Source organism: Arenibacter latericius DSM 15913 (assembly GCF_000424985.1).
GTDB lineage: Bacteria > Bacteroidota > Bacteroidia > Flavobacteriales > Flavobacteriaceae > Arenibacter > Arenibacter latericius.
In genome coordinates this window covers 1-57671 of the sequence record NZ_AUKX01000034.1, presented here as the reverse complement: position 1 = coordinate 57671, position 57671 = coordinate 1, and the positions used below count along the sequence as shown (strand labels likewise).

Annotated in this window: 45 protein-coding genes (1 of these 45 running past the window's edge); 25 read left to right on the top strand and 20 right to left on the bottom strand. The window is 37.0% G+C overall.

Features of this window, described 5'->3' with window-relative positions; all coding sequences use genetic code 11:
• Both H344_RS0111320 and ctlX read left to right on the top strand, forming a co-directional pair.
• On the top strand, positions 1-483 hold the 3' portion of the coding sequence (locus H344_RS0111320) for a dimethylarginine dimethylaminohydrolase family protein (RefSeq protein WP_026810433.1). It extends 432 nt beyond the left edge of the window; the window shows 483 of its 915 coding nt (coding positions 433-915); the start codon falls outside the window, past its left edge; the stop codon is at positions 481-483.
• 241 nt (positions 484-724) lie between these two features.
• Entirely contained in the window at positions 725-1654 is a 930-nt protein-coding gene (gene ctlX / locus H344_RS0111315) for a citrulline utilization hydrolase CtlX (RefSeq protein ID WP_026810432.1), read from the top strand.
• A 52-nt stretch (positions 1655-1706) separates the two neighbouring features.
• Here the strand turns inward: ctlX and H344_RS0111310 are convergent, their stop codons facing one another.
• Together H344_RS0111310 and H344_RS0111305 are read right to left on the bottom strand one after the other, a co-directional pair.
• Positions 1707-3167: a BCCT family transporter gene (locus H344_RS0111310; RefSeq protein WP_026810431.1), complete on the bottom strand. Its 1461-nt coding sequence runs from the start codon at positions 3165-3167 to the stop codon at positions 1707-1709.
• 165 nt (positions 3168-3332) lie between these two features.
• Entirely contained in the window at positions 3333-3758 is a 426-nt protein-coding gene (locus tag H344_RS0111305; RefSeq protein WP_026810430.1) for a hypothetical protein, read from the bottom strand.
• A gap of 121 nt (positions 3759-3879) precedes the next feature.
• Here H344_RS0111305 and argS point away from each other — a divergent pair, with 121 nt between their 5' ends.
• The 4 genes from argS to H344_RS0111285 all read left to right on the top strand — a co-directional run bounded on the left by argS (position 3880) and on the right by H344_RS0111285 (position 12975).
• Positions 3880-5664 carry an arginine--tRNA ligase gene (argS, locus tag H344_RS0111300; protein ID WP_026810429.1) on the top strand — a complete coding sequence of 595 codons (1785 nt, stop codon included), beginning with the start codon at positions 3880-3882 and terminating at the stop codon, positions 5662-5664.
• Between the two features lie 208 nt (positions 5665-5872).
• Positions 5873-8125, top strand: a complete 2253-nt coding sequence (locus tag H344_RS0111295) for a LamG domain-containing protein (protein WP_026810428.1) — start codon at positions 5873-5875, stop codon at positions 8123-8125.
• Positions 8126-8283: 158 nt separating this feature from the next.
• The gene (locus H344_RS0111290) at positions 8284-9552 is read left to right on the top strand and encodes a Gfo/Idh/MocA family oxidoreductase (RefSeq protein WP_026810427.1); all 1269 of its coding nucleotides are present in this window, start codon (positions 8284-8286) and stop codon (positions 9550-9552) included.
• Between the two features lie 21 nt (positions 9553-9573).
• Positions 9574-12975 carry a DUF1080 domain-containing protein gene (locus H344_RS0111285; RefSeq protein ID WP_026810426.1) on the top strand — a complete coding sequence of 1134 codons (3402 nt, stop codon included), beginning with the start codon at positions 9574-9576 and terminating at the stop codon, positions 12973-12975.
• 143 nt (positions 12976-13118) lie between these two features.
• Here H344_RS0111285 and H344_RS0111280 read toward each other — a convergent pair whose 3' ends face one another.
• The 3 genes from H344_RS0111280 to H344_RS0111270 all read right to left on the bottom strand — a co-directional run bounded on the left by H344_RS0111280 (position 13119) and on the right by H344_RS0111270 (position 17311).
• Positions 13119-15680, bottom strand: a complete 2562-nt coding sequence (locus H344_RS0111280) for a TonB-dependent receptor (protein WP_026810425.1) — start codon at positions 15678-15680, stop codon at positions 13119-13121.
• Entirely contained in the window at positions 15664-16572 is a 909-nt protein-coding gene (locus H344_RS0111275) for a FecR family protein (protein ID WP_026810424.1), read from the bottom strand. Before H344_RS0111275 ends, H344_RS0111280 begins: the two co-directional genes overlap by 17 nt.
• A gap of 241 nt (positions 16573-16813) precedes the next feature.
• Positions 16814-17311, bottom strand: a complete 498-nt coding sequence (locus H344_RS0111270; protein WP_026810423.1) for an RNA polymerase sigma factor — start codon at positions 17309-17311, stop codon at positions 16814-16816.
• Positions 17312-17428: 117 nt separating this feature from the next.
• Here H344_RS0111270 and H344_RS0111265 point away from each other — a divergent pair, with 117 nt between their 5' ends.
• The 8 genes from H344_RS0111265 (at position 17429) to H344_RS0111230 (ending at position 28010) form a co-directional block, all read left to right on the top strand.
• Positions 17429-19159 carry a hypothetical protein gene (locus tag H344_RS0111265; RefSeq protein ID WP_026810422.1) on the top strand — a complete coding sequence of 577 codons (1731 nt, stop codon included), beginning with the start codon at positions 17429-17431 and terminating at the stop codon, positions 19157-19159.
• A 140-nt stretch (positions 19160-19299) separates the two neighbouring features.
• Positions 19300-20637 carry a signal recognition particle protein gene (ffh, locus tag H344_RS0111260; RefSeq protein WP_026810421.1) on the top strand — a complete coding sequence of 446 codons (1338 nt, stop codon included), beginning with the start codon at positions 19300-19302 and terminating at the stop codon, positions 20635-20637.
• A 472-nt stretch (positions 20638-21109) separates the two neighbouring features.
• Positions 21110-21994, top strand: a complete 885-nt coding sequence (locus H344_RS0111255) for a bifunctional 5,10-methylenetetrahydrofolate dehydrogenase/5,10-methenyltetrahydrofolate cyclohydrolase (protein ID WP_026810420.1) — start codon at positions 21110-21112, stop codon at positions 21992-21994.
• 133 nt (positions 21995-22127) lie between these two features.
• Complete coding sequence (locus H344_RS0111250; protein WP_026810419.1) at positions 22128-23195, top strand: PAS domain-containing sensor histidine kinase; 1068 nt, start codon at positions 22128-22130, stop codon at positions 23193-23195.
• A 609-nt stretch (positions 23196-23804) separates the two neighbouring features.
• Positions 23805-24992, top strand: a complete 1188-nt coding sequence (fabV, locus tag H344_RS0111245; protein ID WP_026810418.1) for an enoyl-ACP reductase FabV — start codon at positions 23805-23807, stop codon at positions 24990-24992.
• Between the two features lie 277 nt (positions 24993-25269).
• Positions 25270-26130 carry an alpha/beta hydrolase gene (locus tag H344_RS0111240; protein ID WP_026810417.1) on the top strand — a complete coding sequence of 287 codons (861 nt, stop codon included), beginning with the start codon at positions 25270-25272 and terminating at the stop codon, positions 26128-26130.
• A 54-nt stretch (positions 26131-26184) separates the two neighbouring features.
• Entirely contained in the window at positions 26185-27156 is a 972-nt protein-coding gene (locus H344_RS0111235; protein WP_026810416.1) for an aldo/keto reductase, read from the top strand.
• A 17-nt stretch (positions 27157-27173) separates the two neighbouring features.
• A complete protein-coding gene (locus H344_RS0111230) occupies positions 27174-28010 on the top strand; it encodes a sugar phosphate isomerase/epimerase family protein (protein ID WP_026810415.1) in 837 nt (278 codons plus the stop codon).
• A 33-nt stretch (positions 28011-28043) separates the two neighbouring features.
• Here H344_RS0111230 and H344_RS0111225 read toward each other — a convergent pair whose 3' ends face one another.
• The 3 genes from H344_RS0111225 to H344_RS0111215 all read right to left on the bottom strand — a co-directional run bounded on the left by H344_RS0111225 (position 28044) and on the right by H344_RS0111215 (position 31020).
• On the bottom strand, positions 28044-28883 hold the full coding sequence (locus H344_RS0111225; protein ID WP_026810414.1) for an alpha/beta hydrolase: 840 nt from the start codon (positions 28881-28883) through the stop codon (positions 28044-28046).
• Between the two features lie 8 nt (positions 28884-28891).
• On the bottom strand, positions 28892-29440 hold the full coding sequence (locus H344_RS0111220) for a hypothetical protein (protein ID WP_026810413.1): 549 nt from the start codon (positions 29438-29440) through the stop codon (positions 28892-28894).
• 62 nt (positions 29441-29502) lie between these two features.
• On the bottom strand, positions 29503-31020 hold the full coding sequence (locus H344_RS0111215) for a helicase HerA-like domain-containing protein (RefSeq protein WP_026810412.1): 1518 nt from the start codon (positions 31018-31020) through the stop codon (positions 29503-29505).
• A gap of 85 nt (positions 31021-31105) precedes the next feature.
• Here H344_RS0111215 and H344_RS0111210 point away from each other — a divergent pair, with 85 nt between their 5' ends.
• Complete coding sequence (locus H344_RS0111210; protein ID WP_026810411.1) at positions 31106-31561, top strand: RidA family protein; 456 nt, start codon at positions 31106-31108, stop codon at positions 31559-31561.
• On the opposite strand, the gene H344_RS0111205 is transcribed toward H344_RS0111210, so the two are convergent.
• The 3 genes from H344_RS0111205 to H344_RS0111195 form a co-directional block, all read right to left on the bottom strand.
• Positions 31558-33936, bottom strand: a complete 2379-nt coding sequence (locus H344_RS0111205) for a S9 family peptidase (RefSeq protein ID WP_026810410.1) — start codon at positions 33934-33936, stop codon at positions 31558-31560. The two genes, H344_RS0111210 and H344_RS0111205, sit on opposite strands and share 4 nt — an antisense overlap.
• A gap of 173 nt (positions 33937-34109) precedes the next feature.
• Positions 34110-34721 carry a MarR family winged helix-turn-helix transcriptional regulator gene (locus H344_RS0111200; protein WP_026810409.1) on the bottom strand — a complete coding sequence of 204 codons (612 nt, stop codon included), beginning with the start codon at positions 34719-34721 and terminating at the stop codon, positions 34110-34112.
• 320 nt (positions 34722-35041) lie between these two features.
• Positions 35042-35275, bottom strand: a complete 234-nt coding sequence (locus H344_RS0111195) for a hypothetical protein (protein WP_026810408.1) — start codon at positions 35273-35275, stop codon at positions 35042-35044.
• Positions 35276-35457: 182 nt separating this feature from the next.
• Here H344_RS0111195 and H344_RS0111190 point away from each other — a divergent pair, with 182 nt between their 5' ends.
• Complete coding sequence (locus H344_RS0111190) at positions 35458-36090, top strand: 7-carboxy-7-deazaguanine synthase QueE (RefSeq protein WP_026810407.1); 633 nt, start codon at positions 35458-35460, stop codon at positions 36088-36090.
• A 469-nt stretch (positions 36091-36559) separates the two neighbouring features.
• Here the strand turns inward: H344_RS0111190 and H344_RS0111185 are convergent, their stop codons facing one another.
• Complete coding sequence (locus tag H344_RS0111185) at positions 36560-37339, bottom strand: hypothetical protein (protein ID WP_026810406.1); 780 nt, start codon at positions 37337-37339, stop codon at positions 36560-36562.
• A 54-nt stretch (positions 37340-37393) separates the two neighbouring features.
• Positions 37394-38110 (bottom strand): class I SAM-dependent methyltransferase, encoded by a 717-nt coding sequence (locus tag H344_RS0111180; RefSeq protein WP_026810405.1) that lies wholly within the window; start codon positions 38108-38110, stop codon positions 37394-37396.
• 192 nt (positions 38111-38302) lie between these two features.
• On the opposite strand from H344_RS0111180, the gene H344_RS0111175 reads away from it, so the two are divergent.
• Both H344_RS0111175 and H344_RS0111170 read left to right on the top strand, forming a co-directional pair.
• Positions 38303-38800 (top strand): YkgJ family cysteine cluster protein, encoded by a 498-nt coding sequence (locus H344_RS0111175; RefSeq protein ID WP_026810404.1) that lies wholly within the window; start codon positions 38303-38305, stop codon positions 38798-38800.
• A gap of 171 nt (positions 38801-38971) precedes the next feature.
• The gene (locus tag H344_RS0111170) at positions 38972-39823 is read left to right on the top strand and encodes a sterol desaturase family protein (protein WP_026810403.1); all 852 of its coding nucleotides are present in this window, start codon (positions 38972-38974) and stop codon (positions 39821-39823) included.
• On the opposite strand, the gene H344_RS0111165 is transcribed toward H344_RS0111170, so the two are convergent.
• Positions 39814-41061 (bottom strand): exo-beta-N-acetylmuramidase NamZ family protein, encoded by a 1248-nt coding sequence (locus H344_RS0111165; RefSeq protein WP_026810402.1) that lies wholly within the window; start codon positions 41059-41061, stop codon positions 39814-39816. The two genes, H344_RS0111170 and H344_RS0111165, sit on opposite strands and share 10 nt — an antisense overlap.
• A 3-nt stretch (positions 41062-41064) precedes the next feature.
• Here H344_RS0111165 and H344_RS0111160 point away from each other — a divergent pair, with 3 nt between their 5' ends.
• The 5 genes from H344_RS0111160 (at position 41065) to H344_RS0111140 (ending at position 46327) form a co-directional block, all read left to right on the top strand.
• Positions 41065-42306: an ABC transporter permease gene (locus H344_RS0111160; RefSeq protein WP_026810401.1), complete on the top strand. Its 1242-nt coding sequence runs from the start codon at positions 41065-41067 to the stop codon at positions 42304-42306.
• A gap of 253 nt (positions 42307-42559) precedes the next feature.
• Positions 42560-43540 carry a PLP-dependent cysteine synthase family protein gene (locus H344_RS0111155; RefSeq protein ID WP_026810400.1) on the top strand — a complete coding sequence of 327 codons (981 nt, stop codon included), beginning with the start codon at positions 42560-42562 and terminating at the stop codon, positions 43538-43540.
• Positions 43541-43662: 122 nt separating this feature from the next.
• Positions 43663-44442 carry an aldose 1-epimerase gene (locus H344_RS0111150; protein WP_026810399.1) on the top strand — a complete coding sequence of 260 codons (780 nt, stop codon included), beginning with the start codon at positions 43663-43665 and terminating at the stop codon, positions 44440-44442.
• A gap of 10 nt (positions 44443-44452) precedes the next feature.
• Positions 44453-45085, top strand: a complete 633-nt coding sequence (locus H344_RS0111145; RefSeq protein WP_026810398.1) for a Crp/Fnr family transcriptional regulator — start codon at positions 44453-44455, stop codon at positions 45083-45085.
• A 63-nt stretch (positions 45086-45148) separates the two neighbouring features.
• Positions 45149-46327: a cytochrome-c peroxidase gene (locus H344_RS0111140; protein WP_026810397.1), complete on the top strand. Its 1179-nt coding sequence runs from the start codon at positions 45149-45151 to the stop codon at positions 46325-46327.
• Positions 46328-46389: 62 nt separating this feature from the next.
• On the opposite strand, the gene H344_RS0111135 is transcribed toward H344_RS0111140, so the two are convergent.
• Positions 46390-47265 carry a 3-keto-disaccharide hydrolase gene (locus tag H344_RS0111135; RefSeq protein ID WP_026810396.1) on the bottom strand — a complete coding sequence of 292 codons (876 nt, stop codon included), beginning with the start codon at positions 47263-47265 and terminating at the stop codon, positions 46390-46392.
• 173 nt (positions 47266-47438) lie between these two features.
• Here H344_RS0111135 and H344_RS0111130 point away from each other — a divergent pair, with 173 nt between their 5' ends.
• Complete coding sequence (locus H344_RS0111130; protein WP_026810395.1) at positions 47439-49163, top strand: SulP family inorganic anion transporter; 1725 nt, start codon at positions 47439-47441, stop codon at positions 49161-49163.
• A gap of 189 nt (positions 49164-49352) precedes the next feature.
• A complete protein-coding gene (locus H344_RS0111125) occupies positions 49353-50762 on the top strand; it encodes an MBL fold metallo-hydrolase (RefSeq protein ID WP_026810394.1) in 1410 nt (469 codons plus the stop codon).
• Between the two features lie 478 nt (positions 50763-51240).
• On the opposite strand, the gene H344_RS0111115 is transcribed toward H344_RS0111125, so the two are convergent.
• The 5 genes from H344_RS0111115 to H344_RS0111095 form a co-directional block, all read right to left on the bottom strand.
• Entirely contained in the window at positions 51241-52620 is a 1380-nt protein-coding gene (locus H344_RS0111115) for an exonuclease domain-containing protein (RefSeq protein ID WP_026810393.1), read from the bottom strand.
• 155 nt (positions 52621-52775) lie between these two features.
• A complete protein-coding gene (locus H344_RS0111110) occupies positions 52776-53378 on the bottom strand; it encodes a helix-turn-helix domain-containing protein (RefSeq protein ID WP_026810392.1) in 603 nt (200 codons plus the stop codon).
• A gap of 313 nt (positions 53379-53691) precedes the next feature.
• Entirely contained in the window at positions 53692-55257 is a 1566-nt protein-coding gene (locus H344_RS0111105; RefSeq protein ID WP_034256489.1) for a hypothetical protein, read from the bottom strand.
• A gap of 12 nt (positions 55258-55269) precedes the next feature.
• Positions 55270-56670 (bottom strand): neutral/alkaline non-lysosomal ceramidase N-terminal domain-containing protein, encoded by a 1401-nt coding sequence (locus H344_RS0111100; protein WP_026810390.1) that lies wholly within the window; start codon positions 56668-56670, stop codon positions 55270-55272.
• Positions 56671-56716: 46 nt separating this feature from the next.
• Entirely contained in the window at positions 56717-57619 is a 903-nt protein-coding gene (locus tag H344_RS0111095; protein WP_026808569.1) for an IS1595 family transposase, read from the bottom strand.
• Positions 57620-57671 lie beyond the last annotated feature (52 nt).

Genomic DNA, 57671 nt, shown 5'->3' with positions numbered 1-57671 from the left:
ATATTTATAGGTACCTATTCCGGACCCGAATATTCAAACTTTATTACCGCAAGGACCAACAAAGCTGCCGTTGATTTTATTAGAGAGAAATTTCCAAATAAAATTGTAAAATCGTTTGAGCTTAGAAAATCTAATACCGATCCTAGGGAAAATGCCCTTCATTTAGATTGTTGTTTTCAGCCTATAGGGAAGGATATGGCAATTTTACATAAAAACGGGTTCCTAATAGAGGAGGAATACCAGTGGTTGGTAGATTACTTTGGGAAGGATAAAGTTTTTGAAATTACTAAAGAAGAGATGTATAATATGATGAGTAATATTTTCTCTATTTCGCCTACCGTAGTAGTGTCTGAGCGTAATTTTACCCGATTGAACAACTGGTTGCGAGAACGAGGTTTTGTTGTAGAAGAGATACCCTATGCAGAAATTGCTAAACAAGAAGGTTTGTTAAGGTGTAGTACCTTGCCGTTAGTAAGAGAGTAATAGGGCTGACTTTACTCTAGTAAATAAATGGGGTTAGTAAATAAGTGCGGCATGGAAAAAGGGGACGGTTTTAGTTAATGTTAAGTGTTACTTGTACTACTCTTATTAGGGAATAAAAGTATAAATTTGACAAGCCGTTATTAGTATGTGGAAGAGAAGTGTAATACATCAAGTAGATCTCGACGTCTGTTCTGCCTTATCTAATAGGGGGTGAAATTTCAATTATTATAAAATAAAAATAATGCAGATTACCAATACCATTCTTATGATTCGTCCCGAAAACTTTCGGATGAACGAGCAAACATCTGTCAATAATTACTTTCAGGAAGACATTGATTTAAAAAATCAAGAAATCAATAGTAGAGCCCAGTCAGAATTTGACGCTTTTGTTCTTGCACTTAGAGAAAAGGGAGTTAATGTGATTGTAATGAACGATAATAAGGAGGTGGATGCTCCTGATGCGCTATTCCCTAACAATTGGATATCTTTTCATGAAGATGGCACTGTGGGACTATATCCTTTGTTTGCTGAAAACAGAAGAAAGGAACGAAGGGAAGATGTTTTGGAGGTTTTAGAAGAGAAAGGTTTTGTTATCCATAATATTATTGATTATACCTCTGCAGAGGAAGAAGGAATTTTTTTGGAGGCTACAGGAAGTGTAATATTAGATCGGGTAAACCAAAAAGCGTATTGCGCTCTTTCTCAACGCGCCAATGAAGATCTTTTAATAGAATTTTGCGAAGATTTTGAATACACGCCAGTAATATTTACTGCTTATCAGTCTGTGAGTGGCCAAAGAAAGCCAATTTATCACACTAATGTGATGATGTGTTTAGCAGAAACCTTTGCTGTTATTTGCTTAGATTCTATTGATGATAAAAAGGAAAAGAAAAATGTGGTTTCTCATCTAAGGCAAGACGGGAAGGAAATAATTGCTATTTCAGAGGCTCAAATGCATCAATTTGCAGGAAATATGCTACAGGTGCTAGGGATGGGAGATAGACGTTTCTTGGTGATGAGTACAGCTGCGTATGAAAGCCTTAGGCCAGAGCAAATTGCTACTATAGAAAAGCATTGCGGAATTATTCACAGTTCTTTAAAAACTATTGAAACCTGTGGAGGAGGTAGCGCAAGATGTATGATGGCAGAAGTGTTCTTGCCAAAAGAATAATCTAAAATCCTACGGATCATTTAAACTTCCTTCTTTTAGGCGATTTTACCCCTTAAGAAGGAAGTTTCTTTTTTTTAATAAGTTGTTTTAAGAAAATTACGGTCATTATTACCATAAAAAAAGCAAATGGAAGTGAGGTTATAATCAGTAGCTTTTGAGCTGCAATTAATACATTTATTTCTGGTTTTGCATTTCCCAAGAGTATAAGTGCAACGGAGGTAAGGAATATAATTACCGACCATAGCAACCGATGGGTCTTACTCGGGTTCTTTTTACCCTTATCCGAGAACATACTTAATACATAGACCGCAGAGTCAACGGAAGTGACTAAGAACCCAATTAAAAGCAGGATGGTGGTTAAATTTAAAATGGAAGCCATAGGGTAATTGGCGAAGAAAATAAATAGGGATGAAAATACACCACTAAATTCCCCTTGGTAGCTTCCCCAGCCCTCTATAAGCTGAAATGCCGATGTTCCAAACACGGAAAACCAGAAAAAAGTACCTAAGCTAGGGACAATCAAAACTCCTAGTAATAATTGTCTTAAGGATCGTCCTTTTGATATTCGTGCTATAAAAATTCCGGTAAATGGTGCCCAAGCAATCCAAAAAGCCCAATAATAATAGGTCCAATCCGTAAGAAAGACAACCCCAGGGTTGTAATCGCCAACAGCCAAACTCATCGGAATGAATTCGATTACATACTGCACGGTGGCATTATAAAAATTAAAGACTACAGCACTCATGTCGCTATTGGCGAATGTAAATAGTAGCAAAGCAATGGTGATAAGAATATTTACTTTTGAGATTACCTTTATGCCCTTGTTTACTCCATTCCAAGCAGAGTAGAACGCCAAGGAGGAAATTATTGTGGTTAATAATAACGTAGTTAATGCCCCGTTTTGCGAGGAAAATATATAATTTATTCCTCCATTAATTTGGGTGGTGCCCAATCCTATTGCGGCAACTAAACCAAATACGGTAGTAATTACGGTTAAAATATCTATGGCCGTTTTAGATGGTTTATTGGTAACTACGTCCGAAATTGTTGCGCTTACCAAAACCTTTCGTTTTTTAACAAAGAGGAAATAACCTATTACCATCGCAAATAAACCATAAAATGCCCAGGCTGTAAAACCCCATTGATAAAAGGTGTACACTAAAGCTAAGATATCTGGGGAGGCTTGTGATGGATAGGGTGGATTTTGTTGCATAAAAACGGGTTCTTGTACCGCCCGTAATAAAATACCTGCTCCCATCCCCGCGCTGTAAAGCATCGCCGTCCACGCCCAAAAGCTGTGCTCTGGTCTTTCTGAGGGCTTCCCTAATTTAATTTTCCCCAAGGGCGAAATCGCAATGCCCAATAATAAAAGGACACAGCCTAAACCGAGATAAAGATAGAATGGTCCAAAGTAATTGCGAACCCATATAGAAGTGTTTTCAATGGTATTGTAACTGGCCTCTGTGGCTATGAAAACTACTAGCGTTAAAAAGGACAAAATCCCGAGGGAAATTGAAAGTAACGGATGCTTAAAAATGGGACCTATCGCTTTAATTATGTCTGTCTTTAGTTAAACAATTGATTGGTATTATCTTTCTTCATTGTTGATATGTGGTGCATATTAATTTCCTCTTGCTTCTTAAGTTACGGAGATAAAAGAAATTAGTGGTAGCCTTTCTTATAGATCCTCAATGGCGGTTGGACTGTTATCTGCTCTGTGACCTAACATTTTGGTGAAAAATTTTTGAATAGCCTTGGTATCTGCCCTTACCTGAATATAATATTGATCTCTGTAAATGGTATAAAGTCCCAAATCGGTTTTGTTAAGTGATAGTTTGTGGTATGGAATAATTAACCCAAAGGTCTCCAATAAGGATCTAAAGCGGATAATTATTCCTTTTGGACGAAGTTCTATATTGCAAGAGTTGGTGTTGTTATCTAAGATTAGAAGGTTTTGAATATGTGGGCTACTATCTAAAATAAACAATTTGGGAGATCCAATTCCATCTAGAGCAAATCGCTCTTTAATTGAAAAAGATTTTCCCACTTCCTCTTCTATTTTTTTAAAGACTTCCTTGTTGTTGTATGATACGTTGAGCAGCATTTTAATTATGGTATTTGTTATAAAGTTAAATAAATCTTCTTACTTCAATGGAGGTCTAGGTTAAACATCTCGTTGTAATAATAAAAATGCTTAATTTTGCAGCCTTAAACACCAATATTTGATGAACATTCAAGAAGTCTTATCCCAGAAGGTAAAGGAAGCGGTAACTGCAATATATGAGGTAACTTTACCTACGGTAGAGTTTCAACCTACTAGAAAAGAGTTTGCTGGAGACATAACCGTAGTTGTTTTTCCAATGCTACGTGTGTTAAAAGGCAATCCAGTGCAAATTGGCGAGCAAATTGGTCAGTTCTTAAAGGATCAAGTGGATGAGGTTGAGGATTTTAATGTAGTTAAAGGCTTTTTGAATATTACGATTAGTGATTCCTATTATCTTCAATTTTTTAACGGAATATTGAAGGATTCAAATTATGGACTAGTAGCTCAAAAACAGGAAGAGGCTGTTATGGTGGAGTATTCTTCGCCGAACACCAATAAGCCCTTGCATTTGGGACATGTACGTAATAATTTATTGGGGTATTCTGTAGCTGAGATTATAAAAGCTTCAGGTAAAAAGGTGTATAAGACCCAAATTATTAATGATAGAGGAATCCATATTTGTAAAAGTATGCTCGCTTGGCAACGATATGGAAACGGAGAGACTCCAAAAAGTACAGGGTTGAAAGGTGATAAGTTGGTAGGGAATTACTATGTAGCTTTTGATAAGGCCTATAAAGAGGAGATAGCTGCACTTGTAGCTCAAGGGGTGGAACCAAAAGTGGCAGAGAAGGAAGCACCAATACTTTTAGAAGCACAAGAAATGCTGCGTAAATGGGAGGCAGGTGATTCTGAGGTTGTAGCACTTTGGGAAACCATGAATTCTTGGGTCTATGATGGGTTCGATGTAACTTATAAAAACCTCGGGGTAGATTTTGATCAGTTGTATTATGAAAGTAATACCTATTTACTGGGAAAAGATTTTGTTGAAGACGGCCTAAAAAGAGGCGTTTTTTATAAAAAGGACGACGGAAGTGTATGGATTGATCTTACTGATGAAGGGTTAGATGAAAAAATCGTTCTCAGATCAGACGGTACTGCGGTATATATGACTCAAGACATTGGTACTGCTATCCAAAGGGTAAAAGATAACCCAGATGTTGGAGGAATGGTATATACCGTAGGTAATGAGCAGGATTATCATTTTAAAGTGCTTTTCCTAATCCTTAAAAAACTTGGTTTTAATTGGGCAGAAAATCTATACCATTTAAGTTATGGGATGGTAGACTTGCCAAGCGGTAAAATGAAAAGTAGAGAGGGGACTGTTGTAGATGCTGATGAGCTTATGGATGATATGGCTCAGACTGCCGCCGAAATATCCGAAGAGCTTGGAAAACTGGAGGACTATTCTGAAGAGGAGAAGCAAGAACTCTACAGAATAATAGGTATGGGTGCGCTTAAGTACTTTATTCTTAAAGTGGATCCCAAGAAACGAATTCTCTTTAATCCAGAAGAATCGGTAGACTTTCAAGGGAATACGGGTCCATTTATTCAATACACCTATGCAAGAATACAATCCATACTAAGAAAAGCAGAGGAGCTAAATTATGATGTCTCTATAGCTACGGATTTAGCAGAGTTGCACGAAAAAGAAAAGGAACTTTTAAAACAGATTCAGCTATTTCCCGAGACAATACAGTTAGCTGCAGATAACTTTAGTCCAGCATTAATTGCTAATTATACCTATGACCTGGTGAAGGAGTTTAATTCCTTTTACCAAAACGTATCTATATTAGGTGAAACGGATGAAAGCAAAAGGATATTCCGAGTTCAATTGGCGAAAAAAGTTGGGGAGGTCATTAAATCTGCATTTATGCTTTTAGGAATACAGGTTCCAGAAAGAATGTAAGTGCCGGTAGAAACTAATTTTTAAGGTTGCAGGAAGGTGTTTTAACAGTAAAGCATCTTCCTGAAACGTATAGCTCATCTTGTGGGTTTTCTATTAATTCTTACTAAATTGCGAGAATAATCTAAGGAACTTAAAATAGGTTATTGCGTATATTTTGTCTAAAAGATCAATACTTTTATTCACTTACTTTCTATTATTCTTTCACTTCATGGGAAAGGGATGGGCTCAAGAATTCCCCAACCTTTCAGAAGAGGATAAATGGAAGATTAGATTGCAGTCATATGTTTTAGTTGACATCGATAAACTAAACACTTCTAATTTATCTGCGTTAACCCATGGAGAAGCTCCATTAGCCATTAGTATTACGCAATACAGGGAGGAATACCTGTCAATACTTAAAAGCTTGGGGGCAAAAAAGAATCCTATATTAATTGTAGGAGAAGGAGAACTTAATGGGGGCATCCTTCTTGAAAATTCAAACCAAACTGTTCCCTTGAAGGTGATAGATACCATCTTAAGGGAGAAAATTACTTCAGTAAAGGATTCCTTATACATTACACCAGAAAGGGAGTTAACTTTAGTACCTCTAGAGGATAAGAAGTTTGTTCCGGATAGTGTTTTTGTAAAATTCTGGAAGGCAACAGGGAAAGTGCCTAATTTTATTCAAGTAGATCCACAGAACTTTTTGTTTGCAGATAGTATAGTTCAAGAGCTTAACCAGATAAAGCGAGTTTTTGGAACCGTAAAATCTAAAAGTCGCTTACTAGGTAAGGTAGGATTTAAAAATCATAAAAATCTTAAGGTAAATGGGAACTTTAGTTTTCCAATGCTTTCAAAAGGAGAATTACCTGTGTTTATTCCTCATAAGGCTGGATTTTATTTTTCTCCTGATATAATTCGTACTACAGGTGATAATATGGGGAACTTAAAGGAGTTTGTTGGTTTTCCCTTAGATCCTGAATACGGGCTCACAGATTATTTTTCATTTAATCCAACTATTAAAAACAACATCCGAAAAAATAATAGGGAGCTAATTGTGAATAAGGTCGATTTATTTGAGGATAGAAACCGGGGAAAAGTTGGCTATTTTAATGATGGAGCCTATGTAGATGCGGGGTTAGATAGTAGAATGGCTTTGCAAAGTAGTTTTGCAATAGGGGCTTGGATAAAGCCCACGGTTCTTGGTAAAAACAATAGCATTTTAGGAAAGGGTGAAAACTTTGTATTAAAATTACACGATGGTTTTCTTACGTTTACCATGGCCGATATTAAAGATTATATATCGCGATCTTCACCTGTTCCTATAAATCAATGGACTCATGTGGCTTTGGTTCATTCTAAATTGAATGGGGACCTTTCATTCTTTATTAACGGGGTGCAAACGGATAAAATCCAATTAATAGAGGACTACGATACTTCGGATTATAATTTGGTGGTTGGAAGTAATTTATGGCAAGAATTTTTTGTGGGCTATATAGATCATATCAAGATTTGGAATAGAGAGCTAAATTCTGATGAGATACAAGATGAGTTTTTAGATGTCTCACCAGAAGAATCACTTGGGATGGCTATTTTTATTATCCCGACAATATTGGCGGTGGGAGGATTTTTATTGTTCCTGTATTTTAGAAGGGAAAGAGAACCAAATGACCTTGCTACTATAGGGGTTACCAAGACTTTAGAGGAGGAGAGCGCTATTTTAGAACAAGAAGAGGCTAGTTATCAAGAGAAAATTCTATGCTTTGGCTCGCTTTCAATAATTGTTGCGGATGGAACCGATCTATCTAAGAAGCTCTCCCCTAAACTAAAACAGCTGTTCCTTGTAATGTTATTGCATAGTGTAGGGGATAAGAAAGGGATTAGTAGTAAAAAACTAACCGAATTTCTCTGGCCTGGCATGACTCCTAGCGGTGCAAAAAACACAAGAGGTACCAATATTCAAAATCTTAGATCTATTTTATCGGCATCTAATACAATTCAGTTGGTTTTTAGAGATAAACTGTGGTTTCTAGAAATTACGGATGATTGTTATTGTGAGTATCAAGTGGTTTTGCAGTACTTGGATCGCTTCGGTAAAGTAAACATTGGGGTAGAACAGATGGAAAAAGGATTACCTATCTTATTTGGTATACTTAAAGAAGAGCGATTTTTGGCAAATATAGAGGACGCTTGGTTAGATCCATTTGTAGAAAAACTGAGTAATGATATATTGGAGCTCTGTCAGAAAGTAGCATCAACCCTAAATCTCGAGGAGCATCTTTCTCTACTTCAAGATCTTGTTTCGGTAATGTACATCTATGATGATCTTAACGAAACCGCCTTGCAACTAAGATTAAAAATATTGATAAAGCAAGGAAACCTAAGTACAGCTCATGCTTCCTATGACAAATTCATCAAGCTATACCATAAACTTTATGGAGAAGAGTACCCCATAAAATTTGAGGAAATAATTGGTAGTTGAAATTACTAAACTTGATTTAGAGGATAACTTTAACAGGTATTTTGCATATTTCAAGAATATTACCCCAAACATTACCCCTATTTTTACGCACTGTGCTGTTTCTTTGAGCAAGTAAATAGCACTTATTCATATAATTAATAGAAATAGTATAGGAATCGATGAAGAAAAATTCAACAAGCCGTAGGGATTTCGTAAGAAAATCCATTGTGGCAGCTGCAGGGATCAGTATTATTCCAAGACATGTGATGGGGGGAACTAATTTTATTGCTCCCAGTGACCAATTAACTAAAGCCGTTATTGGAGTAGGTGGAATGGGACAAGGCCATTTAACTTATGAGGGTACAAAACTCTTAGCAATTTGTGATGCTGATGCAAATCACTTGGCAAATACCCTTAAAAAAGTGGGAAGTGGTGTAACAGGTTATCGTGATTTCCGAGAAGTGTTACAAAGACCAGATATTGATATTGTCCATATTGCTACACCACCACATTGGCATGGATTAATGTCTATTATGGCTGCCGAAGCCGGTAAAGATGTTTGGTGTGAGAAGCCTATGACCAGAACCATTGGTGAAGGGAAAAAGGTGGTTGAAGCAATGCAGCAACACGGAAGAATGTTCCGTTTAAATACCTGGTTCCGTTTTAAGGATAACTTTTACGGAATGGGAACTCCTGTTAGAAAATTAAAGAAAGTAGTAGATAGTGGGGCGTTAGGATGGCCTTTAAAAGTTACTATTAGTGGGGTTACTGGTTTTAACTGGAAATTTTACTGGGTAGGAAAGGAAAACTTAACACCACAACCGGTACCATCGGAGCTTGATTATAATATGTGGTTAGGGCCAGCTCCTGAAAAGCCTTATCACCCACATAGAGTTCACGGTACCTTTAGAGGGTATTGGGATTATGATGGAGGAGGATTAGGAGATATGGGGCAGCACTATATAGATCCAGTACAATACTTCCTAGGAAAAGATAATACTAGTCCAGTAAAGGTTGAGGTAGATGCTCCAGAGCAACACCATGATGCTATTGGTACTTGGAGAAAAGTAGTTTATACCTATGCCGATGGATGTCAGATTATCTTAGACGGTGAAAACAAGGATAAGGATGCAGCTTATATTGAAGGTCCAAATGGAAAGATATATAATGGCTTTAAATCCACTATCCCAAATATCGAGGGCTTAATCAATAGTATCCCCGACCCAGAGGAGCAGATTACCGTTTTTTCTGAATCAGTAAAAACTAGAAAGAAATTTGCCTTAAATGAGGAGAATGGACATAGGTCTTGTACCGTTGTAAACATGGGACTTGTTGCACTCCGTTTAGGAAGAACCTTAGAATTTGATCCTGTTAAACAGGAGTTTATAAATGATGAGGAAGCAAATAGACTGATCAATCAACCAATGAGAACCTCTTGGGCTTATTAATCAATACTAAGAATTTTTACGATGAATAATTTATATAAGATCATAGGTGTGCTATTACTATTTATAAGCACACAAGTTGTTAATGCACAGGACAACAGAACCCTAGATACTAAAGTAGCCGATATTTTGGCTCAATTGCCAGCAGAAGACTTGGGGCATTCCGATCGTCTAATGCAAGAGATAATTGGCTTAGGGGAAGAGGGAATTTTGAAATTTACTGATATGTTGATTCCTTTAGGTACAGGAAACGACACCAAAGCTAGATATGCCGTAAACAGTTTGGCAATTTATAATGGAGGAGTACAGCCAACAATCCAAAATGGAGTGGTGGAGAATGCCATATTAAAAGCTTTGGATAAAGCATCAGATAAAGAGGTAAAAACTTTTCTTATAGATCGACTTATCTTTACCGGAACAGATGCATCCGTATCGGCTTTAAGCACCTACCTTCAAAATGATGAGTTGTATAAGCCTGCCCTAGCAGCTTTAACTTCTATAGGAAGTACCAATGCAGCTAATGTTATTTTGGAAGCCGCTAAGACCGCGGACGGAGAGAAATTGGCCGACTTCACATATACTTTAGGAGAATTAAAACATGTTCCTGCTGAAGGAGTTATAAAAGCTTCATTAGCCTCTTCGTCTTTAATTGTACAAGAGCAAGCATTAATGGCTTTGGCTAATATTGCTAGCCCTGCTTCTTATCCTTTGTTAGAGGATTGGGCTGCTAAATCCAATTACAATTTAGATGATACTAAGAGTATCTTGGCTTTTATTCACTTTGGAAACAAATTGCAAGAAAAGAGGAATAAAACCATGAGTAATTTGGTGGCTAAAAGGTTGCTTAAAAAATGTAAAAGCGAAGATCAGCTGCATTTTAGATCTGCAGGAGTTCATATTTTGAGTGAAAATGAAGGTGGTAATGCTACTAAAATGTTGCTTAAAGAATCTAAAAATAAGGACAACGCTTATGTAGGCGCTGTTTTAGATGCTGCAGGTGAAGATCTTTCTTCTGCAGAATTGGCAAGATGGGCAAAGCAATATAGAAGAGCTTCTACAGATACTAAGCCGCTAATTATTAGAATGCTTGAGAAGAACAACGATGAAACCGTGTTTCAATCAGTTATTTTAAGAGCAGTAAAGGATAAAGATGGCGAGGTACGTACCGCAGGAATTAAAGCATTGTCTTATCAAGATAAGGCTAAAGCATTTCCTGTTTTATTTAATAGTTTGAAAACTGCCAACTCTTCCTCCGAGTATAAAGCAATTGAGGAAACGTTATTGAGATTGGCAAGTGCCGAGGATAATAAGTTGTTGGCAGATCAGTTGGCAACTGTTGGTGATGATGCTAAGGTAGTGTTAGTAGATGTTTTGGCTGCAAGAGATGCCAAAGGGCAGTTTAATACGCTTTTGGGGCTATTAGATAACGAGAGTGACAAAGTGAATAGTGCTGTGTACAAAGCACTATCCTCTGTAGCTTCAGAAAAAGATTTTTCTGTTTTATTAGAGCTAATAGATAAAACTGAAAATAACGATCATATTGAGAGTACCCAAAGAGCGCTATTGAATATTGTGAATAGCGGGAATGGAAAGTATTCTAATGAATTGTACGGAGCTTACGAATCAGCATCTGATAAATCCAAATTGTTACCAGTGTTGGCTTCGTTAAGTAGTGATAAAGCATTGAAATTGGTTTCGGATCAGTTGTCTAATGGAAATGATGAGGAAAGAATAATAGCATTGAATGCTTTATCTAATTGGAAAAATAATGATGCTATTCCATACTTATACGAGTCTGTAAAGAATACTCAGGACGGAGAGATTAGAAAAAAATCTTTTTCAAATTACCTTACTAAAGTGGTGCGTTCTAATGTTCCAGCAGATCAAAAACTACTTTTAATAAGAAAGTTGATGCCCGAGGCAAAAAGTACTTCGGAAAAACAGCAGGTATTAAGAGCGGCTCAAAACGTTAAGACCTTCCTTTCTTTAGTTTTTGTTTCAGAATATCTAGACGATGAGGCTTTATTGACTACAGCGTCTAATGCTGCAATAGCCATTGCACTACCAACTCCTGGAGCCAAGAATGGTCTAAGTGGAGAAGTGGTAAGGGATATCGTTTCTAGAAGTGTAGATAACCTTACAGGTCCAGATAGCCAGTACATCAAAATTGATGTGAAGGAGTTTTTAGATAAAATGCCGAATGAAAAAGGTTTTGTTTCCATTTTTAATGGAAAAGACTTTACAGGATGGGAAGGTTTGGTGCAAAACCCAATTGCCCGTTCTAAAATGTCTAAGAAACAATTAGCAGAGGCGCAGGCTAAAGCTAATGAGCAGATGATGAGAGACTGGTATATAGAAGATGGTGTAATTGGATTTAAAGGAGAAGGATATAATAATATCTGTACCATTAAAGACTATGGGGATTTTGAAATGCTTGTAGATTGGAAGATTACCAACGGAGGAGATTCCGGAATTTATCTAAGAGGTACTCCACAAGTTCAGATTTGGGATACCGCTTTGGTAAAAGTAGGGGCTCAAGTTGGTTCTGGTGGATTATATAACAACCAGAAGCATGAGAGTAAACCATTAGTTGTTGCTGATAATCCTGTGGATGAATGGAATACTTTTAGAATTAAAATGGTAGGAGAGCGTGTTACCGTTTATTTAAATGGAGTACTGGTAACAGATAACGTGGTCTTAGAAAACTATTGGGATCGTAAGCAGGCTATCTTTGCTAAGGAGGCTATAGAACTTCAAGCCCATGGTGAAGATCTTGGATTTAGAAATATCTATGTAAGGGAAATAAATTCTGGCGATGATCAATTGACCGATGCTGAAAAGAATGAAGGGTTTAAATCTTTGTTGAATGGAAAAGAACTAGATCATTGGACTGGGAATAAGACAGATTACTTTGTTGAAAATAATGAATTGGTTGTACGTCCAAAACAAGGAGGACATGGTAATTTATACACCGTTGAGGAGTATTCTGATTTTGTTTTCAGGTTCGACTTTAAACTGACCCCAGGAGCTAATAACGGTTTGGGGATTCACGCTCCTCTAACTGGTGATGTAGCATACGTAGGTAAGGAGTTGCAGATCCTAGATGATACCGCTGAAATTTATGCTAATTTAAAACCTTACCAATATCATGGTTCTGTTTATGGAATCATGGCGGCTAAGCAAGGGGCACTTAATCCTGTTGGGGAATGGAACTCCCAAGAAGTTTTCGTGAAAGGAGATCACATAAAGATTACCCTAAACGGACAGGTGATTTTGGATGGTAATATTAAAGAGGCTACCAAGAACGGTACCTTAGATAAAAAAGATCATCCAGGGTTGTTAAGAAAGAAAGGGCATATCGCTTTCCTTGGTCATGGATCCGAACTTTCATTTAGAAATATTAGAATCAAGGATTTAACTAAATAGTTATAATCAAACTAGTTTAAATCGGAAGTCTTGGGAATGATGTTCTCAAGGCTTCCGATTTTTTTTTTTTGTTTTTTTTGTGATGTGTTTCAGGGTATTATCCAGGTAAGGTGTGATCTATTGAAAATTAAAGAAATTCAGATTTAAAAATTCATCCTGAAACTAAAGTTGGGCGTCACACCAAGAGAAACCTGTTTTATGGTTTCTATTTCATTATTATCGTTTAGGCGATAGTACGTGTTTAGAATATTTTTTTTGTTCAAAATATTTAATACAGATGCGCCTACGGAGGCTTTCATCTGTTTCCCTAAGGTAAAATGATAGATAAAAGAGGCATCTGCCCTTAGGTAGTCAGAAAGCCGACTGCTATTAGGTTCTGCATAATTAATCTTATTTGGGAAAGTGCTGTTGTCTATTGCGTCTTCTCCCTCCAATGGTTGTGTATACGGTTTTCCTGTACGGTAATTAGCCCCTAATCCAACTTTAAAATCTTTATAAGTGTAAGTGCCAGCAAAGGTAAAAGTATGTCTTATGTCTAGGTTGTTTGGAAATTTATGGGGAACAAGATCCTGAAAATAATAATTATTGTAGTTATAAGTATAGCTTAACCAGGTGCTATACATTTTGGTTTTTTTATTGATAAGAAACTCTAGCCCAGAAACATCATAGCTTCCTATTTCTCCGTTAAATTGATCTTTGTTTTGGAAACCTTGGGTTGTAGTACTTACGCCATCTACCTTTTTATAGAAGCCTTCTAAGCCAAGGTAAAGGCTGTTTCTCTCGTAGTTGAGCCCTAAAGAAGCTTGTTTGCTTTTTGTAATAGGTAAAGTTTCTTCATTAGATAAAATCCACCTTCTTTTTTCTATGCCTAAAAAATTCTGTTCTAAATCTATTATCTGGTTGGTGGTCTGGCTTTTAAATTCGCCTAACATTTCTACTTTTAAATTGCGCGTAATAGCATAGTTAACATTTAATCTAGGCTCTAATGAAATAGCACTAAAAGTGTCAAATGTTTTTAAATCTGTAATGTAATTTAATCGCATTCCTCCCCTGGCAAACCATTTGTTGTTAGAGGAGTTAAAAGTTAGTTCGGAGAATAGGGAATGGGTAAGGCCTACTCTTTTCACAGAGCTTTTAAATGCAGGTTGTGTTACCAAGGTGTGATTGGTAATACCTGTTTCATTTAATTGATAACCGTTTAGCCATTGTAGGGTGTTATGAAGCTTGTAGTGGGTTGTTAGTTTAAGAGCTGTTTCTAGTACTTGGTTGTTTTGGAATAGCTGTTGTGCCTCGGAGGATATATTCTGCGCATCCAAGTCGTATTTGGTGTAGTATAGGTTTAAATGGGTATTGAACCGTGAAGTCCAATTGCTTTCCAAGCTCCCTCCAAATGATAAATTACTTTGTTTTAGGATGCTATTTTGGTTTTCATTCTCAGTGGTTTCGTTATAGTTTAGATGATTGTTTATATGGATAAAGCTGAGGCGTGCTTTATGCTTATTGTTGATGTCATAAAGGATTTTACCACTTACATCATAGAAGTAGAAATCTTCGTTTCGGGTTAATATACTGGTGTCTTCTGTACTATTGTTTTCGGCTACCTCACTATCCTGGAATGCCTTATCAAAAAACCGATTATAGGTAGGGGTTTTTATAAAATCTGTCATAGATCGTCTCCCGGAAAATTGAAAGGAAACCTTTTCTGATAGTGGTAAATGGCCAAATATGTCACCACTCAATAAATTAAAACCAGTACCCCCAACAAAATTTTGTCTTACCTTATTCTCAGTTTGAATATTGATTACACTACTTACTCCATCCCCATATTCGGCACTAGTACCATTTTTTATAAGTGTAACCTCCTCTATTAAATACGGATTAAAAGCTGAAATTAGCCCGAAAAAATGTCCAGATTGGTGCATTTTTATGCCGTCCCATAAAATTAGATTTTGATCATTTGTTCCCCCTCTCACATTAATATCAGAGACGGTTTCGTCCACACTTTTAATTCCAGGTAGCGCTTGAATGGTCTGTAAAACATCTGGTTCTATAAGCCCTGGCAATATTCCAATTTTACCAGTGTTTAAAGAAATGCTGGCATCTTGCTCTTTGTTAATACCTGTGGTAAAAAATTGGTAAACTACTACTTCATTTAATTGCTCGTAATTAGTAGTCATTGGAATTACTGGGCATGGGGTAGAAGTTAAGAGTTTTTCAACCGATATATATTTAGTTTTATACCCAATGTGGTTTATAACAAGATGAGCATCTCTGGGGATGTCAGTTAATTTAAATTGCCCATTGCCGTCTGTAATTATATTTTTATTAGTGCCTAAAACCTCTATCGTAGCACTAGGAATTGTGCTGTTTTCAAAATTATCGATAAGAATGCCACAGAGTTCTACTAATGGATTCTTGACAATGGTATAATACCGGTCGTTGAGCTTTGAAACATTAAGGTTGGTCTGCCTCTCAATATCAGCAAGTATTTCATTTAATAGTATTGCTGTGGGTGTAGTGATTTTAATGGGACGTAGATCGGAATCTAGATAGGAAAACTTAACGTTGTTCTCTTGTTCTAACTGTCCTATATAAGTAATTAATGGTACAATTTGGATAGTATCGTTCTGAGCCCTTCCCAAAAAAGAGGAAAGGAATAGGGTAAGATAAATAAGTATTACAGCGTAGTTATGGTGTTTCCGCATAGATTAGCACTTTTCCCTCTTCTATCTTGTATTTTAGGCTAGAAGGAGCACTTATACTCTGCAACGCTAGATTTTTATCAGTATTGCTGAATGACCCTGAAAATAATTGTTCTAAGTCTATATTTTTGGTTTCTACTTTTATATTAAACTGTCTTTCAAATTCATCCAAAACATATTTTAGAGGAATACTTTTAAAAGTACTTTCATCTTGTAGCCATGATGGTTGTTGGGCGTTGGCTATTTCAGAGGTTCTTAGTTCTCCATTTATAACTACCAAGGCTTGTCCGGCAGAAAGCTTTGTTTCTTTGTTATTGTAGCGTACACTCACTAAGCCTTCATAGCAGCTTACCTCAAAAATATCTTTTCTGTTTTCTACATTAAATTGAGTTCCTAGTACGGTTACCATACCCATATCGGTAGATACTGTAAATCGCTCTCCTTTGGCTACCTTAAAGAAAGCCTCACCTTTTAGGTCGATATTTCTATTGTCTTTCCAATTCTTCTTTTGGTAAGTAATCTGGGAATCTGCATTTAACTGCACTTCGGAATTATCAGGAAGGGTAACAGCAGTCCGTTCTGCATATTGGGTGCTTACCACTTCATCTCCGGTAAAATTATAGAAGTAAGAGATGCCTACTATAAGAGCAATAACTGCAGCAATACGCAAATATTTCTTATAAGGATTAAGGCGGACTACCTTCCCCTTGTTTTCTTCTTTTCTTTGGTATAGATCTCTTTTGGCTTTATCCATATCAAATTCTGGGGCTTCCATATTATTGGTTGCGTCCACAATTTTTTTATAGGTCGTATACTCCTTGGTCAACTTAAATTTGGAGACTTCCTCTTCGGAAAGCTCGTTGTTGAGCCATTTTGCTAGATAATTTTCTTCCATGTTATTCAACATTATATCGGTATAACAACTTAATTAACGAAAACCCTACCACTAGTAATAAAAAATTTGTAGTAACAGTTAATTTTTTCACTCCCTAACTCCCATTCAGCACAACCTCTTATAAAAGGAAGGGGCTGTATGGAACTGAATTTACCGACATTTAGATTATTATTTCCCATTGTTAAGGGGAAATTTATTTTAGAAACGTACAATGTACACAATACTTAAAACGGATAATTAATTATATGCCATCTATCTTTTCCCTTAGCGATTTTAAGGCCAGGTGCATTCTTTTTTCAATTGCTTTTACGCTTACACCTTCCATTTCAGCGATCTCTGCATATTTTTTACCATCTATACGGTTTAGTAAAAAGGTAGTGCGTTGGTTTTCAGGTAGATCCTGAAGGGCTTTATCTAGTTTTTCCTTAAACTCCTGTTGCTCCATTATAAATTCTGGAGACTCGTATTCTGTGTTCAGGGCCTTTTCTCTGTGTTTTAAGCGTACCTTTTCAGCTTTTATTACATTGAGGTAAAGGTTATTGGCTACGGTATAAACAAATGATTTAGCTTTGTGAGGTGCAACCTTGGAGCAGTTTTCCCAAAGTTTTATAAAAGCCTCCTGTACTGCATCGTAGGCTTTTTCTTCATTACCAAATTTATAATATATATAATTAAATATCGTTTTGGAATGAGAACTAAAGATAGAGGCGTAAACTTCCTCTTCGCAAACATTGGTTATATTCTCTTCTTTCAATCTCTTAGTTTTGTGCAAAGATATTTTAAAATAATTTAAATTGTTGGTAGGGTATTTTAAAAGGTGATTGTTAAATAGGTGTAAACAGAAAACCAACTACAAATGAAAAAGCTAATTTCATATTTATTGTACTCAAGTATTCTGATGTTATTTATTAGTCTTGGGGCGTGTCAAAAGGAATTTGAAGACCTACCTGAGCAAAATAATTCGGAAGCTATTAAAGCTAGTTCCAATACAGCGCAACTTATTAAAAGTGCATCTTCTAATGATGGCTCCTATGATAATATAGTGGATGGAGCAAGTTGCTTTTCTATCAATTTTCCGTACGTAGTAAATATAAATGGTCTAAATGTTAATGTAAACGCAGTTAGTACATTAGAATTGGTCCAGGACTTGCTAACGGATGGTGAAGATGACCTTGAAATTCAATTTCCAATAACCGTTACTTTGGCAGATTTTACTGAAATGACTCTTAATGATGAAGATGAGTTGGAAGATCTTGTAGAAGCGTGTCAGGTATTGGAAGACGATGATGATATAGAATGTGTGAGTTTTGTATATCCTATAAAAGTGTACTCTTTCGATATTGCTTTTCAGCAAACTGGGAGTGTAACCTTAGAAAGCGATATGCAACTAAGACGTTATTTTGATGATTTGGATGATGATGCCCTTGTTAGTTTTCAATTTCCAATTTCCCTGAAACTATATAACGATATTGAGCATACAGTTAATGACAATGCAGAATTGGTCGATATTATTGAGAGCGTAAAGGATAATTGTGATGATGACGATAATGATTTTACACAAGAAGAGTTAAGTGATTATCTAGTAGGTTGTCCTTGGTTAATTGAAGAAGTAGTTACTAATGGTACTAACCAAACCAATCAATACCTAGAAAGCCTGATGAAGTTCCAAGCAGATGGCACTGTTACTGTAAATAATAGTGTAGGGAATACCGTAAATGGAACTTGGAATACGGTTAAAGTAGGCTCTAAAGTAAAATTGAGGTTGAATTTTAATGAATTATCAGGGATATCCTTAGAATGGTTTGTTTATGATATAGATGATGAGATGTTAAAACTAATTGCCAAAGATGGGAATAAGATCATTTTGAAAGAGGGTTGTGATTTTGTTAATAATGATCCCGAGGTCTTAAGGAATGTTTTACAAGAATGTAGTTGGGCTATTAATAAGGTTACGGTAGATGATGAGGTGTTAAAAAGATTGTTGGGTTATGAATTTACTTTTTTGGCTAATGGAGAGGTGACTTTAGTTAACGGTGCTGATATTAAAAATGGCACATGGGAAGTTGCTAATAATACTCAAGGTAGATTAGTTATGTCCATAGAAATTACAGACGAACCCGATGTTAGTTTTGATTGGTTGCTGTCTGATCTTGAGGATAATAACTTAGAGTTTAGTATGGGTGATGATGATTACGAACTAGTTTTAGAGAAAATCTGTGTTGATAATATTGCAGATGTAGATGCCGTTGAGATTAGAGATATTTTGAAAACAGGAAAATGGGAGGTAACCAAATACTTGGATGATGGTGATGATGAAACTGAAGATTATGCTAATTTTGATTTTACTTTCTCTTCCCTTGCTCTAGTAACCGTATCGGCCAATTCTTTACCTGTGCACTTAGGAATATGGAAAGTAATAAAAAGTAGCGATGGTCAGTTAAAGTGCTATCTCAATTTTGGAGTCATAGGTTCCTTAGAAGAGCTAACGAATAATTGGAGGGTGATTTCCTCCACTGCCAATAGATTAGAGTTGAGGGATAAAGATGACGATGGCGGTACGAATACTTTGATTTTTGAAAGAAAATAATCGAATTTGCCCCAAGTTTTATTAGAAAAGGGTAGTCTCTTAATGGGATTACCCTTTTTACATTTATATTTTGTAGTTCAAACTTCACACTTCTCTTACTTATTCTTAAATTTGCGCTTTCCTGTAAAAACGGTAAGACTATGTTCGATAATTTAAGTGATAAGTTAGATAAGGCGTTACATGTTCTAAAAGGACATGGACAAATTACAGAAATCAATGTTGCGGAAACCTTAAAGGAGGTTAGGAGAGCACTATTGGATGCCGATGTCAATTTTAAAATTGCCAAGGAGTTTACCAATACGGTCAAGGAAAAGGCCTTGGGCCAGAATGTATTGACCTCCCTGCAGCCAAGTCAATTAATGGTTAAGTTAGTTAAAGACGAACTTACCGAACTGATGGGGGGCGACGCAGAGGGAATTAACCTTTCCGGAACGCCATCGGTCATTTTGATGTCTGGATTACAGGGGTCTGGTAAAACCACTTTTTCAGGAAAGTTGGCGAACTTCCTAAAGACCAAGAAAACTAAGAATCCTTTATTGGTTGCTTGTGATGTTTATAGACCGGCAGCAATAGATCAGTTGCATGTTGTAGGGGAACAGATAGGAGTAGAGGTGTTTTCCGATCGTGGCAACACCGATCCTGTAGCTATTTCTAAGGCAGCAATTGCTCACGCCAAGGCAAATGGATTTAACGTAGTGATTATAGATACCGCGGGTAGATTGGCGGTAGATGAGCAGATGATGGATGAAATTGCTGCTATCCATAAAGCTGTTGCGCCTCAGGAAACGCTTTTTGTGGTAGATTCCATGACAGGTCAGGATGCGGTAAACACGGCAAAAGCATTTAACGATGTACTTAATTTTGACGGGGTTATATTGACCAAATTAGATGGAGATACTCGTGGAGGTGCGGCCATATCCATTAAATCTGTAGTAGATAAGCCTATTAAGTTCATTGGAACGGGAGAGAAAATGGATGCTATAGATGTATTCTACCCTTCTCGTATGGCCGAAAGGATCTTAGGAATGGGAGATGTAGTCTCCTTAGTAGAACGTGCCCAAGAGCAGTTTGATGAGGAGGAAGCAAGAAAGATCCAAAAGAAAATTGCCAAAAATAAGTTTGGTTTTGACGACTTTTTAAGTCAAATACAGCAAATTAAAAAAATGGGAAGCCTTAAGGACCTAATGGGAATGATCCCAGGTGCAGGTAAGGCTTTAAAAGGATTGGATATAGACGATGATGCCTTTAAACATATTGAAGCTATTATCCACTCTATGACCCCAGACGAAAGAGCTACACCGTCTAAATTAAATGCTAGTCGTAAAAAACGAATTGCTAAGGGGAGTGGAACATCAGTACAAGAAGTAAACCAGCTCTTAAAGCAATTTGATCAAATGAGTAAGATGATGAAGATGATGCAAGGCGGCGGCGGTAAGAAAATGATGCAGATGATGGGAGCTATGAAAGGGATGAAATAGCTTTCTGTTAGTTGGCAGTGTTCAGTAGCAGCAGGTAGTTTGCATATTAAACCTTTAAGTATAACAAGGATAGTATGGGATGCAGAAAATAATGTAGACAGACTAAAAAGGATTCTATATGGCGATTAAGATGTTTATAGTGTCTTTATCCTTTACAAAAGAGGAACTTTGCATTGACCGACCAAATAAGAAGAAATTCTGGTTTTGTTTGTGCTAATATTACGTTACAGATAGATTTGAGCGGCAGGGAAAATACTTTATAAGTAGGCTGATTGATGTAGATAGAGAGAATGCTGAAACTCAAGTTTAGCTAAATTTTGCAGAGATGGGTTGCTTTCTGTCGGCTGAAAACGAGCAAGATCTTATCAATTAGATCTTGAAAAAAAGGTAGATTATATAATATACGATTAATAACCCAGGGGAGTTTGGTGTTTAGTACTGCCAACTGTCACTGAGAACTGAATACTAACAAATGGAAATACTAGACGGTAAAAAAGTATCGAATCAAATTAAGGAGGAAATTGCTGCTGAGGTAGCTAAAATGCGAGAGCGAGGAGAAAAAGTACCTCATTTAGCTGCAGTAATCGTTGGTAACGATGGAGCAAGTCTTACCTATGTAGGTAGTAAAGTTAAGTCTTGTAAGCGCGTAGGTTTCGAATCTACATTGGTTCAATTGCCTAGTACTACTTCAGAATTAGAGTTGTTAAATAAAATTGAAGAGTTAAACAAGGATGAGGATATAGATGGGTTTATCGTCCAATTGCCATTGCCTGATCAGATAGACACTCAGCGTGTGCTGCTGGCAGTAGATCCCGATAAGGATGTAGACGGATTTCATCCAACCAATTTTGGAAAAATGGCCTTGGATATGAGTACCTTCATTCCTGCCACTCCTTTCGGTATTTTGGAACTCTTAGAGCGTTACAAGGTAGATACACAGGGAAAGCATACCGTTGTAATAGGTAGAAGCCATATTGTAGGGAGACCTATGAGTATTTTGATGGGTAGAAAAGGATGGCCTGGAAACTCAACGGTAACCTTAACCCATAGTCACACTAAAAATATTACTCAGATCACCTCACAAGCAGATATTATTATATCGGCCCTAGGAGTGCCTAATTTCCTTAAGGCAGAGATGGTGAAAGATGATGCTGTTATAATAGATGTTGGTATTACAAGAGTACCGGACGAAACTAAAGAAAAAGGATACTATATTACTGGGGATGTAGATTTTGAGAATGTAAGTAAAAAGGCTTCTTTTATTACCCCTGTTCCTGGTGGGGTTGGTCCTATGACTATTGCAATGTTATTGAAAAATACGTTGTTAGCAAGAGAGAGACACAGAAGTAGAAAATAAAGTATTAAGCCCGCAGACAAATTTGGATGCGGGCTTTTTTTATTAGCTCTCTTGAAAATAATTATTCAGGTCCTTATTATTTTCTATTTTATACGGAAATATTAAAATAATATTTCGATTTTTAGAGTCATTTATGGAGAAAACCGTTGAACTCAGTCTTGAGCCTTTCTTTGAATTGTCTATGGACTTGCTATGTATTGCTGGTTATGATGGCTACTTTAAAAAAGTAAATCCAGCTTTCCAGAAGCTTTTAGGCTATTCTGAAGAAGTGCTTTTTTCCAGATATATCTCTGAATTTATTTATGAGGAAGACCAAACCCGAACGGCAGGCTATCGAGAGAATTTAAAAAAAGAAGTTCCCCTAATCAATTTTGAAAACCGATTTTTAACAGCCTCTGGAGATATAGTATGGTTGCATTGGACCTCTATTCCATTGCCAGATGAACAGTTGATTTATGCCATTGCTAAAAATATTACGTACAAAAAAAAGTTAGAAGAAGAACGCAATGGGCATATGGCTCAATTAGAAAAGATAAATAAAGACTTAAAACAACTTAACTATACTACTGCGCACGATCTAAGGTCTCCCGTTAATAACTTATTATCTTTATTTAGTTTTCTTGACTTATCTAAAATTACTGATCCTGAAGTGTTAGAAACCCTGAACTATATGAGGATGGCTACGGAGGGGCTACATAAGTCTATGGATAAATATGTGGATCTTTTAAGTACGCATGAGTCGTTAAAGATAGCGCTGGAAGAGGTAGAATTTGAAGCAACCTTTAAGCATGTTCAGCAATCAATAGGATCACTCTTGGAAAGTTCAATGGTGAAAATAAATCTAGATTTTTCTGAATTGCCTACAGTGGTTTTCAATAGGAGTTATCTAGAAAGCATTTTTTTAAACCTATTAACCAATTCCATAAAATATACTAAACCAGAGGTTCATCCGGTAATTCATGTTGCTACAGTTATAGTTAACGGGAAGAAACAACTTATTTATACCGATAATGGTCTTGGCTTCGATTTAGATGCAGTAGGGGATAAAATATTTGGCCTGAACCAGAAATTCCATGGAAATAGTGACAGTAAGGGGGTTGGATTGTATTTGGTGTATAACCATATAACAAGCCTAGGAGGTTCTATTACTGTAGATAGTAAAATTAATGAGGGAACTACCTTTGTAATTACTTTTCAATAAATAACATTTCTCAATTTAGGTGATTATAAATAGTGCTCATTAAAAGGAACAACTATTAAGACGATTTATTATTCCCTTAAATGGCTATAATCCTAACGGATTGCTTGATTTTAGTGCTATCTGTAGGGATTATTATGTCAATTTTCTCATCATTTTCGTCATTTGTACAACTGCCCATGGCAATGAAACTAAAAAGAATAATCAGAATAAGAGTTATTTTTTTCACGGTTTAGAATTTAGTAAATGTTATGCAAAGTCGGTTTTATGCTATAACGGCAAATCATCCCTTTTCTTATATTAAATGAGTAGCGTATTAGCATCTAAGGAGTTAAGTGTTTAATAGTTGGTATCCCCTTCTGACCTTATTTATTATGGGTGGGGAGTGCAATTTTAGTTTTTTTAATCCATAGATGATAAGTCGATTTAAAGTTTGATCCTCAGTCTTATAGCTGTCTTTGGATGAGGGTTGGTAGAATTTTTTATATTCAATTTTATGATCGTTAGGGGTGTCTTAGAAATCTTTTCTATATCTTCGATAATTGGTAAATTTTAAACACATTAACTACTTCGCTTAATGTAGGAGCATTGGGCTTTGAAAAGAAACAGAACATGATTATAGAACCTAGAACAAGAGGGTTTATATGCCTCACTTCACATCCTACTGGATGTCAACAAAATGTTATTGAGCAAATTAAATACGTAAAATCAAAAGGCGCCATTAATGGGGCTAAAAAAGTGTTGGTTATTGGGGCGTCTACAGGGTTTGGACTAGCTTCTAGAATAACTAGCGCCTTTGGGTCAGAAGCAGCTACAATTGGAGTGTTTTTTGAAAAGCCGCCTTCCGCAGGTAGACCAGCTTCACCAGGATGGTATAATAGCGCCTTTTTTGAGGAGGAAGCTCATAAAGCCGGACTCTATGCGAAAAGTATAAATGGGGATGCATTTTCTAAAGAGATTAAAAGACAAACCTTAGATTTAATAAAGGCAGATTTAGGTCAGGTTGATCTTGTTATCTATAGTTTGGCTTCTCCAGTTAGAACACATCCAGAAACAGGGGTTAGATATAAATCTGTGCTAAAACCAATTGGATCTAGCTATAAAAATAAAACGGTTGACTTCCATACAGGGGTTGTTTCAGATATCTCTATAGAGCCTGCAGTTGGAGATGATATAGAAAACACTATAGCCGTTATGGGTGGAGAAGACTGGAAAATGTGGATGGATGCCTTGCAAGAAGAGGGATTGTTAGCAGACGGTTGTAAAACGGTTGCCTATTCTTACATAGGGCCAGCGCTAACTGAATCAGTTTATAGGAAAGGTACTATTGGTAGAGCTAAGGATCATTTAGAAGCTACAGCTTTTGAAATTGGAGATAGCCTAAAATCTATTAGCGGAGAGGCTTATGTTTCTGTAAATAAAGCCTTGGTTACCCAAGCAAGTTCTGCTATTCCGGTAATTCCTCTTTATATATCTCTACTTTATAAGGTGATGAAGGAAAAGGGAATTCATGAAGGTTGTATAGAGCAGATTCAACGTTTGTTTGAAGACCGATTATATTCAGCTAATACTCCAACAGATGATCAAGGTAGGATTAGAATTGATGATTGGGAAATGCGCGACGATGTACAGGCTCAGGTGACTGAACTTTGGGAGAAGGCTACAACAGAAAACTTATCTAACATTGGAGATCTAGAAGGGTATAAAAAAGACTTCTTTAATCTATTTGGATTTATGGTGCCTGGTGTAGATTATGATAAAGATGTAAATGAGATAGTAGAAATCCCAGGCTTACAATAGGTGATGCCTAATTAGAATTTTCTCTACTTATATAGTTTAAAAAGTCCGTTAAGGGCAGTGAAATATCGGCAATTAAATGCTGAGGTTTTACTGGTCTTTAACGGATTTTTTTATTGGTACTGTTTTATATTTTTTATTCCCTTTTAATAATGCGGTTTTAAAACTTTAATCTGTTCATTAATGGTTATATAGCAGGAATATTTTTAAATTTAATGAATCTGCTTGGAAGTGATTCTGTTAAGGAAGGCTCCCGGTCTCATAAAATTAAGATCTATATATGAAAAGTCAGTTCCTTTTGTTGTTTTTTATAGTTGGGTTGTTAGCAGCTAATGCACAATCAGGAAAAGTTTATGATGAACTAACCATGAAGAGTACTATCTTAGATAGTGAGCGGAAATATGCTGTTTATCTACCGCCAGATTATGAAACTTCACAAAGGAGTTATCCCATTTTATATTTACTGCATGGGGCAGGGGACGATCAAACCGGATGGATACAATTTGGTGAGGTCTTACGTATTACGGATTTAGCCATTAAGGAAGGAAAAGCTACCCCTATGATTATTATTATGCCCGATGCAAATTCTGGGGTTCGTGGTTATTTTAACTCTATTAGTGGGGATTGGCGATATGAAGATTTCTTTTTTGAAGAACTAATGCCACATGTGGAAAAACAATATCGCATAAAATCAGAGAAGCGATATAGGGCGGTTGCCGGACTTTCTATGGGTGGGGGAGGCTCGTTTATGTATGCACTACATCGCCCCGATCTATTTTCCTCCGCATGTCCACTAAGCGCGTATGTAGGTCCATTAAGTGTTGAAGAGATGGAAGCAGGATTAAGTAGAAAAAATGAAAGATATCCTAAAAAGGACGTTGCGGCTTATTTTAATAGGCATAATGCAATTTCTTTAATACAGAATATGCCGGTAGAGGATATAAAATCGGTACGATGGTATATTGATTGTGGGGATGATGATTTTCTGTATGAAGGTAATAGCTTAGTGCATATTGCTATGAAAAAAAGAGAAATTCCTCATGAATATCGCGTAAGGGATGGTGGTCATAGCTGGACGTATTGGAGAGCATCTTTACCAAAGGTATTAGAGTTTGTCTCCGATGCCTTTCATCAACATTAAGGCATAAAGAAATTGGAGGGTTTTTAGAACTTCAGAAATAGTTAAATACGGAATATGATAAATAGAAAATTTGGAATACCGCAGTGGGATGTTAGTGAGATAGGATATGGAATGTGGGGGATGGGGGAGTGGACAGAGGAAGACGACCTACTTTCTGTTAAGGCTTTGGATCTCGCTGTAGAACGGGGAGTTAATTTCTTTGATACCGCATGGGCGTATGGTCACGGACATAGTGAAAAGTTATTAGGGGAATTGTTGAAGAGGCATCCTGACAAGAAATTATATGCGGCAACTAAAATTCCGGCAAAGAATTTTAAATGGCCGGCAAAACCCGAATATACGTTGGAGGAGTCTTATCCCAATGACCATATTATTGAGTATACCGAGAAGTCCTTGAAAAATTTAGGGGTAGAGCAGATTGATCTTTTGCAGTTTCATACTTGGGATGATAGTTGGTCTCATCAGGAAGAGTGGAGGCGTGCGGTAGAGGATTTAAAAGCTTCGGGAAAAATAGCTGCAATGGGAATTAGTGTTAATCGCTGGGAGCCCGAAAATGGAATAGAAGCATTACAAACCGGGATGTTTGAATCGGTGCAGGTGATTTATAACATTTTTGATCAAGCTCCAGAAGATAAACTCTTTTCGTTATGTGAAGATTTAAATATAGGGGTAATTGCGAGAGTGCCTTTTGACGAGGGTACACTTACAGGTAATATTACTAAGGATACTGTTTTTCCTGAGGACAGTTGGAGTGCAAGTTATTTTGTGCCAGAGAATTTGCTTGCTAGCGCAGAAAGGGCCGATAGACTTAGACCTTTAGTGCCTACTGAGATGACAATGGCCGAGATGGCCCTGCGTTTTATTACAATGAATAGGACAGTAAGTACTGTTATACCAGGCATGAGGAAGGAACGAAATGTATTGATGAATACTGCAGTGAGTGATGGGAAAGGCCTTTCTGAGGAACTCTATCAACAAATAAAAGAACATCGTTGGGATAGAAAACCAACTTCTTGGTCTCAATAATTTTAATAACAATAACTATGACAACGAGAAAAGAGTTTTTATTTAAATCTGGCTTATTGGCCACAGGAGCTGTATTGCTTCCTTCATTTACTTTTGCGCAGAAAAAGGCGGAGAAGAATTTAGGGGTTCAATTATATACTTTCCGCGATGAAATGTTGGCGGATGCTAGAGGTACTTTGGAAAAGATCGCCGCACTTGGTATAAAGCAAATAGAAACTGCTAGGAGTGCTAAAGGACTGTACTACGGGCTTGGGCCAAAAGAAATGAAAGAGGTGTGTAAATCCTTGGGAATGACACTTAGAAGTGGGCATGTTGCCTTAGATGATAATTGGGCAGATACCCTAGACCAAGCTTCTGAGTCGGGCCAGGAGTATCTAATTTGCTCATCCCTCCCTAGTAATGGTCAGACAGTGGATAATTATAAGGCAGTTGCGGAAGCGTTCAATAAAGCTGGTGAGGATTGTAAGAAAAGAGGAATAAAATTTGGTTACCATAACCATGAGTATGAATTTGAGTCGCATAATGGGGAAGTATTATATGATGTACTTCTAGATAATTCCCAAGCAGATCTAGTGCATATGGAACTAGATCTAGGTTGGGTGGTGGTTGCTGGAAAAGACCCCTTGGATTATTTTAGAAGATATAAAGGGAGGTTTCCATTATGGCACTTAAAGGATATGGACATGGAGAAAAAAGAAAGTACCGAGTTTGGTAAGGGCGGACTTAATATTTCACAAATGTTGGCGCATAAGAAAGATTCAGGCCTAGAATATATATTTATAGAACAAGAAGAATATGCAAGCTCACCTTTCGAGAGTATGGCGCACAATATGAAGTATATGAAAAGATTTTAATTCCCCTATTAGGTCAATCAGGGGTGTTGATTTCTAGGAGTTTAAGAATTCTGCGATTTTACGATTTACTTCATCCTGGTGAAGGGAATGTCCTAAACCTGTGGTAGCGATTAGTTGGCTGTTTTCCCAGCTTTTATGTAAAGCTTCTGAGGCGCTAAAAGGAGTGATAGTATCTTCTTTGTCATGGATTATTAATCCAGGTTTAGAGATAGACCGAGCATAGTAAGGGGTAGATATATCGTTAATTCTAAAGCTATAATGCTCGTAAAGATATTTGTCTAATCCCTGTAAAACCCTATCGTTAAATTTAAGAAGATTTTGATAGTGTTCCATAAGCTGAGAAAGTTCAGCTGGAGCTCCTAGGGAAACAATTTTTTGGATTGAGGTATTTGGATTCTCATATTGATGATGAATGGTTGCTAGGCCGCCCATGGAATGCCCAATAATATATTTGGGATGATGCATCTTAATTATTTCTTTGGCGCTATTTGTATAAATGGGCAAGTTTAGCATTGTGCCATTAGAGTAACCATGTCCGGGTGCGTCAAAAGCAAGTATATTAAAATCTTTTTCTTGTAACTTTTCAATTAAATTACGCCATCTAAAGGCATTGCTTTCCCAACCATGCATAAGTAATACCGTTTCATTATCTCCGGGCCAATGATACGTTTGTATATTTAATCCATTGATTAAAACCTTTTTGTCCTTGGCATTGTTTAGAAATTCTTCCTGGTGGGGCAATACGCCACCCTTTCTAGGGGTGCTAAATAGTTGAAATGCCTTTTTTGCTGCTGAAGTTGGCGAAAAAAGAGCAAGGCTATTAAAGTACGCCCCATAGGATAATGCCAAGGTATGGTAAAGGATTTTTTTCATGCGCTGTATTATTCCCAACCAACCATGATATACTTTATTTTAGCAGCGTCGGGGATTTGGACTGCTTCAATATTGGTGCTAGAATTATACTGTAGGCTACTAGGTAGTTCAGATTTTGCAATGGTGAAATAAGCGTCAGAATCTTTTAAGAAAACTACAATATTGTTTAAGGCAGTAACAATTTTACCAACGTTGTGTTTCTCTCTAATATCTTTAAAAGTGCTATTTAATCCCACACCTTTGTCTGTTACAAACCTAGGGTCGTAAATTCGGATTATATCTACCTTGGGTACGCTGTCTAAAGTAGGAGTAAGGGTCATAAGATGTGCACCCCCTTTTTCAAAAATATCTATTTTTTTTACCCGTTCTCCAATATTAGTAAACACCGTGTCTCTTACTATAGAATCTGTTGCAAATATGGTTTCCAATTGGTCTATAGGGGTAGATTTGTCCAGTTTACCTACTTGGCCTTTTGTAATTAAGAAATCGTTGTTAGTGTTACATTGAATAAATAAAAGAGATAAAAGTACTATTGCATAAATAGGGAGTCTTGTCATTTTTAGAATATAGGGTTTTGTGAGTTAGTTTAAATAATTGTTGTTCTTCAATAGGGGCTGTTCTAGCGCATTACTTTCTTTAATATGCCCATAACACCTCTGATAAAGGTAGCGCTGGTAAGCACCTTTACAACAGGGTTCTGGCGGGTGCTGGTTCTTCGGCTACTAGTCCTAGTGGTTCTTTTGGAGGTAGTGTTAACACTTTCTTTCTCTGCTAGTTCTTCTGCACGATCAATTTTCGCATTAAGCATTTCATAGGCGCTTTCTCGGTCTATAGTTTCACTGTATTTATCAACTAGACTAGAATTGTTTATCAGTGATTTTAGTTCACTATCCGTAAGCACATCCATACGACTCATAGGAGCCCTTACCAGTGTTGCGGCCAAGGGGGTTGGTCTACCCTTTTCGTCTAAGGCAGAAATTAGGGCTTCACCAGTTCCAAGGGAGGTTAGTACCTTTGTAGTATCGTAAAATTCGGATATAGGATAATTTTGTGCTGTAAGTTTTATTGCTTTTCTATCCTTCGCTGTAAAAGCTCTTAGTGCATGTTGAATTTTTAATCCTAATTGGGCTAACACAGCATCGGGAACATCAGTAGGATTTTGAGTTACAAAATATAGTCCGATACCTTTAGAGCGAATTAGTTTTACAATGTTTTCTATTTGATTCAATAATGCTTTAGAGGCTTCTTTGAACAATAAATGCGCCTCGTCTATAAAGAGTATCAATTCTGGTCTATCGCTATCTCCTTGTTCTGGGAAGGTATCATAAATTTCTGCTAATAGACTCAACATAAAAGTAGAGAACAGTTTAGGTCGGTCTTGAATATCTGTTAGTCTTATAATATTGATGTAACCTCGACCCTGATCATCAATACGGGTAAGATCGTCCACTTCAAAAGATTTTTCACCAAAAAATAGGTCAGCTCCCTGCTGTTCTAATTCTATTACTTTTCTAAGGATGGTACCTGTAGACCGGGTAGAAATGCTTCCATAACTTTCAGTAAACTCTTCTTTACCTTCATTGGTGGCATAATGCAATACTTTTTTAAAGTCTTTTAGGTCCAATAAAGGGTAATGGTTATCATCACAATATTTAAAAATTACTGCTACAATTCCTTCTTGGGTAACAGATAGGTCTAGAATTCTAGATAGGAGTGTAGGGCCAAATTCGGATACCGTAGCTCTTAATCTAACCCCTCCTTGCTCAGATAGGGAAAGAATTTCTACCGGGAATCCAGAAGCAGTAAAGGGTAATCCAATTTTAGCATGCCGCTCATTTATTTTGGGATGTCCTGGGCTAGGTTGTGCTAGCCCACTAAGGTCACCTTTAAGGTCCATACAAAGAACGGGAATTCCTTTTGCGGATAAGTTTTCGGCCATTACCTGAAGGGTTTTGGTTTTTCCCGTACCCGTAGCCCCCGCAATAAGTCCGTGTCTATTTAGTGTTTTTAGTGGAATTTTTACAAAGGCATCGGTTAAAGTTTCCTCATTAAGCATGGCTGCTCCCATGGTTATATAATCACCTTTGGTAGTATATCCTTCCTCTATATGTGCAAAGAACTGTTCCTTAGCATCCATTTTTTAAAATTTTTGATAAAAATAGGGTAATTTTAGTCAACAGAAAAGCACATTATATTTGTGCATATCCTAAAATACTTTAATCATGAGAAATTATAAGATAATCATATTTATTTGTTTCCTAACCTTTGTGGCCGAATTAATGGCGCAGCAAGAACAAGCTCCGATATTTCATGAGAGTCATGTAGAGCGTAAAAAGGACGCTCCGTTTAGTGATGCGGTACAAGTGGGGAATCTCTTTTACTTGTCTGGTCAGATTGGAATAGATAATAAAACCAGAACTATAGTAAGCGGTGGTATAGTTGCCGAAACAAAACAGACGATAAAAAATATCCAAGAGGTATTGCTACATCATGGAATGAACCTCAATAATGTGGTTAAGTGTACCGTAATTCTAAATTCGATGGCAGATTTTGCAACGTTTAATGAGGTGTACTCAAATTACTTTCCTCAAAAACCCGCCCGAACTACTTTCGCAGCCAGTGGACTAGCCATGGATGCGAAAATAGAAATCGAGGTGGTTGCCGTTAAAAACGACTAGTTCTTTTTGTTGAGTAAACTTTTTTGGAATAGCTTATAAATACGGGTGTATTCATCAGTCCAGCTGCTTGGTTCTACAAAACCATGGCGTTCTACTGGATATAGAGCCATTTCCCAATTGTGTTTTTCCAGTTCTATCAACCGTTGTGAGAGACGTACCATATCCTGGAAGTGTACATTGTCATCTACCATACCGTGTAGTATTAGTAAGTCGCCCTGCAATCCATCTGCGAAATAAATTGGGGAGCTTCTGCGGTAGGCTAGACTATCGGTAACGGGGGTGTTTAAAATACGAGCGGTATAACCGTGGTTGTATGCCGCCCAATCACCTACTGATCTAATTGCAGCTCCAGCTTTAAAAGTTTCTGGGGCAGTAAACATTCCCATTAAGGTGATAAATCCACCGTAAGAGCCACCATAAATACCTATTTTATCTTGGTCTACTCCTAATTCGTTTACTAAGAATTTAGCTCCGTCTACCTGATCAGACAAGTCTTTTCCGCCCATATGTCGGTAGATGCCTGTTCGCCAGTCTCTTCCATACCCAGCACTTCCTCTATAATCTATGTCTAATACAGTATAACCATTGTCTACTAGGAGGTTATGGAACATATATTCTCTAAAATAACTACTCCACCATTTGTGAGCGTTTTGTAAATAACCTGCGCCATGCACAAAGATAACGGCTGCCTTATTTTTCACATCAGCTTTAGGCTTATAGAGTCGCGCGTGTACGTCTGCACCATCTTCAGCCTTAAAAGTGATTACCTCTGGATCTCGCCATGGATATTCCTTAAATTCCTGGGTAGTAGAAAAAGTGATTTGTTTAGCTACGGCTTTAGATTTTCCATAAATAGGATTGTCTTGTAGGAATAGTTCTGTTGGCTTATTGGTGTAAGAATGAAGTATGGCCATTTTTCGCTCATCTGGTGATAGTACAACTTCATTACCTCCCGTCATCTGGGTTAATTGTTGAAATTTTCCACCTCTAAGGGGCATACTATAGAACTGCCTATCTCCAGGATGATTTTTATTGGCAGTAAAATACCATCGCTTTTTATCCTTAGAGATTTGAGGGTCGTAAATTTCAAATTCACCAGAAGTTAGGGCCTTAGCTTTTTTAGACGTTACCTCCATTACATATAGGTGGGAGTAGCCTGTTTTTTCTGACTGAAACCATATGCTTTTATCGTCGGGCATCCATCCTATTGCTCCTCCACGATATCCACCAATGCCTGGGCCTGCTATCCAGGCTTCATCATGCTGATGGTCTAAGTTGGAAACAGTGCCTTTCTCAGCATCTAGTAGAACAATCCATCTATCTTTATAGTCGTTGGTGTTAATATCGAGTACCGCATATTTTCCGTCGTTGTTCCAAATCGGACCAGAGATATAGCCAATTCTATTTTCGTTCTTGTATGGTTTGTCTGGGTAATCTTTGGTATACTCTGGCACATAATCTAGTCCTTCCAAATTGTCTAGAACTACAGGGTAAACCTTTCTGTTTTGTATGTCATATACAAAAAGTTCATATTCGGTGGGTTCATCGCCTACCTTAGTTCTTGTATTCTGATTTTCTGTATAACCCGATTCTGTTACAAAATGAGGGACAATAGTTCCTTTTCTATCCGTTGGCGACTTAAAGGTTAAATAAGTAATGAAATTACCATTAGGGCTAATTTTTATATTGGAAACCGATTTGCCTTTAGGGTCAATAGGTAGGGGTCCTTTTGCTTCTAGTCGCTTGTTTAATTCTTCTGCTCGATCTTTTTTTTCCTTTCTGCTGCGGAGCACATCAAATAAAGCTAATTGATCATTATATAACCACTCGTCCTTTTCACTTTTCTTAGCTTCTTTTTTTTCAGATTTAAAATTAGTTAGTTGAGTTGTTGTACCGGTAGAAATATCCCAGCTGTATAAATTATTATCCTTTACGTATGCAACCTTACTACCGTGGTTTGTAAAATGAGGGTTGCTCTCATATTCTTCAGTATTGGTTATTTGGGTTATAAGTTGAGTCTTTAGGTTTAGTAGAAAAACATCTCCTCTTTTGGAGTACACCTTTAGAGATTTATCTTCATTAAAGGTGCCATAGGCACTAGGTAGGGCATATTCTGTTTCAAAATCTGTTTTTACGGTTTTAGACGATTTTAAATGATGTGCATAAAGAGAGTCGCTAGGGGCTTGTTCTCTGTTCCATCTAAAATATATGGTTTGCCCATCTATAGACCATTGAGGGCTAGAAGGGAGGTGACCTATAAAATTGTCCCCTTGCATAATTTCTTTGATGGATAGGGATGATAAATTCTCAATTTGAGCAAAAGTTGAGGTGAGGGACAATAGGAATATGCCGCTCAGTAGCCAAAAGTTTTTCATGTTTGTTGTATCAATTACGCTGTAATAAATTCGGATTTTACTTCCCTGTATTTGGGGATAGCTAGAAATGGTAAATATCCTAATTATTGGGAATTTACACAAAGATGTAATGATTTATTATGTGCTGACTTCTGTAGAGTATGGGTGCTTTTCTAATGAGGATAGTATGTTTTCTAATTGGACCTCGGTTCAAACTCTGGGCAGTCAATCCTTATATCGGTATTATGAAGGGTTGATTCTAGTAGGTTACAATAGTGATGATCTTTCTTCTTACTATAAAACTTACATCCGTAGCAGGTGCGCTGTACTGTGAGAATCCCTGTACGATTTAATTGATAGATGACCTTGCTAAGAGTTGCGAAGAGATGTTCCAATTTAGCCTCATCTATATCCTGTATTCCTTTTTTTATTGGGTTAGCAAAATCATCGGTTTCCTGAATGATGTTCTTTCCTGTCTCCGTTAATTTAATTATATAACTCCGATTGTCTGTTGTAGATTTTTTCCTGACAACCATACCCTTTTTATGAAGGACTTTTATTGCATCGCTAATAGTAGGTTTGGTGAGGTTAAATTCTTTAGCAAGATGACTTACATTAGATAGCTCTGGTTTGTGATAAGCAATAAAAATAAGAAGTTGTATTTGTATTGGACTTAATCCTAAAAGCTTAGCTTTTTCCCATAGAAGTACCTTAAAAACTTCCGATATGCGCGATAGTCCTGCTACAATTTTGCTAGAAACATCGGAGTTTTGATGGTCTGGGTTAAAAATGCTTTGTTCTTTCATAAGATCTATTGGGATTTGCCCGGCAGGTAAAAATAATGATACTACTAGAATATCACCCCTTATAGTGGAGTTTTTGATTTTTAGGTATTTGATTTATTGGACAAGATAAAGCTGTTGTGGTGCTTAGGGTAAAAGGTTATTGCTATTTCCCGATATGGATATGACTTTCGATTAATAGTTTGCACCCTGACTTCTATTAAACTTTAAGGTTGGGATTGATAAAGCTTAAAAAGATTAGTTTAATCATTAAACAATAACTTTAAAAGTTAGGGCGCTAGGGGGTAAAGGGCCCTATCTTTTAAAGTTGAATAAAGTTTCAGCTATGCCTTTACGTCTGCCATGGAAGCACCATAATTAATATGAAGAACATTTCCATTAGGGGTTACTAGGGCGGGAACGGATTTTACTCCAGCTTTTTCTGCTTCGGTAATTCGGGATTTGTTCTCGCCAAAATGTACAACTTCCACATTGTCCGTACCTATTAGTTCTAGGATGTCGTGTTCTGCGCTAATACATACAGGGCATCCTGCGTGGTAAAAAATCGACTTTTTCATCTTTGTTCAATTAGAATTAATGCAATATTGCTATTAAATATAGTAAGGAATCCTAACTAAATGTGTTAAAATTGAATCTTTTTTGAAAGTTTATCGGGTGTTTTTAATCCGGTTAGATGTGTGGTGAGATTTCTTTTAATAAAATAGTAGGGCTAGAGTAGTCTATGTTCTATCTTTGCCGCATGGTACAAGAAGAAGTTTTAGCGCTAGTAGATCAGGGGCTTATGCTCCCGTTAATGGAGGAGTTTTATACGATACAAGGAGAGGGGTTTCATAAGGGAACCGCTGCTTACTTTATTCGTGTGGGAGGATGTGACGTTGGTTGTCACTGGTGTGATGTAAAGGAAAGCTGGAATGCGGAGACCCATCCACCAACAAGGATAGATCAAATTGTGGCTAATGCCGAAAAATATTCTGATACTATTGTTATTACCGGAGGAGAGCCGCTAACTTGGGATATGGGTCCTATTACAGAGGCATTAAAAGCCAAAAACCTAAAGACGCATATAGAAACCTCTGGGGCATATCCACTATCGGGAACTTGGGACTGGATTTGTCTCTCTCCAAAAAAGAACAAATTACCTGAGGAGGTTATTTACGATAAAGCGCATGAATTAAAGGTGATTGTTTATAATAAGCACGATTTAATTTTTGCAGAGCAAGAGGCTGCCAAAACAAATAAGGATTGTATTTTATATCTACAGCCAGAGTGGAGTGTAAGAGATAAAGTTACTCCAATGATTGTAGATTATGTGATGAAAAATCCTAAATGGAAAGTTTCCTTGCAAACACATAAATATCTTAATATTCCTTAGGGTAAAGCCCTATTAAAAACGATACAAAGGGTAGAATTAGCTAATTCTGCCCTTTTTGTTTAATAAGCTTTCAGTAAAATAATGGGCAGATTGTTGGTTACTCACCATATCTAGGATAAGCGTTAGAAAAAGTGCTTAATATTGGGCTGCCCGAGGGAGGGACTCAATACTAGCGAAAGCGAGGAGCTTTATATGCTTCGCCAATGAAGTAGCTTTTTATTAAAAAACTACCCAAAACTTACGTTAGCTAAAGTTCGTGTTCGCGGGCCTGCCCGAGGGAGTGACTCAATACTAGCGAAAGCGAGGAGCTTTATATGCTTCGCCAATGAAGTAGCTTTACCATAAAACTATCCAAAACTTACGTTAGCTAAAGTTCGTGTTCGCGGGCCTGCCCGAGGGAGAGACTCAATACTCACTACTAAATACTCACTACTAAATACTTAGTACTAACCTACTTAATACCACAAAACTACTTGCCCCCGTTAGCACGCAGGTCTTTTATACACTCCACCCCAAATCCTGGACTGCTTCCTCTTTTGGCAGCTAGCATTTTAGCCATTCCACTCCCAAATTGTAATTCTGCTCTCATTAGGCAGTTTCCTTCATTGCAGTGGCTCGGGGCATCGGGGTCTTGATGTGGATTTACAGAAGGAGACCCCAAATCTACTAGTCCTAATAAGTGTCCTGCTTCATGGGAAAGGGTAGCAGCCTCTACATCTGCAGTAGAAATTAGTAGGCTATTCTTGGCTAATCTTCTTATAGTTGCCTCGTAAATAACCATTGAGGTGTTCTTATAAACAGCACCTAGAGTAACCAAGTCTTCTTCAGGTTTGTCACTATCAGAAGAGGCATCGGAAAAGTAAATATACATTCCTAATGTATCGCCATCGTTGTATACTGTTCTATTCTCTTTTTCTAGTTCAAAAACTTCATTGATACTTATACTATCCTTTCCAGGGGAGGCGAGTTCTTTTTTAATCACGCTTATTTTCTCCTTATGTGTTCGCTCTTCTAATAATGATTTTAGTTCTGAAATGGCAGATTCGGTAGGGGCATAACCGGCAACATATGCTATTTCAATTATCATATTTTTATATTTTGAATCGGAAAGTATTTCATTAGCAGATTCACCCGGTCCTTTTAAATTAGCACTCCTGTCTATGGCCTTAATTGGATCTTCACCACTGTCTTTAGAGCAGCTTAGGAGGCAAATAAATAGTAGCGTTATCAATAAGGAAATCTTTCTCATAATAATGTAATTTGATAATGGACATAGTCCCTTTAATAAAATTGGAATCCTGGTTTATTCCTCTAATAGGGTAAGTTTTGCCAAATAATCATAATGTTCACCCTCATAAACTAACTCACAAGATAAGTTATTTGAATTTGCCGCTCGTTGTAAAGTATTATAATCGATATATAACCAAGGTAGCCGATCGCTTTTCTGCCCCTTGTATTCCATAATAAAGTTTACCTCTCCATAATAATCCATGTCTTCTGGAATCCAATAACCACCATCTTCATCCTCATCAAACATATAAATTATATCGCTAGAGTCTAAAAGTATTTGTCCATTTGGCTTTAAAATAGATTTTAGGTGACGGAAGAAAGCATCGATTTTATTTAATTTTCCTACTATACCAATACCGTTCATGAGCATCAATAGTGTGTCAAATTTTTTATTTTCTAGCTCTAGGATGTCCGCCTGTATTACCTGATCAACTCCTCTTAATTTACAGGTTTCAATGGCCCCCGGAGAGTTGTCTAAAGCTGTAACTGTATGTCCTTTTTTTTGTAAGTATAGGCTGTGGCTACCAGCGCCGCACCCTATATCTAATATGCTGCCTTTGCAGAGCTTTAGTGCCTCTCTTTCCAACGCTGGCATATTTTTATAATTTCTAAATAGGTAGGGTACGGGAATACTATCCTCTTCTTCAAGGGAGGAGTATGTTTTTATGTCCTCGGAATAGTTCCCCGTTTGATAATCTAATACTGCCCTTCCTAAGATGTCTTTGTCCATTCTAAATTTAGCATTTATATACAAAAGTGAGATTTTTATGTGTATTTCGGGTCGACTTTTAATAATTTTGAGGAGTTTATTTTTTAATCCCTAAGTTTTTCGATAAAGGAAGCTTAAAAAATGACGTATTTCTATAACCAGCTAATTCAACCATACTATTTAAGTTAATCTAATGCCTAAAATAAATCCAGAATGGATAATACTATAGCGCAACTTCCCGAATTTGCTAAGGAAAAACAGAATGAGAATAAGAAGTTCTTTGCCAAGCTACGTAAAAAGCCGCCAAAGGATTTAGACTATATGATGCAAGAGTTGCATGAGGCCGAATTTCAACGAACCGATTGTCTAAAATGTGCCAATTGCTGTAAAACTACAGGGCCATTGTTTACCAATAATGATGTGGTGCGTATTGCTAAACATTTTAGAATGAAACCTCAGAAATTTGTGGAGACTTATTTACGAATAGACGAGGACCAAGATTATGTTTTGCAAAGTGTTCCCTGTACCTTTTTAGGAGCAGATAATTACTGTTCTATCTATGATGTAAGACCAAAAGCATGTAGAGAATTTCCACATACCGATAGAAAAAAGTTTCAGCAGATTAGTAATCTTACCATGAAAAATGTAGCTATATGTCCAGCAGCTTTCAATATTGTGGAAGAGATGAAAAAACGACTAGCCAATAAATAATCTTAGCTGTTTAGCGCTCTTTGGTGGGTATTATAACCTTAAGCAGATTCTAAGTCTAAATAGATTGCGAATATCTTGTTATCATCTTCTTAATTGTAAGAATTTATAAGTGCTAGAATAGGGATGTTATCATTTTATGATTTCAGGGTAAAATTTTTGTATTTTTAAAATATGGAAAGTATTTATACCTATTTTGAAACCATCCCACCTGCTCATCGGAGCTTAATTTTAGTTTCGGGAATTGCATTATTTTGGATATTAGAATATATCATTCCGCTATTTCAGCTTAAATACAAGAAAATAAAGCATGCAGGAGTGAATATCTTTTTTACTCTGACCACGATTTTAGTGAATTTTCCATTAGCATTTTTACTGTTGAAAACTAGTGATTGGACCATCGCTAATAATTTCGGAGTGCTACAGTGGCTACCTACAATGCCTCTTTGGGTTAAAATACTAATTGGAGTGATGTTGCTAGACTTCCTTGCTGCTTGGCTAGCACATTGGGTAGAGCACAAGATTAAATTGCTGTGGGGGTTTCATATAATACATCATACGGACCACCAAGTAGATACTACTACCGCTAATAGGCATCATCCAGGAGAAAGTGTAGTGCGTTTTGTCTTTACTTGCTTTGGAACCTTTATCGTAGGAGCTCCGGTGGCAATCATCATGATATATCAGGCACTTTCAGTAATTTTCTCTCAATTTAACCATGCCAATATTTCATTGCCGAAAAAGTTAGATAATGCATTAAGCTGGGTTATCGTTTCTCCAGATATGCATAAGGTGCATCACCACTATAAATTGCCATATACAGATAGCAATTATGGCAATATCTTCTCCCTTTGGGACAGGCTTTTTGGAACCTTCCTAAAGCTTTCCAATGAAGATATTGTATATGGAGTGGATACTTATTTTAATGAAAAAGAAAATTCGAATATTGGGTTACTGATGAAAATCCCTTTTAAATCTTACAAGTCTCCTGAAGAAGTAGAGATAAAATCTCCTTCTCAATTATAAAGGAGGTGCTTTTCTCTAATTTTTTTAAAGTTGTTGATGTCTTCCTGCCAAGTCGCTTTTATCTCATCTTGTAAGAGTCCGGCCTCTATCTGCTTTTGTAGTTTTTCTGTTCCAGCATGCCTAGTAAAGCCACTAGTGAGAAAGAATAACTCCTTATCGGTACTATTTTGATAAGCGTCCAATAAAAAGTTTAAATCTACTGAGTTCATTTTTGGCATTTCAGAAAGGTCTTTCCCATAACATACCTTGCCATTATGTTTGGGGCTTTTAGAGCCAAAATTGGGGGCAGGGGTATATTTAAAGCTGTATTGGGTACTATCTAGAAAAGGAGCCCCGTACCTTTGAAACTGAAATTCCGTACCTCTTCCTGCATTTATATTGGTGCCTTCAAAGAATCCTAAGCTAGGGTATAGATAAATAGAAGTGTTGTTAGGTAAGTTTGGTGACGGCCTAATGGGTAAATTATAATCTTTAAAATGATTGTAGTTTTCTAAAGGGATTACGGTAAGATCTGCCTTTACTTGGTTCTCCATCATGCCCTCTTTGTTAATCATATTGGCATATTCTCCAATAGTCATCCCGTATACTAGTGGAATATTGGTTAACCCCAAAAATCCTCTGTGTTCTGTTTCCATGGTGGGTCCGTCTACATAGTGCCCATTAGGGTTAGGCCTGTCTAATACAATCACGGGAATGTTTTCTGCGGCACATGCTTCCATTACCAATTGCATGGTGGCTATATAGGTATAGAAGCGAACACCTACATCCTGTATGTCGAAAAGCACCACGTCTATATCCTTTAACTGTTCTTTTGTTGGTTTTCTATTACTTCCATATAGTGAGATCAAGGGAAGGCCTGTCTTTTCATCTTTGCCATCAGTTACCTTTTCTCCGGCATCTGCCTCACCACGAAATCCGTGTTCTGGTGCAAATACAAGTTTTAAGTCTATATCTAGCGTTTTTAAGGAGTCCACTAAGTGCGTATGTGTCAAATGCTCTGGATCTTTAAAGATCACACTAGTCTGGTTAGCTACAATGGCTACCTTTTTTCCTTTTAACAGTGGAAGATACTTTTCGGTCCTATTAGCGCCTACAATTATGGGCGATTCGGTTTCCATGGCAGCTGTGCCCAATTTTGTACCTTGATCCTTGTTGTTAGACTTGTTTGGGTTTCCACAAGAAGAAGCTATAAAAACCAATAATAAAACTGTATTTTTGAAAACGGAAAAAACTGCCATAATTTGAATTTAGAATTTTTTATTGCCAAGCGGCTGGTTACTGCCAAAGAGCATAAAATTAGTATATCTGCTCCAATAATAAAAATTGCAATTGCTGCAATTGCATTAGGGGTTATAATGATGTTGGTGGCCATAGCAACAGGCGTTGGATTAAAACATAAGATAAGGGAGAAAATAGCTGCATTTAATGGGCATATCCAGATTTACAACTACGACAATAATAATTCGGACGTATCCGTAGTCCCCGTTTCTCTAGAGCAAGAATTTTACCCAGAGTTTAAAGATATCAGTGGTATACAGCACATTCAGGGTGTGGCTACTAAAGCGGGTATAATTAGGACAGAGGAAACCTTCGAGGGGATAATTGCTAAAGGCGTGGGCAATGATTTTAATTGGGAGGTTTTTAAAGAATTTTTAATCGATGGTAGGCTACCCGATTATACAGAGGACTTAAATGATGAGGTTTTAATATCCCAGGTTTTGGCTAACAGGCTTAACTTTAAAACGGGAGATACTTTTATATCTATCTTTTTTAAGGAGGACGATGAATCTAAAATGCCCAATCAAAGAAAGTTTACTATCACAGGGATCTATGATAGTGGATTTGAAGAACTGGATGCTTCCTACATTTTTATCGATATTCGTCACATTCGCCATATGAATAAATGGGCCGATAATGAGGTGGGAAATTTTGAAATCTTTCTCGATAATTTTGATGATATGGAAATCAAAGCGAAAGAGATTTATGGGAAAACCTTGTCAGATTTAGATACCCAAACCATTCAAGGGAAATATTTTAGAATATTTGAATGGATTGGCCTCTTCGATTTAAATATCGCTATTATCATAGGGATTATGATAATAGTCGGAGGTTTTAATATGATTACTGCACTTTTGGTTTTAATCTTGGAGCGTACGCAGATGATTGGAATATTAAAAGCCTTGGGTTCCTCTAATTGGAGTATTAGAAAAATATTTCTGTACAACGCAAGTTATCTTATCGGAGTTGGTCTACTCTTGGGGAATGTTATTGGATTAGGGTTTATTGGCCTACAGTATAAGTTTAGATTGTTGAAATTCCCCAATCCCAAGGAGTATTATATAGACTATGTTCCCGTGTATATTGATGTTTGGATGGTATTGGCGTTAAATATAGGAGTCTTGTTTTTGTGTTTGTTGATGCTTTTAATTCCATCCTATGTAATCACTAAAATTTCTCCGGTAAAGGCTATTAAGTTTGAATAGACCTAATAGGTTTTCATGATATTCTCAAAGAAATGGAGCTGCAGGTGTTTTGCCCTCGCTAGAATTTAAGTGATAGTCCATCAAAATCACATCCCTTTTTTATTAAAGCAATACAGTCTGATGAAAATTCATTCTTCATTTGTTCTCGCTTAGCTACGCAACTAGTTGCAGAAATGCGAGAACTATTTATTATTTGTGATTCGGATTGCTAGTTAATTGTTGTTCCCTTAAGAATCCGTTATCTTTATATCATATGGAGTACTCGGAAAATATACTAGGAACCATAGGGAACACACCACTGATAAAATTGAACCGTATAACGGCAGATTTACCCTGCTTAGTACTCGCTAAATATGAGACTTTTAATCCCGGAAATTCTGTGAAGGACCGGATGGCACTTCAGATGATTGAGGATGCCGAAGCTTCAGGTTTATTAAAACCTGGAGGAACCATTATAGAGAGTACATCAGGAAACACAGGAATGGGACTTGCTTTGGTAGCGATTATAAAAGGGTATAAAATGGTGTGTGTTATTAGTGATAAACAGTCCAAAGAAAAGGTAGATATTCTTAGAGCCATGGGTAGTGAGGTTCATGTATGTCCTACTAACGTTGCTCCAGAAGATCCTAAAAGTTATTATTCAACCGCAAAAAGATTGGCTAAGGAAATTCCCAATTCATGGTACGTAAACCAATATGACAACCCCTCCAATTGCAAAGCCCATTACTTAAGTACGGGGCCTGAAATTTGGAGACAGACTAAGGGGAAGATTACTCATTTTGTAGTTGGGGTGGGAACAGGAGGCACCATTTCTGGAGTAGGTACCTATTTAAAAGAAAAGAATTCGGATATTAAGATTTGGGGTGTAGATACTTACGGGTCTGTTTTTAAGAAATATCATGAAACGGGTATTTTTGACGAAAAAGAAATCTATCCCTATACTACGGAAGGCATAGGTGAAGATATTTTACCAGAAAACGTCCATTTTAATATTATAGACGGGTTTACAAAGGTTACTGATAAAGATGCTGCGGTTTATACGCGGCGGTTAGCCAAGGAAGAAGCCATGTTTTTAGGTAATTCTGCTGGGGCAGCTATAAAAGGGGTATTGCAATTAGCAGATCACTTTATTAAAGATGACCTTGTGGTAGTTTTATTTCACGATCACGGAAGTAGATATGTAGGTAAAATATTTAACGATGAATGGATGAAAGAAAATGGGTTTATGGATTAGGAATTTTATAGGAGCAAAAGCCTCTATCTCAAGAATTATATACTACCACAATTACTATAACGTTAACTGTAATTGTAATAGATTTGTTTTATAAAATATAGATTAATACAAGAAAAGAACAGATGCTGAATTTAATACAAAACGGAAAAAGAGTTACTATAGACGCCGGAGAGTTGGTAGGATTTAATGTGGATGGTCATGAATATATTCACCAAAAAGGGAGTCCGGGATGGAGAAATTCGGATACGGAGATGTTTCCTATAATTGGACCTACGCAAGAAGCTAATTTTAGGGTGGAAACTGTCAAAGGAGTAGCAGTACAAGACCAACATGGTTTGCTTAGGGAGTTAAATTATAAGCTTATTCAGCAAACGGAAAATAGTGCCAGTTTTATGAAACAATATGTTACTGGCACCAAAGTGAAAAATAGTAAGTTTCCCGATAAGTCTACCGAGGAATATTTATCGTGGCCTTATAGTTTTGAATTCTTAAAATCGTATAATCTTAATGAGCGAGGTTTAACAATTCAATTTGAGATTAAAGGGGAGGAGGGCATGCCGTTTATGTTAGGATATCATCCGGCTTTTAAATTGCATACCGCTAATCCAGTAGTCATTACTGGGGAGAAAACAGTATCATTAGATCAAATATTGGAAGTGGGGAATAGAGCGCTTCCTGTTTTGGATTGTGATTCCTTAACGCTGTCCGACGGTAAGAAACTAAAGATTACGACCGAAGGGTTTGGGCATTTTATGTTGTGGACAGAGGTATCTAATATGGTATGTTTAGAACCTATCTCCTTTTATCCGTATAATGTTCAGCAGCCTCAATTACATACTGGTTTTCAGAAACTGAAAAAATCTGGGGAAGTGTTTAGAGTGACATTGGAGGTCAATAATTAATGGGAGAATTATGAAAGAGGCATTAGATCGTTATTACGGCTATCTTTTTGAAAAGGAGTTGCTCAAAGAAATTAGGGATGTTGGTATTTATAAAAAAATAGAACAAGGGGAGAAATTAATGGATATTGGTGATAATGTCCAAACAATGCCACTCTTATTACAAGGCGCTGTAAAAGTAATGCGAGAAGATGACGATGGAAACGAACTGCTTCTTTATTTTATTGAGCGAGGTGATACCTGTGCTATGACGTTTTCTTGCTGTTTTGGAGGTAAAAAGAGCGAAATAAGGGCAATGGCCGAAATGGATACCGAATTGCTGATGATTCCCGTTGAATATATGGAAAGCTGGATGGGGAAATATAAAACATGGCAGCGTTTTATATTGGATAGCTACCACTCTAGAATGATGGAATTAATGGAAACGGTAGACTCTTTGGCATTTTTAAAAATGGATGAACGCCTATTGAAGTATCTTCACGATAAAGCCAAGGTAACCCAAGATGATATTGTGTATACCACCCATCAAGAAATTGCGTATGACTTGCATACTTCTAGGGTAGTGGTATCAAGACTACTAAAGAAGATGGAAAGAGACGGGGAGATAGAACTAAACCGGAACCATATTAAAATTTTAAAACTTTAGTCCATTTTTTTCTTAAGTTTTACATGGCGAAGGATATGTTTTTTTATGAAAAGTTTCACATAAATGAAATGTGCCACCTTAAATTATATGTTGTGTTTGCCTATGCTTTGGATAAGCTGTGGGAATCCTAAAGTTGAGAAAATTAATAATCCTGAGCCTGTTAGGCAAATTCCTACTGTAGCCGCATTGCCAACAGAAATTAAATTCCCTGCCGATAATCCCAATTCCGTAGATAAGGAAGATTTAGGGAAAGTCTTATTTTATGATCCCATTCTTTCGGGAGGGATGGATGTTTCCTGTGCAAGTTGCCACCACCCTTCTACTGGATATGCAGAATTTTTAGATCTTTCTATAGGTGCTAATGGTAAGGGGTTGGGTAGTAAAAGGGTGTTTAATACGCCCAATACCATTCCCTTGATGAAACGTAACTCCCCAACTATCCTAAATACGGCTTTTAACGGAATTACCGATAAATACGAGTATGATCCTGTGAAAGCGCCCATGTTCTGGGACGATCGGGTAAAGAGCCTTGAGGACCAAGCTTTGGAACCTATAAAAACCCTGGAAGAAATGAGAGGGAATCATTTTGATAAATCCGAGATATTACAGGAAGTCACACAAAGACTTAAAAATATTCCGGAGTATAGGGATCTTTTTAATAAAGCATTTGGTGACCATGTTTCTATAGATAGCATCCATATTGCTAAAGCTATTGCTGCATTTGAAAGAACATTGATAGCCAATAATTCCCGATTTGATCAATATATGAATGGGGATTTAGATGCTATTTCTAGATCGGAAAAGGAAGGATTTGCGCTTTTTAAATCCGTTGGCTGTATCAATTGTCATAATGGTCCTATGTTCTCGGATTATAAATTACATGTTTTGGGAGTGCCAGAGAATAGCAAGTTAGATACGCCAGATAGCGGTGTGGATAGTAGTTATGCCTTTAGAACACCCACCTTGAGAAATTTAAGGTTTACAGCACCCTATGTGCACAATGGTAGTTTCCGAGACCTAAGGCAAGTGTTGGAGTTCTATGAGGATATCTCATTTGGAAAAACCAGAAACCCCAATGTATCAAAAGAAATGTTTGATCCGTTAGTAAGGGAACTACAGCTTAGTGTAAAGGATATGTCTAGAATAATTTCCTTTTTAAACACGCTGAACGATCCTGATTTTGATACAGATATTCCGGAAAAAGTACCAAGTGGACTGCCTGTAGGAGGCAATATCCACTAGTGTTATCATTACTCCCACTTAACAGTAAGAGTAATGATAATTAATAGGGATCTAATCATTTATTAGTACTTACAACTCTCTGGATCGGGCTCTAAATAGTAACTCTTATAATTTTTAGCTTTTGGATCCATACAACCTTTAAGGTTTTTAATGGATACTTTTCTAAAGTCTATGGGCTGACCTTCAGACTGTAGACCAATAAATCCCTCTTCCAGCAATTTGCCATCTATTTTTATAGCAGGATCGTACCCGTTAGCTACTCCACCACCAATTTGCGGGTTAGAATATTCTAATACTTTTTCACCATTAACAATGTGCGTCACCAAGGAACTTCCGAGAACAATAGCCTCAGCGCGAACCCATTGATCCCCGTAATAGGTGTTAGAAGTTGAATTTATACAATGGCGAGGGTCTATTTTTCCCTCGTAGACCACATCCGTGCCTGGCGAACACATATTCCCAGTAGGACGAGATTTTCCTTCCTCTAGTCCTGCTAAAAATTGCATTTCTACAGAAATGGGCCAATCTTGCTCTTTTAGGATGGTTTTTGGGTCTTGGGAATGGAACATAACTCCACTGTTCTTTATAGTATAGCCGGGAGCACCGGGATGTAACTCCCCTACAAACCTATATTCAATAACTAAGTGGTAATAAGAATATGGTGTATTGTAAAATAGGTGACCATAACGTTCATTAAAGTCGCCTTCATATTTATCATATCGCACTTTTATAATGCCATCTTCAACCCTAAAGGTATCACCATAATTGTCACCTGTCTCATAATGGTGAATCTTGGCGGTCCAGTCTTCTATGTCCTTTCCGTTAAACATATCTACCCAGCCGTCATCTTCTTGCTGAGAAACAGATTTCACAGTGCTACACTGAGTAAATAGTAAACCTAATAGACAGCAGAGTACAAGAGTGGAATATTTTCGCATTTTTAATTGATTTGAAAAATTAAGGGGACAAGATAGGAGATTTAATCTAAATATTTCCAAATGGTATGCCGTTGGTTTGTTTATCTGTGTATATATTGCTTAGGATTAAACGGAAATTGAATTGAATAAGGGTGTTTATATTCGATTTAAGTATTTAATACTAATTTTGACAAATGAGAAAATTTTTCCCTTTCTTGGATTGGCTGCCAAAATATAATAAATCATATTTTGGAAAAGATGTTGTAGCCGGACTTACAGTTGGGATAATTTTGATTCCACAAGGGATGGCTTACGCGATGATTGCAGGCTTGCCGCCCGTATATGGACTCTATGCTTCCATTTTTCCCGTGCTTATATATGCCGTTCTGGGAACTTCTAGGCAAATAGCAGTTGGGCCTGTGGCTATGGATTCGCTGCTTGTAGCAGCTGGATTAGGGACTTTGGCCATTACTGGCGTGGAAAATTATATCTTAATGGCACTTTTTCTCTCCTTTATGGTGGGACTTTTTCAATTGACTTTGGGGCTAATGAAGATGGGGTTTCTGGTGAACTTTATGTCCAAACCGGTTATCAGTGGGTTTACCTCTGCTGCTGCCCTAATTATTATTTTTAGTCAGATAAAACATTTATTGGGTGCCGACATTGCTAATAGTAATAAGTTTCATATTCTTGTTGTTAATACTATTCAAAACCTCGGTGATACTAATATCTATGATTTTAGTATTGGCCTTGTTGGAATTCTAATTATTGTATCCTTTAAGAAATGGTTTAAAAAGTTTCCAGCAATCTTAGTGGTTGTTGTGCTCAGCACCTTAGTAGTCTATTTTTTTAACCTGGAAGCCTATGATGTGCAGGTTGTGGGGCATGTGCCTGCAGGATTACCCAGTTTTCAAATGCACAATATCACCTGGGAAAAGATAACGCAGATATGGCCAATTGCACTAGCCTTGGCGTTGTTAGGGTACCTAGAGGCTATCTCTATAGGTAAAGCGTTTGAAGAGAAGAACAAAGTAGAAACCATAGACCCCAGTCAGGAACTTGTAGCCTTAGGGAGTGCTAATATGATAGGTTCTTTTTTTCAAGCTTATCCCGTAACCTCTAGTTTTTCTAGATCAGCCATTAATTTTGAAGCAGGAGCAAAAAGTACCATTGCCTCTGTGATTAGTGTAATGATGGTGATATTAACACTGCTGTTTTTAACCCCTTTGTTTTATAACTTGCCAAAAGCAGCGCTTGCTTCTATAATTATGGTTTCGGTGTTTAGGTTAATAGATTTATCTTATCCTAAGTATTTATGGAAGCAACATAAGGACGAATTTCTGGTGCTTGGACTCACCTTTTTAATAACTCTTTCAATAGGAATTGTACAGGGAATTTTAATAGGGGTATTGTTGTCCTTGTTATTATTGGTGTACAGGACTTCTAAGCCTCATTTTGTGGTTTTGGGTAAAATAAAAGGATCAGACTATTATAAGAATGTCAATCGTTTTGGTAATGAGGTAGAGGTTCGTGATGACCTATTAATAGTTAGGTTCGACTCCCAACTCTATTTTGGGAATACCGCCTATTTTAAAAGTCAGCTTTTTAAATTTATCAATGCTAAAGGTCCTAAGTTAAAAGCAGTGATTTTGAATGCAGAAGCTATTAATTATATAGATGCAAGTGCCTCTAATGTGCTTATCCAAGTTATTGGAGAAATCCATAAAAGGGATATACAATTCTTTATCGCTGGGGCAATTGGGCCAACAAGAGATATTATTTTTAGGAGTGGGATTGTCAATTCTTTGGATAAGGCATACCTTTTTGTAAAAATTAAGGAAGCCGTTGATTATTTTGATGATCCAAAAAATATCCCCGCATTACGGGAAAGAGTGGCGTACCAGAACCTAGTTGAATAATAGTGCTAATCAAGTGAAAGGAATCCATTATTTTTGCAAGGTTCGCTAAATTTTGGCTTATTAAAATTGGTGTAAACAATAGTATTTACTCTGAGTTTCGGAGTAAAAATAATTGGCTTGAAGCTTTGTAAACTTGCCTATTTGGGCAATAGTTAATGCCGATTAAATAAAATTATAAAATTGAGAGAGATGAAAATAGAACAGATATATACGGGATGTTTGTCACAAGGTGCTTACTATATAGAAAGTAAAGGGGAAGTGGCTATAATAGACCCTCTACGAGAAGTGGAGCCTTATTTGAAGCGAGCAAAAGAGGATAATGCCAAAGTGAAATATATCTTTGAAACCCATTTTCATGCCGACTTTGTAAGTGGGCATATTACCCTATCTAAGGAGACTGGTGCCCCAATTGTATTTGGTCCTTTGGCCAATCCTTCCTATGACGCTATTATAGCTGAAGACGGGCAGGAGTTTCCTTTAGGGGAAGTTACTATAAAAGTACTTCATACCCCTGGGCATACCATGGAGAGTACTACCTACCTGTTAAAAGATAAAAATGGAAAAGACCATGCTATTTTCTCTGGAGACACTTTGTTTTTGGGAGATGTAGGTAGACCAGACCTAGCGCAAAAAGCTGCAAGTATGACTCAAGAAGATCTTGCAGGAATTTTGTTCGATAGCCTTAGAAATAAAATAATGCCCTTGAATGATGAGGTAATTGTTTATCCAGCCCACGGAGCAGGATCTGCTTGTGGAAAAAATATGATGAAGGAAACCGTAGATACTTTGGGAAATCAGAAGAAAATGAATTATGCCTTAAGAGCAGATATGTCTAAGGAAGAATTTATTAAAGAAGTCACAGAAGGGCTTCTTCCTCCTCCACAGTATTTTCCTTTGAATGTAAAAATGAATAAAGAAGGTTATACAGATATCGGAGAAATTCTAGAAAAAGGAACTACTGCATTTTCACCTAAAGAGTTTGAGAAGGCGGCCAATGCCACCAATGCAATAATCTTAGATGTGCGTCATCAAAACGATTTTGTTAAAGGGCATATCCCTAGATCTATCTTTATAGGTTTAGATGGCGGATTTGCACCTTGGGTAGGGGCTTTAATAGCAGATGTGGAACAGCCTATTTTGTTGGTGACGGATGAAGGTAGAGAAGAAGAGGCTATTATCCGATTATCTAGAGTTGGTTTTGATGCAACAATCGGATACTTAAAAGGAAGTTTCTCAGCTTGGAAAGACGCAGGTATGGACTATGATACCTTAACATCTATTCCAGCAAATGAATTTAAAACCATATTGGAGGAAGAAAATGTTCCGGTTTTTGATGTAAGAAAAGAATCGGAATTTCAGGCAGAACATGTTAAGGACGCCCTAAATACGCCTTTGGATTATTTAAATCAGTACATGGCAGATTTCCCTAAAGAGGAGCCTTTCTATGTGCACTGTGCCGGAGGATATAGATCTGTTATCGCAGCATCAATCCTAAAAAGTAGGGGAATCCACAATCTTGTAGATATAGCAGGAGGATTTGCCGGGATAAAGAAGAGTGGAATACCAGTAACCGATTTTGTGTGCCCATCTACACTGTAGAAATATATTAGAAGTAGTTTTAATAAGTAGGTATGCCCAAATAGTAGACTTTATTGTATTACTATTTGGGCATATTTTTTAAATAAGATGATCTGTTTTTCAAAAATTAGATATCGATTTAAAACATTTGATTTATAGCGTTATGTTTGACCAAATGCGATAGTTTTTGTATGTTAGATTCGTTTTGGTTATAAATAGTGGCACAAGGTTAACAGATGATTTATTTTCTAGAGACTGACTTTTGTCATCAATTTGAAAACTACGAGTTGCTATTTTTGTATTTGTAAATTATAATTACTTAGATGATGATGAGATTTCTACCCTTGGTTAATTGGAATAATGGCATTGTGATGATAGCTATCTTTGCTATGGTATGTGTAGCATTAGTTGGTATAGTGCTAGTGTTTCTAAGTAGTGGCAAAAAAAAATAGTTGAAATTTTTAAAGAAATGTAGCTTAATTATACTTTTTGTATTTCCCTATATGGATACTTGTGATAGTGGTATACTTTTTTGTGGGAATTTTTTAAGGTAACCAGCAATAATTCGTTTCGTATCTAAATTCTCTTTCTTGCGTTCTAAATAGATTTCTAAGTCTTCTAAGCTAGTAATCTGTTCGCTTTTTTCTATAAAACCAAATCCCTTGTACTGACCGTCATTTATTAAAACAAAAGCCTTTTCGTTAGGTTGCCTCCCCTCTTCGGTAATTATAATATTTAGGTTCTTTTCTTTTACTTCTTTAATAGCTTCTTCTACTCTTTTATTATAAATGATATTTGTTTCTTTTTCCCTACATATCCCTTGGCAGCTGCTTATACTATAGTGAGAACAACTGAGGGTGTTTTCTTGTAAATGACAGAATTTGGGGCATAGCTTATGGGATTGGCATAGTTCTTCTAAAAAAGACCTACATTCCGTAATGTTATTGAAGGTACAAATGGGATCAGCTACCATTTTTACATTGTTGTAAGCTATGTGGGTGATGTTATTTCTGTCCTTATATGTGAAAATAGCATACTCTTTTGAGTTTCTTTTTTGGCTGATATTAAACTTGGGATAGTGTTGTTTTATGGCATCGGACTCCATTAACAGTGCTACTAATTCACTACCCGACAGTTCGTAATCTATTTGGTGTGTAGCTTTGCATAATAAATTTTCCTTATTAGATTTATTATAGAAATGGCCAAGTACTCGCTTTTTAATATTTATAGCTTTACCAATATATATTATAGCACCATTTTTGTCTCTAAAGTAATAGATGCCTGCCGAGTTGGGGAGTTTCTCAAAATCTTCTTTAGGTAGCCCAGGGGGAAGGGTAGCTTCTTGAGATCGGGAATTAAGAAAGGTTTTAAATACAGCTTCAGCTCCTTCGGTAGTTATTAATCTCTTAAATAACAATACGGTAGCATGTGCATCTCCTCTTGCTCGGTGTCTATCGGTTAAAGGAATGTTTAAGGAAGAACATAGTTTTCCCAAACTATAGGAGTTAAAGCCAGGAATTAATTTTCGGGAAAGTCTAACTGTGCAGAGTTTCTTTCGAGTATAGGTAATGCCTATATTTAGAAATTCATTTTTAATTACATTATAGTCGAAGTTTACACTATGGGCCACAAAAATAGTGTCTTGAGTCATCTCCAAAACCTTGTCTGCTATTTCCTCCCACTTTGGAGCATCTCTAACCATAGTATCATCTATTCCGGTTAAGCCCGTAATAAAATAGGGAATCTCGCATTCCGGATTAACCAAGGAGGTAAATTCGTCCACAATCTCTTTGCCATCAAAATTGAAGATAGAAATCTCCGTAATTTTATTTCCCTTAATACCGTTTCCGGTAGTTTCTATATCTATAATACTGTACATCTACTGATTCCCAATTTTTGGAGGACAATAAAGTTATGAGAAATTGATCAGATAACTGGAGTATTGTATACTAATTCTAATTGCCACTTGTGGATGTTTTCATAGAATAATAGAAATAGCACATTAATATTGAAGGTGTTTGTACTGACAATGAACTACTTTAAAATGGATAGTGCTGGTCCGTACCTCACTGGTTTCTTTTTATATATCCTTAAAGTATTATATAAGGTAACAATAATATTATAAGAATATAGCAATAGGGAAGGAGTTAACATGGTTAGTACTCCAATTCTGAAATTTGGAATTATTCCCCCTAAAATCTGTCTAGATAAAGGGAAAATCATTAAGAATGTTAATGTGTAACACAGGAACAGTAATAGTGTCCATGATATTTGAAAGTTCAGCATTGATTTCCCCAGCTCATTAACATGTTTTAATTTGTCCTTTTTAAAAATCCAGAGTATTAAAGGAATAATAATACCAAGGATTGGAAAAAATAGAAATCCAAAGGCAGATAGGCTCATTATAATTAAATAGTTTTGATCTTCCTGTATTTTCCAGTTTATTAGTTCATCAGGAGACGTGCCTAAAGCAATAGCTAATTTTTTTAAGCTATCTCCTCTAGGCGCGGTCTCATTATTCTCAATTCTTTGGATGGTTCGTAAGCTTAAGCCAGATTCTTCTGCCAAAACTTCTTGGGACATTCCTTTTTTATTTCTTAAATCTTTTACTCGTTGACCTAAATTCAAACTGTTCATCTTTATGGGTTTTCAATTCGGAGTAAATGTATACTAGATCCCCCTAATTGATAGCGTCTTTACTATGTCATTCTTACGACATTAGTGTCAAAGTCTTGGTTTAGTTATAATTCTTATCGTTTTATACAAATCTATACAAGTTAATAAACCCTAATCAGGAAAGCACCAATCTAGAAATATATCAATATTAATTGCATTCTGATGGAAGTTTTTTGTCCCTGGGATTGTTATTTTGGATAATAGCCCTTCAATTTTTGTACACTGTAAACCATGTACTCCTACAAGCTATAAAATATAAACTTAATAGGCTGTCTTATTCCAAATCTTGAATCACTTCTGTTAGAGCTTTATAAATTAGTGGGCCAGTTTCGGAGCCTAAGGAGTTGCTTTCCCCATAAGTGGCTCTTTCCCGATTATAGAGATAGGGTTTTTCTACATCCCATTGGCTTTTAGGGATAATATAACCAATTTCGTCATTAGATAGACCAAGGTAGAATTTGTATTGGTCTTTTATAAATTCTTCTATAGGTGGGACTTCTTGGGGTTCAATATCAAAATCTCTCCCTTCAGGCGCTTCAATGCCCCCAAATACAATTTCAGGATAGATTTCTCCTGGAATGCTTAGCCAAAGGCTAGGGCCAATACGGATAGCACCTACTTCGGTCCTGAGCTTAAAATATTCGGGCATGCCCATCTGAATTAGCCCAATGGCACTGGCAAGTTTAAAGGTGTTGTTTTCAACAGGAGCCAAGAGGGTCTTTGCTCTTAAGGAAATATTACTTTCTGCGATAGTGTCCCCTTTATGTTTTAGAGCCGCTAAGGATAATAAGGCAATTTGATCTCCTAATGCCTTTGTTTTCTTAAAGGTTGGTTCCAAATACTCCTCTCCTGTGTAAGGGTCTGGAATAGGCAAAGAGGGATGCGGTGCCATAAGTCCACCAATTACCCCTGTAAAATATATGGCCATTCCGCCAAGGCCTTCTTCCATTAATTGTTCGTTATGGTATACCCCATTCTCTATGGCTTCTCTTAAAAAATGAGGGAAATCTGAGCTAATTAAAAGGTTCTGGGACCAAAGCGTTTCTGGGTGGTTGGACCAATTGATTAAAGTGCCCATGGTAGTTTCGCTTTCGGCATCTAACACCTGCATAAGATGTATGCCCGTTGCTTTTACAATAGGCTCTCTAGTATCTTTTATAAATGCTCCATCCGCTCCCGAAAGGTCTTCAGCAAACACCAGTTTGGCATTACGCATATTTCCTACTGCTTCGCTAATGGCCGCTACGGTCTGTGTCTTTACATATTCCATCATTTCAGGGTTTACCCCTGTGGTAAAGATATTCTCGCCCCATATTCCAATTAGGTCATTGCTTTCATGAGTATGGGTAGAGGATATAAGCGTGTAGTCGATCCCTAGCTCCTTGGGAATTCGGTTCCGTATATCTATCACATCGCCATGCAAAAAGCCTATAGCATCCAACGATATCATAGCAATTCTTGTATTATTATCCTCTATGACCATTACTCTAGACCAAACATCGTCATGTACCCCCTGAGCAGGCTTGGCATTGCTCATGCCAGCAATCCAATAGGCATCAAACTTTCCGTTATTGTTGTTGTCGTTATAAGTGTCGCCCTCCTTCTTATTGTATTTATGATTGCCATTAGCATCGTTCCAGGTGTCTATGATGGTAGGGGTAATAGGGCGTTTCGCAAATCCTGCTCTAATGGGATTCATTGATTGGTTCTTAATTTTTAGATCAAGAGCATACCCTGGGTTTCGGTCGCGCCAATTATACATGGCTATGGAAACAGCCGCAATCATGATGAGGAGGAGAACGACTCCCGTTATTTTTAAAATTTTCTTAAGCGTCTTCATAATTCTGCTGCTTTACAAATTGGTATGGATAAGTGCATTGGCCATTTTAAAATTAAGTTCCATAAGGTAATCTCCCATGCTAGGACCGTACCATCCCATAAGAGCCGCTTCATAGGTGTCAAAATAATAGTATTTGGTAGGAATGATATAGCCTAAATATTGTCCGTTAAAACTACTTAAGACCAATTGATGATTTGCAGTTTTCATAGCATTTTTAAGGTCTAATCCATACTCACCACTTAATTCATAGGGTAGGGTAATCCAAACAAGTTGGTTTAATTTTAATCCTTGCAAAGGGATAGATGCTATTTTAGGCATCAATTGTTTCCCCAAAAAAGGAGACAACCTCAATCGGTCAGAAATCTTAAAGAACTGTAGTTTTGGAATCTCTAATTCTGTATTGATGGTTGATAACTGAAGGACTGCATGGTATTCTAATCCATGTAAAATTACTTGAGCAGAATCTGCCAAGGCTTCCCCTATATATTTGGCTTTCTCAAACTTTTCGCCTTCTCCTTTGTTAGAATGACTTCCTACTGTACCAGCAAAGAAAAGGGCATAGTCAGTTCCGTTCGCCTCTAAATGTCGCTGAAAATAACCTGGGTAATCCCCGCTGAATTCGTCATTAAATGTTCCTATCACAGTGGCATGTGCAGAATAGACTCCTATAGTTGCGCTTTTTCCTGAGTCTTGCTTAAAGGATAACACATCTAACCTGTCATTTAACCTTCCTGATTCTCCGATGATTCTATTTTTCACCAAATTAGGAACTCTAATATCCCCCGATGAAAACTGAGCGGGTTGTTTATCTGCTAAGGCTTTTTTTATAAGTGTGACTATCTTATCACTCAGCCATGCAACCATCTCTGGTTGGTATTCTCCCCCAAAACTTTCCCCAACATAACTAGGAAGGCAGTTGCCAATGCTAGAATGGGTATGGGTTGCTCCAAATAATAGTTGATCCCTTGCAATTATCCCTTTTAGTTTTTCTGCAACTGCCAATACTATAGGTTCTGGCATTAGGAGGAGGTCGGCACTAATTATAACCACTTCTTTTTGTCTCACCTCTAAAGCAATGGCCTTCGCATAAATAGAATCGTGCACTCCTTTGGCAAGCTTACCATCTCCATACCCTGCTAGTTTAATTCCGCTAAATTCTCCTTTTTCAGAATTTGGATTTTTCTCAACTATCGTGGGGGTAATATTTACTTTGGCAAAGCCGGCAAGAAGCGGACCCTTAGATTCTATCTTGTTTTTTGCTGCCACCTCCATTTTTGCAATGGTATTATGGTAATACGTCGTTTCAAAATAGGGAGTGGTATCAATAGTGGCAGTAGCAAAAAGGAATATTAAGGCTAATAATAATAGAAGCCCAACCATAATTTTCAGTGATACCTTTCCCCATTTTTTCATTATCCTTTTTATTTAAGCTTTGTAGGATCTAATTTTATGTATTGAGTTATACACTTAGCGTCTGCTTTATATCTTTATGGTAGATAGGTTTTGCTATGACCATTCTTTCTATTGTTTTATGGAAAATACTCTGTTTAAACTGAGAGCGATTAATCCTAAAACAAAATTCATCAAAGTAAGCTTGTATATGCCATTTGGTAACATGGGTCGGTATTGCTCTTAGCCAAGATTTTAATTGCATGATTATAATATGGAGTTCTTTAAAGTTTTTACCGTTGTCACTAAATTTCTGTTCAATATTGTACCGCTTTTTTAAAGGTTCGTAACCTCTCCATTTATCAGTGACGATCTGGGCCGTAGTACTGATGTGTTCCTCGAATATTGGCGTTAACGATTTTGCGGAGTAATCGTCAATGGACCTGACATAGACCCGCTTGACCTGTTGCTTTTTACTCAATTCTACTGCTATAACAGCCTTTTTCTTTTTTGAATCGTAGCTCCTTCCCTGTTTGCCCTGTTCTTTTCCGCCAACAGTAAATTCATCGACATGGATCAACTCTGACAGAGGATAGTTTTGACTACTTTTCATAGCATTTCTAACTTTTTGCATAAAATACCAAGCTGTGCCCTGTCGAATGTCAAATCGTTTTCCCATTTGTATGCTCGAAACACTCTTACTGCTTGTACTCATTTCAAATACGACACAAAATGCCTTTTGCAATCCAAATTTAACCTTATGGAACAACGTGTTGGCGGTTGAACTTTCAACATGTTGGCACCCATAACATTGATATTTGTATCCAGATTTCTCACAGCCTTTTGTATGTCCACATTTCATGCAGGTAAAGCCGTCCTGCCATTTTATTTTTGCCAAATAGGCCTTACAAGCATCGTCATCAGGTAATTCCTTTATAAAGTTCAGTATACTTTGCCCTGTAAATTGTTCCATAATGCTTAGTTTTATTGGTGACAAGATACAGCATTTAAGTGACTAACTCAAT

Coding starts and splice junctions, on each gene's coding strand:
- ctlX (WP_026810432.1), top strand. CDS start 725: ATGCAGATTACCAATACCATTCTTATGATTCGTCCCGAAAACTTTCGG.
- H344_RS0111305 (WP_026810430.1), bottom strand. CDS start 3,758: ATGCTGCTCAACGTATCATACAACAACAAGGAAGTCTTTAAAAAAATA.
- argS (WP_026810429.1), top strand. CDS start 3,880: ATGAACATTCAAGAAGTCTTATCCCAGAAGGTAAAGGAAGCGGTAACT.
- H344_RS0111295 (WP_026810428.1), top strand. CDS start 5,873: ATGGGAAAGGGATGGGCTCAAGAATTCCCCAACCTTTCAGAAGAGGAT.
- H344_RS0111290 (WP_026810427.1), top strand. CDS start 8,284: ATGAAGAAAAATTCAACAAGCCGTAGGGATTTCGTAAGAAAATCCATT.
- H344_RS0111285 (WP_026810426.1), top strand. CDS start 9,574: ATGAATAATTTATATAAGATCATAGGTGTGCTATTACTATTTATAAGC.
- H344_RS0111280 (WP_026810425.1), bottom strand. CDS start 15,680: ATGCGGAAACACCATAACTACGCTGTAATACTTATTTATCTTACCCTA.
- H344_RS0111275 (WP_026810424.1), bottom strand. CDS start 16,572: ATGGAAGAAAATTATCTAGCAAAATGGCTCAACAACGAGCTTTCCGAA.
- H344_RS0111265 (WP_026810422.1), top strand. CDS start 17,429: ATGAAAAAGCTAATTTCATATTTATTGTACTCAAGTATTCTGATGTTA.
- ffh (WP_026810421.1), top strand. CDS start 19,300: ATGTTCGATAATTTAAGTGATAAGTTAGATAAGGCGTTACATGTTCTA.
- H344_RS0111255 (WP_026810420.1), top strand. CDS start 21,110: ATGGAAATACTAGACGGTAAAAAAGTATCGAATCAAATTAAGGAGGAA.
- H344_RS0111250 (WP_026810419.1), top strand. CDS start 22,128: ATGGAGAAAACCGTTGAACTCAGTCTTGAGCCTTTCTTTGAATTGTCT.
- fabV (WP_026810418.1), top strand. CDS start 23,805: ATGATTATAGAACCTAGAACAAGAGGGTTTATATGCCTCACTTCACAT.
- H344_RS0111240 (WP_026810417.1), top strand. CDS start 25,270: ATGAAAAGTCAGTTCCTTTTGTTGTTTTTTATAGTTGGGTTGTTAGCA.
- H344_RS0111235 (WP_026810416.1), top strand. CDS start 26,185: ATGATAAATAGAAAATTTGGAATACCGCAGTGGGATGTTAGTGAGATA.
- H344_RS0111230 (WP_026810415.1), top strand. CDS start 27,174: ATGACAACGAGAAAAGAGTTTTTATTTAAATCTGGCTTATTGGCCACA.
- H344_RS0111225 (WP_026810414.1), bottom strand. CDS start 28,883: ATGAAAAAAATCCTTTACCATACCTTGGCATTATCCTATGGGGCGTAC.
- H344_RS0111220 (WP_026810413.1), bottom strand. CDS start 29,440: ATGACAAGACTCCCTATTTATGCAATAGTACTTTTATCTCTTTTATTT.
- H344_RS0111215 (WP_026810412.1), bottom strand. CDS start 31,020: ATGGATGCTAAGGAACAGTTCTTTGCACATATAGAGGAAGGATATACT.
- H344_RS0111210 (WP_026810411.1), top strand. CDS start 31,106: ATGAGAAATTATAAGATAATCATATTTATTTGTTTCCTAACCTTTGTG.
- H344_RS0111205 (WP_026810410.1), bottom strand. CDS start 33,936: ATGAAAAACTTTTGGCTACTGAGCGGCATATTCCTATTGTCCCTCACC.
- H344_RS0111200 (WP_026810409.1), bottom strand. CDS start 34,721: ATGAAAGAACAAAGCATTTTTAACCCAGACCATCAAAACTCCGATGTT.
- H344_RS0111195 (WP_026810408.1), bottom strand. CDS start 35,275: ATGAAAAAGTCGATTTTTTACCACGCAGGATGCCCTGTATGTATTAGC.
- H344_RS0111190 (WP_026810407.1), top strand. CDS start 35,458: ATGGTACAAGAAGAAGTTTTAGCGCTAGTAGATCAGGGGCTTATGCTC.
- H344_RS0111185 (WP_026810406.1), bottom strand. CDS start 37,339: ATGAGAAAGATTTCCTTATTGATAACGCTACTATTTATTTGCCTCCTA.
- H344_RS0111180 (WP_026810405.1), bottom strand. CDS start 38,110: ATGGACAAAGACATCTTAGGAAGGGCAGTATTAGATTATCAAACGGGG.
- H344_RS0111175 (WP_026810404.1), top strand. CDS start 38,303: ATGGATAATACTATAGCGCAACTTCCCGAATTTGCTAAGGAAAAACAG.
- H344_RS0111170 (WP_026810403.1), top strand. CDS start 38,972: ATGGAAAGTATTTATACCTATTTTGAAACCATCCCACCTGCTCATCGG.
- H344_RS0111165 (WP_026810402.1), bottom strand. CDS start 41,061: ATGGCAGTTTTTTCCGTTTTCAAAAATACAGTTTTATTATTGGTTTTT.
- H344_RS0111155 (WP_026810400.1), top strand. CDS start 42,560: ATGGAGTACTCGGAAAATATACTAGGAACCATAGGGAACACACCACTG.
- H344_RS0111150 (WP_026810399.1), top strand. CDS start 43,663: ATGCTGAATTTAATACAAAACGGAAAAAGAGTTACTATAGACGCCGGA.
- H344_RS0111145 (WP_026810398.1), top strand. CDS start 44,453: ATGAAAGAGGCATTAGATCGTTATTACGGCTATCTTTTTGAAAAGGAG.
- H344_RS0111140 (WP_026810397.1), top strand. CDS start 45,149: ATGAAATGTGCCACCTTAAATTATATGTTGTGTTTGCCTATGCTTTGG.
- H344_RS0111135 (WP_026810396.1), bottom strand. CDS start 47,265: ATGCGAAAATATTCCACTCTTGTACTCTGCTGTCTATTAGGTTTACTA.
- H344_RS0111130 (WP_026810395.1), top strand. CDS start 47,439: ATGAGAAAATTTTTCCCTTTCTTGGATTGGCTGCCAAAATATAATAAA.
- H344_RS0111125 (WP_026810394.1), top strand. CDS start 49,353: ATGAAAATAGAACAGATATATACGGGATGTTTGTCACAAGGTGCTTAC.
- H344_RS0111115 (WP_026810393.1), bottom strand. CDS start 52,620: ATGTACAGTATTATAGATATAGAAACTACCGGAAACGGTATTAAGGGA.
- H344_RS0111110 (WP_026810392.1), bottom strand. CDS start 53,378: ATGAACAGTTTGAATTTAGGTCAACGAGTAAAAGATTTAAGAAATAAA.
- H344_RS0111105 (WP_034256489.1), bottom strand. CDS start 55,257: ATGAAGACGCTTAAGAAAATTTTAAAAATAACGGGAGTCGTTCTCCTC.
- H344_RS0111100 (WP_026810390.1), bottom strand. CDS start 56,670: ATGAAAAAATGGGGAAAGGTATCACTGAAAATTATGGTTGGGCTTCTA.
- H344_RS0111095 (WP_026808569.1), bottom strand. CDS start 57,619: ATGGAACAATTTACAGGGCAAAGTATACTGAACTTTATAAAGGAATTA.